Origin of the sequence: Streptomyces tateyamensis (genome assembly GCF_003205575.1) — a bacterium.
Lineage (GTDB): Bacteria > Actinomycetota > Actinomycetes > Streptomycetales > Streptomycetaceae > Kitasatospora > Kitasatospora tateyamensis.
This window is the reverse complement of sequence record NZ_PYBW01000020.1, coordinates 1-55,607: the sequence shown is the minus strand read 5'-3', so window position 1 is coordinate 55,607 and position 55,607 is coordinate 1. Positions and strand designations below refer to the sequence as shown.

Sequence of the window (55,607 nt, the reverse complement as noted above, 5' to 3'; positions counted from 1 at the left end):
AGGAACGGACGCTTCCTTTGATCCCGCTCTCGCGTTCTCTCCGGGCTTCGTTCTTTCGTGTTTCCAGCTTATCAGACGTCTTCCGCGCCGTTTCCGGCTCCGGACTTCATCGGATTTGCTTTCGCCTTTCGGCGCTCCCGAACTCTAGCAGAGTTCCTCGGCCCGCTTTCCCCGCCCTCATTCGAATCGAAATCCGATACCGGAACGGAGCCGCGCGCCTGCGGGGCAACCCGGAGAACGTTACGCATCGGTCCACCTGGAGTCAAACCGGCCCCGGACAGGTGCACTGTCCGGGGCCGGCGAGTGGAGCAGTGGGGGCCGAGGCCACCCGGGTCAGTGCACCTCGGTGATCTCCGGGCCGCGGGCGAACGGGCTGAGGTCGCCGCTGAAGCGCGTACCCTCCGCCTCGTCGGAGCCGACGCCGCCGTCGGCCACCATCTGCGCGTCCTCGGGGAGCTTGAGCACGATCGGGTCGCGCGGCGCCATCGGGACCTCGCCGCGGACCACGACGGTCTGCCGGAAGACCTGCTCCAGCACGTCCGCGGTCTCCGGCTGCACCGCGGCCTGACCGGAGATGACACCGCGCAGGAACCAGCGCGGGCCGTCACAGCCGACGAAACGGACCAGCTGGACACCCTGTGTGCCGTCCGGCAGCTGCACCGGGACCTGGGCCCGCAGGTGCCAGCCGAGCGGACCCTCCTCCTCCTCGGCCAGCCCGCCCTGGGAGCGGATGCCCTCGGCGATCTCGTCCCGGACCTCGGTCCAGATGCCCTCGGACTTGGGGGCGGCGAACGCCTGCAGCTGGACGGCGCTGTTGCCGAGCACCAGGGTGGCGGCCACGATCGCGTCGCCGGCCACCTCGACCCGCAGCTCCATGCCCTCGACACCGGGGATCAGCAGACCACCGAGGTCCACCCGGCCCTCCTGCGGGTTCTCCAGCTCGGACACGTCCCAGGGGCCGTCGGGACGGGGGGCCGGCGGCAGGCCGACGCGGTCGGCCGGGTCCTCCTCCAGCTCCTCGGCTTCGGTCTCACTCTCGGAGTCGGCGGAGTCTTCGACGTCATCGGCCGTCTCGTCGGCGCTGATGGCGTCCTCGGCGAGCTGCTCGACAGCGTCCTCGCTCTTCTGGCGACGACGGAACACGGTCACTGTCCTTCCCGGTCCAAGACCGATGCGAATACCTGCTCGTACCTGCTGGATCGCCGCGGAGCGTACCGCTCGGCGGCACTAGATCGCAGCATGGCCGCCGGTCGACCCGAACCCACCCTCGGCGCGTGCGGACCCGGGCAGTTCTGCCACCTCGTGGAAGCGGGCCTTCTCGACCTGCTGGATGACCAGCTGGGCGATGCGGTCCCCACGGCGGAAGCTGACCCGCTCACGCGGATCCAGGTTGACGACGATCACCTTGATCTCACCACGGTACCCGGCATCGACCGTCCCTGGGGCGTTCACGAGCGCAACTCCGCAACGAGCTGCCAGGCCCGAGCGCGGGTGGACGAACGCCGCGTAGCCGTCCGGCAACGCGATGGCGATGCCGGTGGGAACGACCGCGCGCTCGCCCGGCTCCAGCTCGGCATCGACGGCGGCCACCAGGTCCGCGCCGGCGTCTCCCGGCTGGGCGTAGGCGGGCAGCGGCAGCTCGGGGTCGAGCCGCCGGATCAGGATGTCGACCGGGGGACGGACGGTGGAACTCACGGATTCACCTCGAAGGCTCTGGCGCGCTTGAACAGGTCGGGGTCGTCCAGGGCGGCCTTGATGTCCGCGGGACGACCGTGCGTGGTGAAGTGTTCCAGCTTCACCTGGATGAAGAGCGCCGCGGCCCGGATGGCGACCGGTCCCTCGGGGCCGCCGATCCGGCCCTCGGCGGCGCAGTAGATCTTGCGGCCGTGCAGTCCGGCGACCCAGGCGCGGATGTGCAGTACCGAGTCGACCTGGACCGGGCGCAGGAAGTCCGTCTCCAGCCGGCCGGTCACCGAGGCGGTGTGCAGCAGCCAGTTCAACGAGCCGAGGGTCTCGTCCATCGCGGTGGTCAGGATGCCGCCGTGGGCCAGGCCGGGTCCGCCCTGGTGCACCGGCTTGACGGTGAACTCGGCCGTGACGTCGACGCCTTCGCCGGCCCGGACGTCGATCTGCAGCCCGGCGCTCTGCTGCGGCCCGCAGCCGAAGCAATGCACGTAGTGCGAGCCGAGCGAGGTGCCGGGGGCGGGGGCGTCCACGTGGCGGACCGGGGCGGTCGCGTCGGCGGGCGGCGTGGTGGGCGTGCTGGTGGGGGTCGTGTTCGCGGTCACGGAGTCGACCCTACTCACCAGTAGCCGAGGTGCAACGGTCAGCCGGAAACAGGCCTGGGACACAATGGCGGCATGTACGACGAACGCCTCACCGCTCCCCCTTCCTGGTGGCTGCTGCCGGTCGCGGCCGGCCTTTCGGCGGGCCTGATCCTGCTGCGCTTCGGTCTGGTGCCGGGGCTGGTCGGCCTGCTGGCGGGGCTCCTCGCCGGCGCGGTCGCGCTCAGCTCCTACGGCAGTGCGCGGATCCGGGTGGTGCAGGGTTCGCTGGTGGCCGGCCAGGCGCGGATCCCGCTCTCGGCGCTCGGCCCGGCGCACCCGCTGGACCAGGCGGAGGCGGTGGCCTGGCGTTCGGTCAAGGCCGATCCGCGCGCCTTCATGCTGCTGCGCAGCTACGTGCGGACCGCGCTGCGGGTCGAGGTGGTCGATCCGGCCGACCCCACCCCGTACCTCTACCTCTCCACCCGCGACCCGCAGGCGCTGGCCGCCGCGATCGGTGCGGGGCGGCCGGAGTAGCCGGCTTCCGAGCACGGCGAAGGGGCGGCCCGTGAGTCGGGACCGCCCCTTCGCCGTGCGTGTGCGTCCGCCGTGGCGGGCGCTGGAGCTGCCTCCGGTCCGGGGGTCCGGACCGGTCGGGACGTGGTGCCGAGTCGTTGGCGGCGCCCCGAGGCCTCGCCGCCTGACCCGGGCCGGATCGGCCCGAGGCTCAGTCGCAGTCCCGGCAGATCGGCTGGCCGTTCTTCTCCCTGGCCAGCTGGCTGCGGTGGTGCACGAGGAAGCAGCTCATGCAGGTGAACTCGTCGGCCTGGCGGGGCAGCACCCGGACCGACAGCTCCTCGTTGGACAGGTCGGCGCCGGGGAGCTCCAGGCTCTCCGCCGAATCGAAGTCCTCGATGTCGACGGTGCTCGTCGACTTGTCGTTCCGGCGGGCCTTCAGTTCTTCGATGCTGTCCTCGTTGAGGTCGTCATCGGTCTTGCGTGGGGTGTCGTAGTCAGTCGCCATGTTTCGCTCTCCCCCTCTGGGTGTGTGCGGTATCTCCAGCGCACGTAACGCATGAGGGGCCGGTCTTGTGCCCGACCCGAAGCCGAGATTGTGCCTTACTTCAAGCCCTGTTACTCAATCGACACTCAACGGGCGACCCGACCGTGTGATCGGGGCCACTTCCGGGGGGCTTGCGGACAGTGTCCACCCACGGTACGTGAACATCCGCCGTCGAATACGGAAGGTGATGGTACGCCCTGCTCGGGGGGCCTGCCAGGGCGCCCAGGCGCAGCGAGAAGGCGCTCGGCGGCACCCGGGAGTGCGCCGCCGAGCACCTGTGGTCGCTACGCTCAGCGATCGGGCCTCGTGCGGAGATGATCACGCTGCGAGATCGTCCGAGCCGCCCGCGTAGAGCACTGTGAGCTTCGTCACGCGGGCCGGTGAATCGGACGAATGGGTGGGAAACCGCCCTGCCGCAGAGGTGTTCAGCCCGCCTTGCGCTCGGCTGCGGCGGCCCGCCGGGCCAGCAGCGCGGCCTGCCGCTCGTCGAACTTGGTGGCCTGGGCGTCCAGTCCGTCCAGGAAGAGGCCGAGCTCCTGCTGGGCCTGCAGGCCGGCCGGACCGAGGCCGGTGATCTCCAGCACCCGCAGGTGGCGCAGCACCGGCTGCAGCACGTCGTCGTGGTGGATGCGCAGGTTGTAGATGCCGCCGATGGCGATCTGGGCGGCGGCCCGCTCGAATCCGGGCATCCCGTGGCCGGGCATCCGGAAGTCGGTCACCACGTCGCGCACCGCCTGCATGGCCTGGTCCGGCGCGATCTCCAGGGCCGCCTTGAGCAGGTTGCGGTAGAAGACCATGTGCAGGTTCTCGTCGTTGGCGATCTTGGCCAGCAGCTGCTCGCAGAGCGGGTCGCCGGCGTGGTGGCCGGTGTTGCGGTGCGAGATCCGGGTGGCCAGCTCCTGGAAGGCCACGTAGGCCACCGACTGCAGCATGCTGTGCGCGTTGTCCGACTCGAAGCCGGCCGACATGTGGTCCATCCGGGCCCGCTCCAGCGCCACCGGGTCGACCGCGCGGGTGGCCAGCAGGTAGTCGCGGAGGGCTATGCCGTGCCGCCCCTCCTCGGCCGTCCAGCGGTGCACCCAGGTCCCCCAGGCGCCCTCGCGGCCGAACATGGAGGCGATCTCGTGGTGGTAGCTGGGCAGGTTGTCCTCGGTCAGCAGGTTGACCACCAGCGAGATCCGGCCCAGCGGGGTCACCTTGGACTGGCCCACCTCCCACGCCTCACCGCCCATCACGCCGTCGAAGTCCCGGCCCTGGCTCCACGGGATGTACTCGTGCGGCATCCACTCCTTGGCGGCCTTGAGGTGCCGGTTGAGCTCGGTCTCGACGACCTCCTCCAGGGCCATGATCAGCCTGGCGTCGGTCCACGCGGTCGAGCCGGCCGGGGCGGTGCGCTGGGCGGGGGCGATGGTCACGGCGGTGGCTCCTGACAGGGGTCGTGCACGGGGGCGTCGGTGCGGGAACGGCACTTACGCTTCCGTACCTTACGGCAGCGTAGGTTACGCCAGCGTAAGTAACTGCGGGGGGAAAAGACAAGCGCCCCACGCACTCCTTCCCGCAGGTGGGAAGGGTGCACGGGGCGCTTGCGCGTCGCTTGCGACACTCAGGCGGCGGGGATTCGTACCCGCATGACCAGCCCGCCGCCGGGCCTGGGGACCGCCTCGATGGCACCGCCGTGCGCACGCACCACCGAGCGCACGATGGACAGCCCCAGGCCCACTCCCTTGTCGCTGCGGGTCCGGTCCGCGCCCTTCACCCGGCGGAACGGCTCGAAGATGTGCTCCAGTTCGTACCCCGGCACCACCGGGCCGGTGTTGGTCACCACCAGCTCGCCCACCCCGCCGGGACCGGGCGCCGAGGTGATCTCCACCCAGCCGTCCGGCAGGTTGTAGCGGACCGCGTTCTGCAGCAGGTTGAGCGCGATCCGCTCCAGCAGCACGCCGTTGCCCGCGACCGCCACCGGGTGCAGCTCGGAGCGGATCTCCACCTCGCGGCCGACGGCCTCGGAGCGGGTCTGCTCGATGGCCCGGGCGGCCACCTCGGCCAGTTCCACCGGGCGCCGGTCGAGCAGCTCGTTGTCGCTGCGGGCCAGCAGCAGCAGGCCCTCCACCAGTTGCTCGCTGCGCTCGTTGGTGGCCAGCAGGGTCTTGCCCAGCTGCTGCAGGTCCGGCGAGGCGCCCGGGTCGGCCAGCTGCACCTCCAGCAGCGTCCGGTTGATCGCCAACGGGGTGCGCAGCTCGTGCGAGGCGTTGGCGACGAAGCGGCGCTGCGAGTCGAACGAGCGGTCCAGCCGGTCGAGCATGTCGTCGAAGGTGTCGGCGAGCTCCTTGAGCTCGTCGTCCGGGCCGTCCAGCTCGATCCGCCGGTGCAGGTCGGAGCTGACCACCTCGCGTGCGGCGCGGGTGATCCGGCCCAGCGGGCGCAGCACCCGACCGGCCATCGCGTAGCCGGCCGCGAAGGCGATCACGGCCAGGGCCACCAGGATGGTCAGCGACTTGCGCAGCAGCGAGTCCAGCTCGCTCTGCGCGCTGGCGGCCTGGATGTCGCGCAGCCGGTCGTTGAACTGCTGCCCGGTCATCGGCACGCCCTGGTAGGTGACGCCGACCGTGGGGTCGAGCTTGATCGGCACCACGTTGTCCTGCAGGGCCTGCCGGAACACCACATACATGATCAGCAGCAGCAGCACCCCGGCCATCAGGAACATCCCGCCGTACAGCAGGGTGAGCCGGATCCGGATGGTCGGGCGGAACGGCAGCCAGCTCAGGCCGTCGCCGTAGCTGTAGAACGAGGGCTCGCCGTTCGTCGGCGGCTGGGTCGGGTGTGGCGGGTGGGTGGGCCGCGGCGGCACCGCGTGCGGACTGCCGGAGGGCCCGCCGGTCTGCGGCGGGGTGGTCATCGAAGTCATCCCTTTGGGTGGGGGTACTGCGGGGGTGGATCAGATCCGGTACCCGGAGCCCGGCACGGTGACGATCACCGCGGGGTCACCGAGCTTGCGGCGCAGCGTCATCACGGTCACCCGGACCACGTTGGTGAACGGGTCGGTGTGCTCGTCCCAGGCCTTCTCCAGCAGTTGCTCGGCCGAGACCACGGCACCGCCGGCCCGCATCAGCACCTCCAGCACCGCGAACTCCTTGGGTGCGAGCTGGATCGAGCGCCCGTCGCGCAGCACCTCGCGCCGGCCGGGGTCGACGCTGATGCCGGCCCGCTCCAGCACCGGCGGCAGCGGCACGGTGGCGCGCCGGCCCAGCGCGCGCACCCGGGCGACGAGTTCGCTGAAAGCGAACGGCTTGGGCAGGTAGTCGTCCGCGCCGATCTCCAGGCCCTCGACCCGGTCGCTGATGTCGCCGGAGGCGGTCAGCATGATCACCCGGGTGGCCAGGCCCTGCTCGACCACGCTGCGGCACACGTCGTCCCCGTGCACCAGCGGCAGGTCCCGGTCGAGCACCACCACGTCGTAGTCGTTGACGGCGATCCGCTGGAGCGCGGCCTCGCCGTCGTACACCACGTCGACGGCCATGGCCTCCCGGCGCAGGCCGGTGGCCACCGCTTCGGCGAGCAGCTGCTCGTCCTCGACGACTAGAACCCGCAACTTGGTGGTCCCTTCTCTGGGGCCCGCCGCGGGAGGGTCCCCGGACGGGCCTGCGACTGGCGACGGTGCCTCCATCCTGCCTGGTCCGCCGGTAAAGCAGCGGTAAGTCGCCACCGCCCGACCGGCTCCGGGCGCGCGGCGGGAATGTGACTGCGGCAACTTTCCACGGTTTCTCACGATCCGCAGGTTTCCCGCCCCCCGGGCGGGGGAGGACGAATGCACACCCGCGATCACGCCGTCAGGCAGTCGCATCCCACCCGCCGTGCGTTCCATCCGCACTGGTCGGGGGTTCGCAGCCATCCAGCGAGCGGCCATCGGCCGCACCAGCACCCGTTCGGGGTCAGTCGACCCGTCGGGCGCACCCGTTGGACCACCCGCCCTCCCGACCAAGGAACGCTCGACCGCGCACGTCCGACACCGTAAGGGGGTCTGCCGCATGGACGCCTTCACCGCCGGAATCCTGCAGCGCATAAGGAGCGCCGAGCAGGATCTGCACCGTGCACTCGAGTCCGGGGACGAGTTCCTCGCCGAGGTCGAACAGTCCGAACTGGAAGACCTGCGCCGGATTGCCGCCGAGCACGGTGTCGACCCGGTCCTCTCGCTGCCCCGCAGCGCCTGACCCGGCGCCCGCCTCGCGCGGCGCTCCTGCCCAGGGCCGGTCACCCGGCCCCTCACACCTGACGAACCCCGGCGCGGCCCACCGCGCCGGGGTTCGCCCGTCCCGCCGCTCAGTCGTGCCAGGCGCCGAGTTCCTCCAGGCGGGCCTGCAGCGGCTCGAAGACGCCGGGCGCCGCGGCCACCACCAGTTCGCCGGAGGCCGGGGTGCCGGGCCGCCCGCCGGTCAGCGCACCGGCCTCGCGGGCGATCAGGCCGCCGGCCGCCAGGTCCCAGGGCTGCAGGCCGCGCTCGTAGTAGCCGTCCAGCCGGCCCGCGGCCAGGTCACACAGGTCGATGGCGGCCGCGCCGCCGCGGCGGATGTCGCGCACCTCGGGCATCAGCCGGTGCAGCACCCCGGCCTGGTGCACCCGGACCGGCTGCACGTAGTTGAACCCGGTGGCCACCAGCGCCTGGCCCCAGACCGGGGCCGGCCGCACCGTCAGCGCCTGGCCGTCGCGCTGGGCACCGCGGCCGCGCACCGCCTGGAACAGCTCGCCGCGGGCCGGCGCCGCGACCACGGCGACCAGCACCTCGCCGTCCAGCTCGGCGGCCACGCTGACGCCCCAGTTCGGCTGTCCGTACAGGTAGTTGACGGTGCCGTCGAGCGGGTCGACGACCCACCGGACCCCGCTCGCGCTGGGCCGCTCGGTGCCCTCCTCGCCCAGGTAGCCGTCCTGCGGGCGGCGGCCGGAGATCAGCTCGACGATGAGCTTCTCGGAGGCCAGGTCCATCTCGGTCACCACGTCCACCGGGCTGCTCTTGGTGGCCGCGACGCCCAGGTCGGCCGGGCGTCCCTCGTGCAGCAGGGTGCCGGCCTGCCGGGCGGCCTCCAGGGCCAGGGCGAGCAGCTCGTCCAGCAGGGCGGCCTCGGGTGCGGTCTGGTCGGACACGGTTCTCCTCAACTCGGCGGGGTCGGCGGCGGGGTCGTCAGTCCTGAGCTGCCGCCGGGCGCGGGGCCCGGGGGTTGGGGCAGCAGGCGGCCGGGCAGCGGTCGTGACTGGGACCCAGGGCGCCGAGCGCGCAGCGGCGCACCGGCTCGCCGCGCTCCGCGGCCGCCCGCTCCAGCAGCAGCTCGCGCACCGCGGCGGTGAACCGGGGGTCGGCGCCGACGGTGGCCGCCCGGGCCACCGGCAGGCCGAGCTCGGCGGCCCTGGCCACCGCCTCGGTGTCGAGGTCGTACTTGACCTCCATGTGGTCCGAGACGAAGCCGATCGGCACCATCACCACCGCGTCGGCGCCGCCCTGCTGGCGCTGCGTCAGGTGGTCGCAGATGTCCGGCTCCAGCCACGGGATGTGCGGGGCGCCGCTGCGCGACTGGTAGACCAGCTGCCAGCGGCGGTCGGCCACCCCGGTGGCCCCGGCGACCGCGGCGGCGATCAGCCCGGCCACCTCCAGGTGCTGGGCCACGTAGGCGCCGCCCGGGGTGGCGCGGGCCGGGTCGTCCGGCGCACCGGAGCTGTCCGCCATCGCGGTGGGGATCGAGTGCGTGGTGAAGGCCAGCTCGGCGCCGGCGCGCAGCTCCTCGGGCAGGTCGGCCAGCGCGGCCAGGGTGGCCTCGACCATCGGCTCGACGAAGCCGGGGTGGTTGTAGAAGTGCCGCAGCTTGTCCACGGTCGGCTCCGGGCGGCCCTCGGCGGCCAGGGTGGCCAGCGCGTCGGCCAGGTTCTCCCGATACTGGCGGCAGCCCGAGTAGCCGGCGTAGGCGCTGGTGGCCAGCACCGCGATCCGGCGGTGGCCGTCGTCGACCAGCTCGCGCAGCGCGTCCACCAGGTAGGGCGCCCAGTTCCGGTTGCCCCAGTAGACCGGCAGGTCCAGGCCGTGCTCGGCGAAGTCCTTGCGCAGCGCGGCCAGCAGCTCGCGGTTCTGCGCGTTGATCGGGCTGACCCCGCCGAACAGGAAGTAGTGCTGCCCCACCTCGGCCAGCCGCTCCTTGGGGATGCCGCGCCCGCGGGTGACGTTCTCCAGGAACGGCACCACCTCCTCCGGGCCCTCCGGCCCGCCGAAGGAGAGCAGCAGCAGCGCGTCGTAGGGGGCCGGGCCCCCGGCAGTCGAGTCAGCCATGGCCCCGATCCTGCCACTGCCGGGCGAGGCCGCCCTCCAGGGCCCCGCCAGCGGTCCGGTTTATTCCGTTTGCCAATGTTCGTAAGCTGTCTCAGTTAGAAATGTTCCTTACGCTTCCCGGTCGACCCTGCCCCGACCGACCGACGACCGTCCCGGAGACCCCGTGCTGTCCAGCTACCGCCAGATCTTCGCCGCGCCCGGCAGCCTGGCCTTCTCGGCCACCGGCTTCCTGTCCAGGCTGCCGATCTCGATGACCGGCATCGGGGTGGTGACCATGCTGTCCCAGATGCGCGGCTCCTACTGGCTCCCCGGCGCGGTCGTCGCGACCCTGGCCGTGGCCGGCGCGGTGATGGGCCCGCTGGCCTCCTGGCTGGTCGACCAGTACGGGCAGCGCCGGGTGGCCCGCCCGGCCACCGCGGTCTCGGTGCTGGCCGCGGCCGCGATGCTGCTCTGCGCCCGGGCCGGTGCACCGGACTGGACCCTCTTCGTGTGCGCGATCGGCATGGGCGCCATGCCGAGCACCGGGGCACTGGTCCGGGCCCGCTGGGCGCTGCTCTACCGCGACAGCCCCGCCAAGCTGCACACCGCCTACGCGCTGGAGTCGGTGGTCGACGAGATCATCTTCATCGTCGGCCCGATCCTGTCGATCGGGCTGGCCACCTCGGTCTTCCCGGAGGCCGGGGTGCTGCTGGCCGCGGTGCTGCTGGCGTTCGGGGTCGCGCTGTTCACCGCCCAGCGGCGCACCGAACCGCCGGTGCACGCGGCTGCCCGGCGTACCGGGGGCAGCGCGATCGCCTCCTCCGGGCTGCAGGTGCTGGTGCTGACCTTCGTGGCCACCGGAGCGATCTTCGGCTCGGTCGAGGTGGTCACCGTGGCCTACGCCCAGGCCCAGGGGCACAAAGCCTCCGCCAGCCTGGTGCTGGCCGCCTACGCGCTCGGCTCGGGCCTGGCCGGGATGGTCGTCGGCGCGCTGCGCCCGCGCGGCACCGCCTCCGGGCGGTTCCGGGTCGGGGTGGGCGTGATGGCGGTGACCCTGGTCCCCCTGGTGCTGGTATCGGCCCTGTGCAGCGGCGTGATCGGCCTCCTGGCCGTGGGCGGGGCGCTGTTCGTCTCCGGCCTGACCATAGCCCCGACCATGATCACCACGATGGGCCTGGTGGAGCAGCTGGTGCCGGCCGACCAGCTGACCGAGGGGATGACCTGGACGAACACCGGCCTGGCCGTCGGTGTGGCCGTCGGAGCCCCGGCGGCCGGGATGGTGGTGGACTCCGCGGGCGCCGCGGCCGGTTACTGGGTCCCGTTCGCGGCCGGGCTCTTCGGCCTGGTGGTGGCCCTGGCGGGCGGCCGCCGGCTGCAGCCGGTGGTCCGCCGCATTGTGCCGGAGCCGGTGCCCGCCGCCCGCTGACCCGCCCGTGGCGGCCGTAGACCTGTGCCGGGCCGGTGGCTAGGCTCCCTACCCACTGGTAGGAGGGCACCCGCGGTGCCCCGCACAGGAGGCGCGCATGCCCGCAACCGTCAGCAACGGCCGCTGGACCAACTGGGCGGGCAACCAGAGCGCCACCCCCGCGCAGGTCGCCACCCCCACCTCGACCGAGGAGCTGGCCGCCCTGGTCAGGCAGGCCGGCGAAGAGCACCGCCCGGTCAAGGCGATCGGCTCCGGGCACTCCTTCACCGCCGTTGCCGCCGCCGACCAGGCGCTGCTGATCCGCCCCGAGGGCCTGACCGCGGTGCGCGAGCTGGACCGGGCGGCCGGCACCGTGACGGTGGAGTCCGGTCTGCCGCTGGCCCGGTTGAACCGCCTGCTGGCCGAGGCCGGGCTCTCGCTCACCAACATGGGCGACATCGACGTGCAGACGGTGGCCGGCGCCACCAGCACCGGCACCCACGGCACCGGGCGCGACTCCGGCTCGCTGGCCGCACAGCTGCGCGCGGTGGAGATCGTGCTGGCCGACGGCAGCGTCCAGCAGTGCTCCCCCACCGAGCAGCCGGAGCTCTTCCAGGGCGCCCGGCTGGGGTTGGGCGCGCTCGGCGTGATCAGTGCGCTCACCTTCGCGGTGGAACCGGCCTTCCTGCTCACCGCGCACGAGGCGCCGATGGGCTTCGACCAGGTGTTGGCCGACTTCGAGGAGCTCAGCCAGGTCAACGAGCACTTCGAGTTCTACTGGTTCCCGCACACCGACCGGTGCAGCACCAAGCGGAACAACCGCAGCCAGGGCCCGGCCGCCCCGCTGCCCGCGTTCAAGTCCTGGCTGGAGGACGACTTCCTCTCCAACACCGTGTGGGAGGGCGCCTGCCGGATCGGCCGGGCCTTCCCGGGCAGCGTCCCGGCCATCGCCGCCGTCGCCAGCCGGGCCTGGTCCGAGCGGACCTACACGGACACCGCCCACAAGGTGTTCACCAGCCCGCGCCGGGTCCGCTTCACCGAGATGGAGTACGCGGTGCCCCGGGCGGCGGCCACCACCGTGCTGCGCGAGCTCAAGCAGCTGGTGGAGCGCAGCGACTGGCGGATCAGCTTCCCGGTGGAGGTGCGCTGCGCGCCCGCCGACGACCTGTGGCTGTCCACCGCGAGCGGGCGCGACACGGTCTACATCGCTGTCCACCTCTACCGGGGCACCGCCGAGCAGGGTTACTTCACCGCGGTGGAGCAGCTGATGACGGCTCATCAGGGCCGACCGCACTGGGGCAAGCTGCACACCCGGGACGCCGAGTACCTGGCGGGCGCCTATCCGCACTTCGCCGACTTCACCGCGCTGCGCGACCGGGTGGACCCCCAGCGCCGCTTCGCCAACGCCTACCTGCGCCGGGTGCTGGGCGACTGACGAGGCGTCACGGCGAGACGGGCGTGGACTGCGGGACCCCGGTGACCGGCGGCACCGGCGGCTGCGGGGTCGGGGTGGCCGTACCGGGGGTGGGCCCGGGGGTGACCGGCGAACCGCTCGGCGAACCGCTCGGCTGCGGGCTCCGGCCCTGGCTCGGACTGGTGCTCGGCGCAGGGCTGGGCGACCCGGTCGAGGGGTCGGCCCCGGGCGAGGACGGCCCGCCGGCCGGGCCGCTCGGCTGCGGGGTGGGCTTCGGAGTCGGCTTCGGGGTCGGGAACGGCGTGGTGCCCGCACCCGGGCCGCGGCCCGGCAGTATCGAGGTGCCGCCGCCGCTCTCACCGGTGGTGATGGCGTGCAGGTTCTTCCCGGAGGCCAGCTCGACGACCACGATCGGGGTCATCGCCAGCACGAAGACCAGGGCCGAGGCCACCGCGTACCGCCGCCGGCCCCAGCGCCGACCGGCCCGCTGCACCGCCGACCGGTTCCACCCGGCATCGGTCCCGTCGAGCCCGCCGGCCGCCCCGGGCGCGGCCGGCGGCGGGGGGGCGATGCCTTCTACCGGGACCTGGCGCAGTTCGTTCACCGTGGATCCCGGGCTGCTGCCCACCGCCTCGCGCAGTTGTTGGCCGGTGTGTTTGAAGAGGTGGTGGAAGACCGCGCTGCCGGTGGTGGCGCCGACGCTCACCACGGCTGCGCCGATGACCGTGCCGTAGACGCCGAGTTCGGAGGCGAGCACCGCGCCGACCACGGCCGCCAGCGCACTCGCGGCCACCTGGGCCATGCTCAGGTCGATCCGCCGCTCGCGCTTCGCCGCCTGATTCCGTTCGGCCATCCGCCCCTCGCCAGCTTCCTCGTATCTCGTCAGGTCCACCCCCGGGCGGCCCCTCAGTTCGTCAGTCGCTCCCGCAGGAACGCCCATTGTGCACATAGAAGGACACAAGGGGCGAAAATCCGGTTCTTTGCGGTCGATATATGTGAAGATGATCACCGTCAGCTGATCGGTGGTCCGCCAATGGAGTCCGCTCTCTTGAGATTCCCGTGAATCGCGGGAGACTTGAGCGGCGAGCCGCCCCTGTGGATGCCACGAATGGAGTACTGTTCGTGGGGTCTGAGCCTTCGGTCATCCTCTCGACTGCTTCTCACGAGCAGCTGGGGCGGGGGCCCGAGGAGCGGGCACGCACGGCGGCGCTCGACCCGAACCGTCGCTCCACATCCACGTGCGGGGAACGGCCGGGAGGTCCTGACGCGGCGTCACAAGGCGACGCGGCGAACAGGCCACCGTGCCACAGCGGTGTGATCGGACCCAAGTCCGACACGCCGGAGAACTCTGCAAGGTTGTGGCAAGTCGACAGCGGGCAGGCCACACTCAGTACGGGAGCAGCGACGCAGGTGACGTCGGCAGGCACCACCCGGGAGGTAACCGTGCCCGAACTGCGGGTTGTGGCCGTCAGCAACGACGGCACACGGCTGGTGCTCAAGGCTGCCGACAGCACGGAGTACACCCTCCCGATCGACGAGCGCCTGCGCGCCGCCGTCCGCGGCGACCGACCGCGCCTGGGGCAGATCGAGATCGAGGTGGAGAGCCACCTCCGCCCCCGCGACATCCAGGCGCGGATACGAGCCGGTGCCTCCGCCGAGGAGGTCGCCCAGGCCGCCGGCATCTCGGTGGACCGAGTGCGCCGCTTCGAGGGCCCGGTGCTGGCCGAGCGCGCCTTCATGGCCGAGCGGGCCCGCAAGACCCCGATCCGCCGCCCCGGTGAGTCCACCGGCCCGCAGCTGGGTGAGGCCGTCGCCGAGCGCCTGGTGCTGCGCGCCGCCGAGAAGGAGACCGAGCGCTGGGACTCCTGGCGCCGCGACGACGGCACCTGGGAGGTCGTCCTCTCCTACCGCTCGGACGGCGAGGGCCGCACCGCGAGCTGGACGTACGACCCGCCGCGCCGCCTGGTCCAGCCGAACGACGACGAGGCCCGCGCGCTGATCGGCGAGAGCGTCGAGCGTGAGGAGGAGTCGGTCTTCCCGTTCATCCCGCGGATCGCCCGGCTCCCCCAGGACCGCCCGCACCGCCCGATGATCGAGCGGCCCTCCGCCGACCGGATCATGTCGCCGCCCGAGCGGCTGCCGGCCCGGGAGGCGCGCGAGGCCGTTGCCGCCGCCGGAGCCGAGCGCGATTCGCTGACCAGCCTGCTGGACGTGGTCCCGGCCTTCCGGGGCGACCTGTCGGTGGGTCCGTCAGTGATCGAGCCCGCGCCGGTGATCGAGGAGCAGCAGGTCGAGGAGCCCGCCGCGGCGGCCGCCGCGCCTGCGGTCGGCGCCGGTTCCGCCTACGCCGACATCCTGATGCCGCGCTCGGTCGCCCCGCACCGCGAGCGGCTGGTCGGCACCACCGACCGCCAGGCCGAGGCGGACGGGGTGCGTCCGGGTCGCCGGGCCACCGTGCCCAGCTGGGACGAGATCGTCTTCGGCAGCCGGCGCAAGAAGCAGGAGTAGTAGGAGCAGCAGGACTCGACAGTGGGGCCGCCCGGTTCGGGCGGCCCCACTGCGTGCCCGGACTCAGCCGCGCTCGGGGCCGGTGGCCACCGGGCGCCCGGGGTCGCCGGACCACTCGCTCCAGGATCCCGGGTAGAGCGCCACCTGATGGCCCGCCAGCTCCAGCGCCAGCGCCTGGTGCGCCGCGGTCACCCCGGAGCCGCAGTAGACCCCGACCACCTGCTGCCCGTCGGCGCCCAGCGCCGCGAACCGCTCGACCAACTCGGCGACCGGTCGGAACCGCCCGTCGGCCGCGTTGTTGTCGAAGGTCGGCGCACTCACCGCACCGGGGATGTGCCCGGCCCGGGAGTCGATCGGCTCCACCTCGCCCCGGTACCGCTCGGCGGCCCGCGAGTCCAGCAGCAGACCGGTGCGGGCCAGCGCGGCGGCCCCGTCCTTGTCCAGCGTGGGCAGTTGTCCGGGGACCGGCTTGAAGTCGCCTTCCCCCACCGCCGGCAGCTCGTCGCTGACCGGCTGCCCGGCCGCCCGCCAGGCCTCGAACCCGCCGTCCAGCACCCGCACCTTGGAGTGGCCGGCCCAGCGCAGCACCCACCAGGCACGGGCGGCCGCGGTGGCCGGGCCCGAGTCGTACACCACCACCGGGCGGTCCGCGCTCACCCCGGCGGCCCGCAGCGCACCGCCCAGCAGCTCCGGATCCGGCAGCGGGTGCCGACCGCCCTCGCCGGGCGGGCCGGGCGGCGCGGACAGCTCGCCGTCCAGCTCCAGGAAGTGCGCACCGGGCAGGTGGCCGGCCAGGTAGTCCTCACGCCCGGGCGGGCCGCCCAGCTGCCAGCGGATGTCCAGCAGCACCGGGGGCTGCTCGCCGGCCAGCGCCGCGGCCAGTTCCTCGACGGAGATCAGTGCGGAAGTCTTGTCCATGACGGCCATTCTGCTGCCAGGCCCGGTCGTCCGGTTGCCGTTCCCGCTCCTTTGTGCTCTCTTTGCCATGCGTTCCGCGCGGTCACCCGGTGTGTCGGGCGCGCAGGTGGGAGCATCGCCGCGGGACCCGTGCCGCCGGGCCGGGACCCTGGAAGAGCGGGCGGCGAGGAGGACCGGCGATGACTGCGGTACAGGTCCGGGTGGCGCATGGTTCACCCTGCTGGGTGAGTCTGCTGGTGCACGATCTCGAACGTGCCAAGGCGTTCTACGGTCCGCTGCTGGACTGGAGTTTCACCGGCGGCGGGGCCGAGCTCGGCGGTTACCTGCGGGCCAGTCTGCACGGGGCGAAGGTGGCCGGGATCGGCCTGGCCCCGGACCAGCCCGCGCTGCCCACCGAATGGACCACCTACTTCGCGGTGGACAGCGCCGACGCGGCCTCGGCCCGGGTGCGCGACTGCGGCGGCACGGTGGCGGTCGGCCCGCTGCAGGCCGACGCGGCCGGGCGCCTCTCGGTGGCCGCCGACCTGTCGGGTGCCTTCTTCGGCCTGTGGGAGGGCGCGGACCACCTGGGCTGGGAGGTGGTGGGCGAGCCGGGCGCACCGGTCTGGAGCGAGCTGGTGACCAGTGACGAACCGCTGGCCGCCGGGTTCTACGGCACGGTCTTCCAGCGCCAGGTGGTCGAGGCCGACCCCTCGGCGGTGGCCCGCGGCGAGGAGGACGCCACCCTGCGGGTGGACGGGCACCGGGTGGCCGGGATCCGGCAGACCACCGACCTGCGCGACGGGCCGCCGCGCTGGCGGATCTACTTCGGCGTCACCGACGTGGACCTGACGGCCGCTCAGTGCACCGCGCTGGGCGGCAGCGTGCTGGTGGCCCCGCACGACACCCCGTACGGCCGGGTGGCCCGCCTCGCCGACCCGGAGGGCGGGCGGTTCTCGGTGGTGGCGCTGCCGTAGCGGGGTCCCCGGGCCTGGGAGGCCGCGGCCCCTAGGCCTGCTCGAACGGGAGCACGTCCGGCGAGAGCGCGGCGGCCCGGGCGGTGGCGGAGGTCAGCCGGCGGCGGTGGTGGCGGCGGCAGAGCACCTCGTAGCCCACCTCGTCCGGGCTGACGGCGACGTCGCCGACCACCACCTGCGGGCCCTCCACCACCATCACCCCGCCCACCGTGCGGGCGTTGTGGGTGGCCCGCGCCCCGCACCAGCACAGGGCCTGGACCTGGAGCACCTCGACCCGGTCGGCCAGCTCCAGCAGGCGCTGCGAACCGGGGAAGAGCCGGGTGCGGAAGTCGGTGGTGATGCCGAAGGTGAACACGTCGATGCCCAGTTCGTCCACCACCCGGGCCAGCTGGTCGACCTGCGCGGCGGTGTAGAAGTTGGCCTCGTCGCAGATCAGGTAGTCCACCTTGCCGCCGGACGAGAGCAGCTGCACCACGTAGTGCTGGAACTCGAAGCCGTCGGTCACCTCGACCGCCTCGGCCTTGAGGCCCAGCCGGCTGGAGATGGTGGAGGCGCCGGCCCGGTCGTGGCGGGCGAAGATGATGCCCTGCCGGCCGCGCGCGGAGTGGTTGTGGTTCATCTGCAGCGCCAGGGTGGACTTGCCGCAGTCCATCGTCCCCGAGAAGAAGACCAGTTCAGCCATGGTGGGGTGGGAGCGCCTCTCTCAAGGGGTGCGTGCTTCTCAGGTGCGGACGCCTCGGGTGCGGGCGTCCCGGGTGCGGACGCCTCAGGGCTTGCGGACTTCGAGCAGCGGGACGAACTGTTCGACCGGCGTCATCGAGCCGTGCAGCCCGGTCATCGCGGACTCCCCCGGCTCGCTGCGCGAGGCGATCACCGCCACGTCGTCGCGGGCCGCGGCCACCACGTCGCCGATCCGGTGGTAGACCCGGTCGTCCACGGCCGGCCCGAACCAGCCCGCCACGATCGCCTGGTCGCGGGTGGCCACCCACATCCGGTCGCCGAGCACCTCGCTCCAGACCGTGAAGACGTCGGCGGCCGCGCCCGGCACCGCGTACACGTGCCGGGCCCGGGCCTCGCCGCCCAGCAGCGCCACTCCGGCGCCCAGCTCCCAGTCCTCGTCGAAGTCGATCCGGTCCTCGGGGGCGATGTCGATCATGCCGTGGTCGGCGGTCACGTACATCGCCGAGCGCGGCGGCAGCTGCTCGGCCAGCCGCAGCGCCAGCCGGTCCACCGAGTTCAGCATCAGCCGCCACTCGTCCGAGTCCACCCCGTAGCGGTGGCCGGTCCCGTCCAGCTCGCTGACGTAGGTGTACACCAGCGCCCGGTCACTGGCGGCGAGCTGACTGGCTGCCAGGTCCATCCGCTCCTCCCCGGTGGTGCGGCCGAGGAACTGGCCGCCGGAGAGCGCGATCCGGGTCAGCGGGGTCTGAGCGAACAGCGGCGAGGAGACCTGGCTGGTCGCCACGCCCGCCGCGTGCACCCGCTCGAAGACGGTCGGGTACGGCTGCCAGCTGTGCGGGTCCTCCGGGGGCTGCCAGCGCAGCTGGTTCATCAGCCGGTTGCGGCCCGGGATCGCCACCGTGTACCCGGCCAGGCCGTGCAGGCCCGGCGGCAGGCCGGTGCCCACCGAGGCCAGCGAGGTGGCGGTGGTGGACGGGAAGCCGGCCGTCAGCGGGCGCCCGGTGCCGCCCAGCGAGCTGGGCAGCAGCGAGGTGAGGAACGGCGCCCAGTCGGGGTGGCGGCGGATCAGCTCCCAGCCAAGGCCGTCCACCAGGAAGACGCAGACCCGGTCGGCCGGGGCCAGCGGCAGGGTGGCGGTGAACCCGTCCACGCCGAGGCCGGCCGCCACCGTGGGCAGCAGGTCGCTCAGCGAGCCGGAGCCGTAGCCCGGGGCGGGAGCGTCGGCGGGGTCGAGCAGCTCGAAGCCGTCGTGGTCGAAAGCGTGCGGCATCATCCGGCGGCGGACCTCAGACCCTGCTGATGGTGGCCTCGGACAGCGCCCGGGCGAAGATCAGCGCCTGGGCGACCGTCTCGGGGCCGTCGCCCGCCTCGCTGACCCGAAGTGACAGGTCGTCAGCGGTGGTCGAGCCGGTGTAGCCGTGGTCCGCCTCGCAGCTCGGGTCGGAGCAGCCGGCCGGCTCCAGGTCGATCCGCTGCACCGCGCCCCAGCCGATGGTCAGCACCACCTCGCGCGGCAGGGTGCCGGGGGTGTAGGTCTCCGGGTTGGCCACCATCCGGCTCAGCACCACCGAGGCGATCCGGTCCAGGCGCACGCTCTCGGTGGAGGTGGTCGCGTACGGCACCGGGCTGGCCGCGTCGGCGGCCTGCTCGTCGGTGTGGCTGACCACGAAGCGGGTGCCGGTGAGCACCAGCACGGTGACGTGCCGGCGGACCTCGTTGGCGTCGAAGGTGGTCTCCTGGTGGACCAGGTAGGACAGGATCGGCTCCGGACCCACCGCGGACTCCACCGCCTCGGAGACCAGCGCGGGGTAGTAGCCGCTGCGCTCGATCGCCGAGCGCAGGTCCTGCGTGGTGGTACCGGTCTTCGCCATAACTCCATCCTGGCATGCCCCGCCTGGGCGGCGGGCTGGACTGCGCCGACCGCCGGATGCCGAAAGGCGCAACCCAGGAAGGTTACAGGGTGCTCATACTGCGCGGGCCCAGATCGGTGCGGACGGGCAGCGGCGCCAGTCGAACGCGGGCGGACAGCACGGTCAGTCCCCGCTGGGCCACCACCACCGGCTCCAGGTCCACCGCGGCCACCTCCGGCAGGTCGTCGAGCAGCTGGGAGATGCGCAGCAGCAGCTCCTCCAGGGCCGCGGTGTCCACCGGTGCCGCGCCGCGCCAGCCGAACAGCAGCGGGGCCGCCCGCACCTCGCGCACCAGCGCGGCCACGTCGAGGTCGGTGGCCGGGACCAGCCGGTGCGCCACGTCGCCGAGCAGCTCGGCCGGGGCGCCGGCCAGCCCGAAGGAGAGGATCGCGCCGACCGCCGGGTCGACGGCGGCACCGATCACCGTGTCCACCCCGCGCGGCGCCATCCGCTGCACCACCAGCTCGGCCCGCGCCGCGCCGCCCAGCAGCGCGGCCAGCTCCCGGTGGGCCCGGCGCAGCCCCTCCTCGTCCGGCAGGTCCAGCCGTACCCCGCCCAGGTCCGGGCGGTGCCGCAGGTGGGTGGCGGTGGCCTTGAGCGCCACCGGGTAGCCGAGGCGGGCGGCGGCCCGCACCGCGTGCTCCTCCTCGACGGCGGGCAGCGCGCGCTGCACCTCGATCCCGTAGTGGCCCAGCAGGGCGGCGGCCTGCTCCTCGGGCAGGGTGAACCGGGCCCCGCCGGGCTGGGTGCGCGCGGCGGTGGCGGTGCGGGTGTCCAGCGCGGCCGCCACCAGGGCGCGGGCAGCCGGGGCGTCCACCCCGGCCAGCTCCGGGACCCGGGCGTGCCGCTCGGCGGCCTCGGCGGTGCGCCGCCACTGCCCGTAGCGCACGGCGTGCGTCAGGGCGCGCACCGCCCGCTCGGGGGCCGGGTAGGCGGGCAGCGGGTCCTCGGCGGCGCGCAGCACCTCGGACAGCTCGGTCAGCGCCAGGTGGGTGAGCAGCAGCGGCTTGCCGAGCCGGCGGGCGGTGGCCGCCGCGTGCAGCAGCCCCTCGCCCAGCGCCGGGTCGTCGCCGGCCCCGACGGCGTCGGCCGCCGGCCCCGCGCCGGGCAGTGCCAGGCCCGGGCTGGTGATCGGCGGGATCGCCACCGCGATCACCGCGTCCACCGCGGAGTCGCTGAGCGCGGTCTCCAGCGCCACCCGGAAGTGCTCCCCGGTGGCCGTGGTGGTCAGGTCCACCGGCGGGCGCGGGCGCAGCCCCGCGCTCAGGCAGGCGTCATGGGTGAGCAGGCCCAGCGAGTCGGAGTTGCCCACCACCGCCACCCGGTCACCGGCCGGCAGCGGCTGACGGGCCAGCAGCTCGCCGGTGTCCAGCAGCTCGGTGATGGTCTCCACCCGCACCACGCCGGCCTGCTGGAAGAGCGCGTCCACGGTGGCGTCGCGCAGTCCGCTGGCGGTGGGCGGCACCGCGTGGCCCGGCGGCAGCGAGCCGGTGTGCCGGGCCCCCTTGACCACCACGATCGGCTTGGTGGTGGCCAGCCGGCGGGCGATCCGGGTGAACTTGCGCGGGTTGCCGAAGGACTCCAGGTAGAGCAGCACCACCTCGGTGGCCGGGTCCTCCTCCCAGTACTGGAGGAGGTCGTTGCCGGAGACGTCGGCCCGGTTGCCGACCGAGGCGAAGGAGGAGACGCCCAGGCCCCGGCGGTGCACCGCCTCCAGCAGCGCCACCCCGATCGCACCGGACTGGCAGAAGATGCCGAACGGGCCGGGCTGCGGCAGCAGCGGGGCCAGCGAGGCGTTCAGCGGGTGCTCGACCGCCGTGCTCAGCAGGCCGAAGGCGTTCGGACCGATCACCCGCATGCCCGCCGCCCGGGCCTGGCGGACCAGGGCGCGCTGGCGGTCGCGGCCCTGCGCGCCGGTCTCGGCGTAGCCGGCGGTCACCACCACCAGGCCGCGCACGCCGTGCGCCCCGCACTCGGCGACTACCGCCGGCACCGCCTGGGCCGGCACCGCGACCACTGCCAGGTCGACCGGCCCGGGGATCTCCAGCACCGAGCGGTGCAGCACCACCCCGTCCAGCCGGGTGCCGACCGGCGCCTTGGCGTTCACCGCGTACACCTCACCGGTGAAGCCGCTGCCCAGCACCGAGCGCAGCAGCGCGCGGCCCGGCGAGGACTCCTGCCGGGAGACGCCGATCACCGCGACCGAACGGGGCGTCAGCAGCCGCTGCACCGAGCGGGCTTCGGCCCGGTGCTCGCGGGCCCGCATCACCTCCAGCGAGGCTGCGGTCGGCTCCAGGTCGAACTCAAGGTGGACCACGCCGTCGGCGATGCTGCGCCGCTGGACGTAGCCGGCGTCGGTGAACACCTTGGTCATCTTGCGGTTCTCGGGCAGCACCTCGGCCACGAACCGGCGGATGCCGCGCTCCTGGGCCACCGCGGCGACGTGCTCCAGCAGCGCCGAGGCCACGCCACGGCCCTGGTGCGCGTCCTGCACCAGGAAGGCCACCTCGGCGTCGGTGCCGGTGGCGGACGGGCGGCCGGACTCGTCGATCCGGTCGTAGCGCACGGTGGCGATGAACCGGTCGCGCACCACCACTGCCAGGGCCACCCGGTCCACGTAGTCGTGGTGGGTGAAGCGGCGCACGTCCTTGTCGGACAGGCGCGGGTAGGGGGCGAAGAAGCGGAAGTACTTGGACTGGTCGGAGACCTGGGCGTAGAACTCCACCAGCCGCTCGGCGTCGCCGGGCACGATCGGGCGGATCCGCGCGGTGCCGCCGTCGCGCAGCAGGATGTCGGCCTCCCAGTGCTGGGGGTAGCCGGGAATGTCGTCCTGCGCGTCGGACTGGGCGGGGCTCACACCGGGGAGCCTAGGGCCTGTCGGCCGATTCGCGTCGGATCAGCGGGCGGCGGCGGTTGCCGGGGCGCGAGCGGCCTGACGCGGCGTCGGCGGGCGGCGAGCCGGATGGCGCCCGGCGGACGGGCACGGCAGGGTGGTGCCCGCGGGCGGCCAGGCCGCCGGTCCGGGGGCCCGGCCGGAACCGTTCCGACCCGGTTCGTGCCAGAATGGTCTAGACAACATGCACCACCTGAAAGGCACGTCACATGGCTGAGCGCCGCGTCACCATCGGTTGGCCCGAGGGCCTGCACGCCCGTCCCGCCTCCGTCTTCGTCCGGGCGGCGGCTGCCGTCGGCGTGCCCGTCACCATCGCCAAGGCGGGCGGCAACCCGGTCAACGCCGCCTCCATGCTCGGCCTGCTGGCGCTCGGCGCCGAGGGCGGCGAGGAGGTCGTGCTGGCCTCCGACGCCCCCGGGGCCGAGGCGGCGCTGGACCGGCTGGCCGCGCTGGTCCAGAACGGCCTGGACGAGCTGCCCGCGGCCTGACCGGCCCCACGCACCGTCGATGCCGGTGGCGCCGCACTCAGTGCGGCGCCACCGGCATCGCGTCGAACCCGTCGAACAGGTAGGCGTAGACCTGGGCCAGGTAGCCGGTCAGCGCCTGGACGTCCGGGAATCCGATGTACGTCAGGCCGTACCACTGGTCCACGCCGAGCGGACGCTCGCGGACCAGGTGGACCAGACCGGCCCGCACCGTCTCCCGGTAGTCCGGCCAGGCCGCGGCGAAGCCCTCGCGCAGCTCGCCCAGGTCGTCCGCCGCCTCCACGCCGAGCACCCCGGCGCAGAACCGGACGAACCGGCCGTCCACCCCCGGCACGTCCAGGCCCAGCTCGGCGAGCGGGACCCGCAACGGGTCGATCCGGCCACCCGGGTACGGGTAGGCGGTGGTCAGCAGAAGGTCATCGGCGCGCTGCGGACCGGCCCCCGCGCCCGGCTCGGCACCCGCAGGTCCGGCCGCCACCAGGGCGGGCGCCGGGCGGTACACGCCGTAGACGAACCCCGTGGAGAAGTCCGCCCGCACGTAGTTCACCTCGCCCCCCGGCCCGTACGGCACCTGCGGGTCGATGCCGAAGCCGGTGGCCCAGGCGTCCCCGGCCGGCGGCGGACCGTACAGCTGGCGGAACGGCATGATCGGCGCCAGGTCGTGGTCCTTCAGGGCAGCCGCCCGCAGCACCTCGTCGGCCAGCACCAGGCCCTCGCCCGAGTCGAAGCGGGTGGCCCAGGGGCCGGTGCGGGGTGGCAGTTCGTCACGGATGGGCATCGGTCGGGTCTACTCCGTCCAGGGTCGGCGGGCGCGGCGGGCCAGGGCGTGGCGGATCACGGGGCGGGCGCGATCGGGTGCTCCTGGCGGTTGCCGAACACGTAGTCCCGCAGGTCGACCAGGAAGTCGTACAGCTCGTCGTCGGTGGAGAAGTAGTAACCGGTCAGGTCCTGGAAGCCGCCCGTGCCCACCGGCCGCTGCTCGATCAGGTAGGCCAGGCTGTCGGCCAGGTACTTCGCGAACGTCCGCGAGTCCCGGGCCCAGCCGCGGGCCAGGTAGAGGTCGTCGATGATCTCCGGGTGGAAGCAGGACCGGTAGAACCGCCGCAGCTGGTCGCTCTCCGCCCAGCCCGGGATGTCACTGCCGTCCCATTCGGCCCCTGTCATGGTGCGCTCCTTCACTCAGCGGCCCGGATTGTGATGGTTGAGCGGCTCCGGGAACATCGTGTGGAGTTTGAACCCGCCGTTCCCGTCCGGGCGGTAGATCGCCTTGATCGTAGCGCCCGTGAAATCGACGTTCCGGTACCTCACGTTGCCGGCCGCATCCAGCGGTTCCTTCGGGTCGACGTAGTACCCGCGCAGCCGGTCCGAGTGGTCGCCCGGGCCCCAGGCATCGCCCGGAGAGAACGTCACCTCGTGCGGCGGGGTCTCGGGGATCCGGCCGCGGGCGTACTGGTCCGCGTACATGAAGGACTCGTTGTCGCCGAAGGCCGTCGCGTACGTGCCGCACTTGTGGTTGCGCGGGGACTCGCCCGGCTTGACGTCGGCGTCCAGGTAGAGGTCCGGCGGCTGGAGCTTCTCCTTGGCCTTCGGGCCGTGCAGCGGGTCGATCTTGTTGGTCGACACCACGTAGCCCTTGTTGTCGTAGGCCGGCACCTGGGCGTGGGCCGGACCCTGCATCACCGGGGTGCCGAGCCGGTCCTTCAGCTGGTCGTCCGTCACGTCCAGGTGCCGGCCGACCCCGTGGCCTTCCTTGTCCAGCGCGTCGATCCGGGTGGCCACCCGGCGCTCGTACTGGTCGCGCATGCCGTCCTCGCCCAGCGCGTTCTGGCCGGGCTTGAGCTTGATCGGGTCGCGCTCGCCGTCGGCGTGCTTGCGCAGGGTCTTGCGGATCCGCTCCTCCGCGTCGTCCAGGTTCTTCTTGGTCATCTCCAGGCCGTGGCCGATCGAGCGGTGGCCGTGCTCCATCGCCTTCGACATGTCGGTGATCATCGAGTCCACGATCGGCCGGACCGCCTTCTCGACGATCTGGCCGTACTTGCCCCGGCCCAGCAGCCGGCCGCGGGTGGCCGCGTCCAGGTTCCCGGCGTGGCTGGCCACCCGGTCCGCGTGGCCGTGCACCTGCCCGGCGGCCGTGCCTATGTGGTCGGAGTGAGCCTGGAAGCCCTCGCTCACGCCGCGTTCCCCTCACCGAGGATCGCGCCGCCGGTGGCCGCCGGGCCGAGCGCCGCCTGCACCCCGTGGAAGGCCAACCCCGACACCGCCTCCTGGATCGCCGCCTGGAACGGCTCGATCGCGGTGGTCACCAGTTGCCCGATGATGTCCTGCTCGATCTGCTGCAGCAGGGCGTTGACGATCAGCTTGCCGCCCTCGATGATCGCCGCGTTCGCCGCCTCCGCCAGGCCCAGGGTGGCGACTGCGGCCGCCTGCTCGGCCGCGAACTCGGCCACCATCGCGACCAGCTCGGTGATCACCGCGCCCTTGGCGACGACCACCGCGTCGGCCGCCAGGTCCAGCGCACCGGCCAGCGTGCCGCAGTGGTCGATCAGCACCTTGAAGTGACCGTCCGAGGCCAGCGCCCAGCGGGCCACCATCGCCTCGTAGGAGGCGCCCTGGTAGACCGCGCCCAGGTTCGTCACCACGCCGTGGGTGTCGTCGTGCGCCTCCCGCACACCCTTGGCGTACTCCCGGATGTGGTTGGCCCACTCCCGCAGCTCGTCCTCGTCGATCTCGGGCCAGTTGAGGCCGATCACACCCATCACCCAGACCAGATCGTCCGGAAGTTCGATCGACAATCCCGGCCTCCCCTCGGTTCCCCCGTGGCTCCCGCGTGCGCCAGCCGGTGCGACTGACGGACCATCATGCTGCCAGCCCCTAGGACATGCCTGGTCAGCGGGGTGGTTCCGGACACCCGGTGAAATCCCGGTGCAGGCGGCACCACAGCCTGGCACGCTGAACGGATGGACCGTCAGGAGCTCTCCCGCATCGCCCACACCCACCACCCCGTCGCCGCGCCGCTGGACGACTCGAACGTGGCCGCGCTGCTGCGGCGCGCCGTCCGGCGCGGGGACGAACGGATCCTGGACCTCGGCTGCGGCGAGGCCCCCTGGCTGCTGCGCGCCCTGGCCGCCCACCCCGGCCTGCGGGCCGACGGCGTGGACACCGACGCCGGCGCCCTCACCGCCGCCCGGGCCGCCGCAGAGCGGCTCGGCGTGATCAGCCGGCTCGGCCTGCACCACCGCCCCGCCGCCGAACACACCTCGCCGCACCGCTACGACCTGGTGCTCAGCGTCGGCGCCAGCCACGCCTTCGGCGGCCTGCTGCCCACCTTGGCCGCCGCCGAGCAGCACCTGGCCCCCGGGGGCCAGGTGCTGCTCGGCGAGGGCTACTGGCAGCGTGAGCCGGACGAGGCCGCGCTGGCCGGCTTCGGCGGCGCCGCCCGCGAGGACCTCGACGACCTGCCCACCCTGGTCGACACCGTCACCACGGCGGGCTGGCTCCCGGTCTTCGGCCACCAGAGCAGCCAGCGCGAACTCGACGACTACGAGTGGTGCTGGACCGGCTCCCTCACCGAGTGGGCTCTCGACCACCCCACCCACCCCGCCGCCCCCGACGCCCTCACCCGCGCCACCACCCACCGCACCGAATGGCTCCGCGGCTACCAGGGCACCTTCGGCTTCGTCACCCTGCTGCTGCGCCGGGCGGAGTAGGGGCTCCCGCCCCCGGACCGAGGCAGACCCGCACCAGCGCGTGACCCGGGCGCTGCGGCGCGGGACGCCGCAGCGCCCGACCTCACCCCTTGATGCAGATCACCTGCTTGATCTGAGCCACGATCTCGACCAGATCCCGCTGCTGCTCCATCACCTTCTCGATGGACTTGTAGGCACCCGGGATCTCGTCGAGCACGCCCGAGTCCTTGCGGCACTCGACACCGCGGGTCTGCTCCGCCAGGTCCCGCACGGTGAACCGCTTCTTGGCCGCCGTCCGGCTCATCTTCCGACCGGCGCCGTGCGAGGCCGAGTTGAACGAGGCCGCGTTGCCCAGGCCACGCACGATGAACGAACTCGTGCCCATCGAGCCCGGGATGATCCCGTACTCGCCGGAGCCGGCCCGGATCGCGCCCTTGCGGGTGACCAGCAGGTCCACCCCGTCGTAGCGCTCCTCCGCCACATAGTTGTGGTGGCAGCTGATCACCTCGTCGAAGGTGACCTTGGCCCGGCTGAACTCGCGCCGGAGCACGTCCTGGTAGAGCGCCATCATGACCGCCCGGTTGTACTTGGCGTACTCCTGCGCCCAGAACAGATCCTGCCGGTAGGCACCCATCTGCGGCGTGTCCGAGATGAACACCGCCAGGTCGCGGTCGACCAGCCCCTGGTTGTGCGGCAGCGAGCGGGCCACCTCCATGTGGTGCTCCGCCAGCTCCTTGCCGATGTTGCGCGACCCCGAGTGGAGCATCAGCCAGACCGAACCTGACGTATCGAGACAAAGCTCGATCATGTGGTTGCCGGATCCGAGCGTTCCCATCTGCTTCAGTGCCCGCTCGTGACGGAACTTGACCGAAGGCGCGATCGAATCGAACCCCGCCCACATCCGCTCGAAGCCGGCGGCCGCGAAGCCGTGGAGCTTGGCCGGGTCGACCGGGTCGTCGTGGAGGCCGCGGCCGACCGGGATGGCCTGTTCGATCTTGGTGCGCAGGCGGCCGAGGTCGTCCGGGAGGTCGCGAGCGGTGAGCGAGGTCTTCACCGCGCTCATGCCGCAGCCGATGTCGACGCCGACCGCGGCCGGGCAGACGGCGCCCTTCATCGCGATGACGGAGCCGACGGTGGCGCCCTTGCCCAGGTGGACGTCGGGCATCACGGCCAGGCCGTGCAGCCAGGGCAGGGTGGAGATGTTGCGCAGCTGCTGCATCGCCGCGCCTTCGACGGTGGCCGGGTCGGCCCACATCCGGATCGGGACCCGCGCGCCGGGGACTTCGGTGTACGACATGGTGGAACAGACCCCCAAAAGGTCGACAGTTCAAGCGTATGACTGCCACGCGAAGCATCCGGCGTGGCTCGGGGACGTGGAGGGGTCGCGCGCGCTCAGGCGGCGCGGACGGAGGCGGTGCGGAAGGGGTCCAGCGGCCTCGGGGAGCGCGAACGTCGTTGCTCGACCCGCATGGTGACCGCCTCCCTCCGCTGTGCCGTTCGCCTGGTGCCGCGCACCGCGACGGGAGTATCAAGCCACGCCGCGCCCCCGGCCCGCAACGGCTTTTCGGACACGCGAAGGGCCCGGCGGGAGTACCCGCCGGGCCCGGTGACGCAAGGTCAGCTGACGACGGTGACCTCGCCGATCCCCAGCGCCTTGACGTCCTCGGCGATCACCGAGGCGTCGCCGACCAGGACGGTGACCAGCCGCTCGGGCGGGAAGGCGGCCACCACGGCGGTGGTGGCCTCCTCGGTGGAGAGCGCGGCGAGCTGCTGGTAGACCTTGGCCTGGAAGTCGTCCGGCAGCTGCTGCTCGACCTGGTCGGCCAGGGTGCCGGCCACCGAACCGGCGGTCTCGTACTTGAGCGGCGCGACGCCGACCATGAACTGCACCGCCTCCTCGCGCTCGGAGTCGGTCAGGCCCTCGGCGGCCAGGGTGCGCAGGATGGTCCAGGTGTCGGCGAGGGCGGGGGCGGTGGAGGCGGTGTCCACCGAGCCGCTGATCGCCAGCAGCGCCCGGCCGGTGCCCTGGGCGTCGGAGCGCAGCGGCTGGGCGAAGGCCCGCACGCCGTAGGTGTAGCCCTTCTCCTCGCGCAGCACCCGGTCCAGCCGGGAGGTGAGGGTGCCGCCCAGGCAGTAGGTGCCCAGGATCTGGGCGGCCCAGCTGGGGTCGTGGCGGTCGGGGCCGATCCGGCCGATCAGCACCTGGGTCTGCACCGAACCGGGCCGGTCCACGATGACCACGCGGCCGCGGTCGTCCGCGGTGACCGGGGTGGTGGTGCCGGGTTCGGCCTTCTCGCCGGTCCAGCGGCCCAGGGTGGACTCGAGCAGGGCGGGCAGGTCGACGCCGGTGAGGTCGCCGACGATGACCAGGGTGGCGGTGGAGGGGCGCACGTGGGCGGCGTAGAAGGCCTGGACGGCGGCCCGGTCGATGCCCCGGACGGTTTCGGCGCTGCCGGCCCGCGGCCGGGAGAGCCGGTCTGCGGCGTCGAAGAGCTCGGCGTACAGGGCCTTGGCGGCGCGCCGGGCCGGGTTGGCCTGCTCGTGGACGATCTCGTCCAGCCGGTTGGCGACCAGGCGCTCGATCTCGTCGGCGGGCAGCGCGGGGGCGCGCAGCGCGTCGGCGAGCAGGGTGAGGCCGCGCTCCAGGCGGGAGGCGGGCACGTCCAGCACGACCCGCAGGCAGGGGTGGTCGGCGTGGGCGTCCATGGTGGCGCCGGCCCGCTCGAGTTCGGCGGCGAACTCCTCGGCGGTGAGGGTGTCGGTGCCCTCGTTGAACGCCCGGGCGAGCAGGGTGGCGACGCCGTCCAGGCCGGGCGGCTCGGCGGCGAGCGGGGCGTCGAGCAGCACCTCGACGGCGACCAGCTGCTGGCCGGGGCGGTCGCAGTGCAGCACGGTGAGGCCGTTGGCCAGGGTGAGCCGCTGGGGGGCCGGGAACGCCCACGGGGTGGGGGTGCCGGGCTGCGGCTGCGGGTGGAAGGTCATGGTCGGCGTGCTCACGCGGCATCCTCCTCGGTCTCGGTGGCGTCGGTGGTGGGCTCGTAGACCAGCACGGCGCGGTTGTCGGGGCGCAGGCGGGCTGCGGCGACGGCACGGACCTCGTCCGCGGTGACGTCCAGCACCCGGCCGAGCGCTCCGTTGACCAGCTTGGGGTCGCCGAAGAGCACGGCGTAGCGGCAGAGTTCGTCGGCGCGGCCGGCCACGGTGGTGAGCCGGTCGAGCCACTCGCGCTCGATCTGCGCCTGGGCGCGCTCGAGTTCCTCGGCGGTGGGGCCGTCGGCGGCGAACCGGGCCAGCTCCTCGTCGATGGCCTGGTCGATCTGGGCGATCGTGGCCTCGCCGGAGGACTTGACGTCGAGCCAGCCGAGCGAGGGGGCCCCGGCCAGCCGCAGCAGGCCGAAGCCGGCCGAGACGGCGGTGCGGTCGCGGCGGACCAGGCGGTTGTAGAGGCGGCTGGACTCGCCGGAGCCGAGCACGGTCAGGGCCAGGTCGGCCGCGTCGGCCTCGCGGGTGCCGTCGTGCGGGAGCCGGTAGGCGCTCATCAGGGCACGGGAGGGGACCTCTTCGTGCAGTTCCTCGCGCAGTTCGCCGCCCATGGTGTCGGGCAGCGTGCCGTCGCGCGGGGGCTGCTTGCCGTGGTGCTCGGGGATGGAGCCGAAGTACTTCTCGACCCAGGCGATGGTCTGCTCGAGGTCGATGTCGCCGACCACCGAGAGGACCGCGTTGTTGGGCGCGTAGTAGGTGCGGAAGAACTCCTGGGCGTCGGCCAGGGTGGCCGCGTCGAGGTCGGCCATCGAGCCGATCGGGGTGTGGTGGTACGGGTGGCCCTCGGGGTAGGCGAGGGCGGTGAGCTTCTCCAGCGCGGTGCCGTAGGGCACGTTGTCGTAGCGCTGGCGGCGCTCGTTCTTGACCACGTCGCGCTGGTTCTCCATCGACGTCTCGTCAAGAGCGGCCAGCAGCGAGCCCATCCGGTCGGCCTCCAGCCAGAGGGCGAGCTCGAGCTGGTGGGCGGGCATGGTCTCGAAGTAGTTGGTCCGCTCGAAGCTGGTGGTGCCGTTGAGCGAACCGCCGGCGCCCTGGACCAGTTCGAAGTGGCCGTTGCCGGAGACGTTGGCCGAGCCCTGGAACATCAGGTGCTCGAAGAGGTGCGCCAGCCCGGTGCGACCCTTCACCTCGTGCCGGGAACCCACGTCGTACCAGAGGCAGACCGCGGCGACCGGGGTGAGGTGGTCCTCGGAGAGCACCACCCGCAGGCCGTTGGCCAGGCGGTGCTCGGTGATGGCGATGGGGGCGCCAGTGCCTCCGGTGGAGGTGGCTTCGGCGGCCGGGTTGGCCATGCGCTCGGGTCCTTCCCGTTGTTGGGTCGAGGAGCTGTACCGCCCCCATTGTGGTGCAACGCATACGGTGCCGTGGTGTGCCCGCGCGCGGGCTGCGTTCGCCACCGGCGCAACACCCTGGTGGGGAGTGTCGGCCCGAGGGTCCACAATGGGGGGCGCCGTACCCAGAGCTGACAGACGCAAGGGAGCCCCGCCGCGATGGCCCGCCGCAGTTCGCCGACCCCGCCGCCCGGAGACTTCGAGGAGCGGATCCTCGATGTCGACGTGGTGGACGAGATGCAGGGTTCCTTCCTGGAGTACGCCTATTCGGTGATCTACTCCCGGGCGCTGCCGGACGCGCGGGACGGTCTCAAGCCGGTGCACCGCCGCATCCTGTACCAGGCCAACGAGATGGGGCTGCGTCCGGACCGCGCGCACGTGAAGTGCGCCCGGGTGGTCGGCGAGGTGATGGGCCGGCTGCACCCGCACGGTGACGCCTCGATCTACGACTCGATCGTGCGGATGGCGCAGCCGTTCTCGATGCGGGTGCCGCTGATCGACGGTCACGGGAACTTCGGTTCGCTGGGCAATGACGACCCGCCGGCCGCAATGCGTTACACCGAGTCGCGGCTGACCGCGGCGTCGATGGCGCTGGTGGAGTCGATCCACGAGGAGACGGTCGACTTCGGCCCGAACTACGACGGTTCGGAGCAGGAGCCGGGGGTGCTGCCGGCGGCGTTCCCGAACCTGCTGGTGAACGGCGCGACCGGGATCGCGGTCGGCATGGCGACCAACATGCCGCCGCACAACCTGTCCGAGGTGGTGGCGGCGGCCCGGCACCTGATCAAGCACCCGACCGCCGACCTGGACACGCTGATGCGGTTCGTGCCGGGTCCGGACCTGCCGACGGGCGGGCGAATCGTGGGCCTGGCCGGGATCCGGGACGCGTACGAGAGCGGCCGCGGCACCTTCAGGATCCGCGCCACCGCGACGGTGGAGGACGTGACGCCGCGCCGCAAGGGCATCGTGGTCACCGAACTCCCGTTCGCGGTGGGTCCGGAGAAGGTGATCGGCAAGATCAAGGACCTGGTCAACTCGAAGAAGCTGCAGGGTGTCGCGGACGTCAAGGACCTGACGGACCGTGTGCACGGCCTGCGGCTGGTGATCGAGGTCAAGAACGGCTTCGTGCCGGAGGCGCTGCTGGAGCAGCTGTACAAGCTGACCCCGCTGGAGGAGACCTTCGGCATCAACAACGTGGCCCTGGTGGACGGCCAGCCGTTGACCATGGGCCTGAAGGAGCTGCTGGAGGTCTACGTCGACCACCGCTTCGAGGTGGTCCGTCGGCGCAGCGAGTTCCGCCGCCGCAAGCGCCAGGAGCGGCTGCACCTGGTCGAGGGCCTGCTGGTGGCGCTGCTGGACATCGACGAGGTCATCGCGCTGATCCGCAGCAGCGAGAACGCCCAGCAGGCCAAGGAGCGCCTGATGGAGCGCTTCTCGCTGTCCGAGGTGCAGACGGCCTACATCCTGGACACCCCGCTGCGCCGGCTGACCAGGTTCGACCGGGTCGAGCTGGAGACGGAGCAGGCGAAGCTGCTCACCGAGATCGCGGAGCTGACCGAGATCCTGGAGTCGGACTCCCGGCTGCGCGGCGTGGTCTCCGGGGAGCTGGCGGCGGTGGCCAAGCAGTTCGGCACCGAGCGGCGCACGGTGCTGCTGGAGGCGGGTGCGGTGCCGTCGGCGGCGCTGGCGGTGCCGCTGGAGGTGGCGGACGACCCGTGCCGGGTGATGCTCTCCTCGACCGGGCTGCTGGCCCGCACGGCGGACGGCGAGCCGGTGGCGCCGGAGAGCGGGTCGGCGGATCGCAAGCGGTCCAAGCACGACCTGGTCGTCTCCTCGGTGCCGGCCACCGCGCGGGCCGATGTCGGCGCGGTGACCTCGGCCGGGCGGGTGCTGCGGCTGCCGGTGATCGACCTGCCGGCGCTGCCGCCGCAGGAAGAGCTGTCGCTGGCGGGCGGCGCGGCAGTGAGCGAGTTCCTGAAGCTGGCGGCCGGTGAGCGGCTGATCGCGCTGACCACCCTGGACGAGTCCTCGCCGGGTCTGGCGCTGGGCACGGTGCAGGGCGTGGTCAAGCGCGTGGTGCCGGAGTGGCCGGCCAACAAGGACGAGTTCGAGGTGATCGCCCTCAAGGAGGGGGACGAGCTGGTGGGCGCGGTGGAGCTGCGCACGGGTGAGGAGGACCTGGTCTTCATCACCAGCGACGCGCAGTTGCTGCGCTACCCGGCCGGGCAGGTGCGGCCGCAGGGGCGGCCGGCCGGTGGCATGGCCGGGGTGAAGCTGGCGGACGGGGCCCGGGTGATCTCGTTCACCGCGGTGGATCCGGCTGTCGACGCGGTGGTGGTCTCGGTGGCCGGGGCGTCCGGGACGCTGACCGGCGAGTCGCAGTCCACCTGGAAGGTCACGCCGTTCGACCTGTACCCGCGCAAGGGCCGGGCCACCGGCGGGGTGCGCTGCCAGCGCTTCCTGCGCGGAGAGGAGATGCTGGCGTTCGCCTGGGCGGGCGCGGCACCGGCCCGGGCGGCGGCGGCGAACGGCTCGCCGGTGGCGCTGCCGGAGCGCGACCCGCGGCGCGACGGGTCCGGGACGCCGGTGGGCACGCCGATCGCGGCGGTGGCGACCGGGAGCTGACGGTGGTGGCCGGGCAGCCGGGCCCATAGCGGGCGCGGGCCCGGAGCCAGGCTCGGAGCCAGGCCGGGGCTCGTGCTCGGGGAGCAGGGGTGACGCGAGTGCGGCCGCCCCGCTCCCCCAGGCCGGAGGTAGGGTGGCCGCGATGACGACCTGTACGACGCTGTCGAACGAACTGCACGAGCCGCTGGCCGCGACGGCCGCCAGCGCACGGACCTGGCTGCTCATCGAGCAGGCCGGCCCGTGGGGTGCCAAGGCACTGACCGAGAGCCACTTCGACGCCGAGCTGGGCCGGGCGCTGGATGCGGCCACGGCCGGCACCGGGGTACGGGTCGCGCTGATCCGCCGCCCCGGGCGGCACGCGGACGACCGGCCGACGGCCCGTCACCAGGTACTGGTGGCGCACACGCTGCCGGGGCGGAGCTGGATCCGGCGGGCCGAGCTGGAACGGCCCGCCGAGCTGCTCGAACTCGACTTCGCTGCGCTGGGAGCCGGTGACCACACCGGTTTCGGGGCCCCGCACGCGGGCGCCCCGCTGGCACTGGTGTGCACCAACGGACGCCGGGACCGCTGCTGCGCGCTGCTCGGCCGGCCGCTGGCGGCCCAGCTGGCGGCCCAGGGCCACAGTGAGGTCTGGGAGGTCACCCACCTGGGCGGCCACCGGTTCTCCCCCACCATGCTGGTGCTGCCGTACGGGTACGCCTACGGGCGGTTGACCGAGGAGGCGGCCAAGGAGGTGCTGGCCGCGACGGCGGCCGGGCGGACGGTGCCGGAGGTCTCCCGCGGCCGGTCCTGTTGGGACCGGCCGGGGCAGGCGGCCGAGCACGCGGTGCGGGAACTGACCGGCGAGGTGGCCGCCGAGGTACTGACGGTCGTTCAGCAGGCCTTGGACAGCGGCGGCTGGCGCTGCCTGGTGCACCATCAGGACGGGCGGAGCTGGCAGGTCGAGGTCATGGCGGCGGCCAGTGAGCCGCCCCGGGCGGAAAGCTGCGGCAAGGCGCCTGGTTCGCCGGTGCGGATGGTGGTCGGATCGGTGACCGCCGGCTGAGCAGGGATGGCTGGAGCGGGGCAGGGGTGGCTGCCCTCCAGTCAAGCAGAGGGCGGATGTCACGGGGTGCGCGCACCCCGTGACATCCGCCCTCTGCTTGGGGCGCCGGCCTACCTGCTCGGCACCTTGCCTACCTGCTCAGCCACCTGCCTGCTGCATCCCTGCTGCCTGCCTGCCTGCCTGCTCGGTCGTGCCAGCGGGCTCAGACCGCGCCCGCGCCGGTGAGAGAGCGGACCTCAAGCTCGGCGAACTTATCCGGGTCGGCGCGCTCCTCGCCGCTGACCGTGCCGATCCAGCCCATCAGGAAACCGAGCGGGATGGAGATCAGGCCGGGGTTCTCCAGCGGGAACCAGTGGAAGTCCACGCCGGGGAACATGGCGGTCTTGCTGCCGGAGACCACCGGCGAGAAGAGCACCAGGACCAACGCCGGCACCAGACCGCCGTAGGTGGACCAGCAGGCGCCGCGGGTGGTGAAGCGGCGCCAGAACAGGTTGTAGACCAGCGTCGGCAGGTTGGCCGAAGCGGCCACCGCGAAGGCCAGACTCACCAGGAAGGCCACGTTCAGCCGCTGCGCGAAGAGGCTGAGCACGATGGCCAGTCCGCCGATCAGCACAGCGGCCAGCCGCGCGACCACGATCTCCTGGCGCTCCGTCACTGGCGGCCGGCCCGAGCGGCGGAACGCCTGCGCGTAGAGGTCATGGGCGAAGGAGACCGAGGAGGCCAGGGTCAGGCCCGCCACCACGGCCAGGATGGTGGCGAAGGCGATCGCCGAGGTGACGGCGAAGAAGAAGGTGCCGCCGGTGCTGCCCTCGCCGCCGCCCAGGTTGAGGGCCAACAGCGGGACCGCGGTGTTGCCCGCGGAGTTGGCGGCCTTGACCGCCTTGGAACCGACCAGCGCGGCCGCGCCCAACCCCAGCACGATGGTCATCAGGTAGAAGCAGCCGACCAGGCCGATCGCCCAGATCGTGGACCGGCGGGCGGCCCGGGCGGTCGGTACGGTGTAGAACCGCGAGAGGATGTGCGGCAGCCCCGCGGTGCCCAGCACCAGTGCCACGCCCAGGCTGACGAAGTCGAGCCGACTGGTGGTCGACGCACCGTACTTGAGGCCGGGCTCGAGGAACTTCGCCCCTGCCCCGCTGCCGTGCGCGGCGGAGTTCATCAGGTCGGCCACATCGCCGTGGAAACGGAAGAGCACCAGGATGGTCATCAGCACCGCCCCTGCCATCAGCATCAGCGCCTTGACGATCTGGATCCAGGTGGTGGCGCGCATGCCGCCGACCGTGACGTAGATGATCATCAGGGCGCCGACCGCCACGATGGTCCAGGTCTTGGCCGCCGCCCCGGTGGTGCCCAGGAGCAGGGCCACCAGGCTGCCGGCGCCGACCATCTGAGCGATCAGGTAGAGCAGCGTGACCACCACGCTCGCGGAGCCGGCGGCAGCACGGACCGGGCGCTGCCGCATCCGGGTGGCCAGCACGTCGGCCAGGGTGTAGCGGCCGGTGTTGCGGACCAGTTCGGCCACCCACATCAGCACCACCAGCCAGGCCACCAGGAAGCCGATGCTGTAGAGCACGCCGTCGTAGCCGTAGAGCGCGATCAGGCCGGTGACGCCGAGGAAGGAGGCTGCGGAGAGGTAGTCGCCGGAGAGCGCGATGCCGTTCTGCAGCGGACCGAAGTCCCGGCCGCCGGCGTAGAAGTCCTCCGCGGCCTGGCCACGCCGGCCCACCCAGAGCGTGATCGCCAAGGTGACCACGACCACCAGGGCGAAGAGCACCACGGCCAGCCCGTGGTGCTGCTCGGCGGCGGGGTGGACGGGTGCGGCGGGCACGTGGGGTGCGGCGGGCCCGGCGGCTCCCGGGGCGGGCGCGACATAGGCGGCGCCGGCGTTGTGCACAGCGGTGGTGACGGCGGCACCGACCCGGCGGGAAGCACTGGTCACGGTGGCGCCGACCACGAGGGCGGCCTGTTGGGTGAGTTGTGTCATCGGAGCTGGTCCTGAGTGTCCCAGCGCAGACCGAGGGCGGCTCGGTCGCGCTTGGTGCGGGCGTTGCGGGAGTAGAGCCAGGTGATCACGAAGGTCGAGACGAACTGCATCAGACCCAGCAGCCAGGCCACGCTGAACGGACCGGCGAGCTGGGCGCGCATGAGATCCGGAGCCGCCGCCTGGAGCGTGACGTAGAGCAGGTACCAGCCGAGGAAGATAGCGGTGGCGGGGAAGACGAAGCTTCGGTAGCTGCGCCGGATGTCCTGGAAGGCCCGGCTGCGCTGCACCTCCCGGTAGACCTCGGCCGCCGCCTGGTCCTGCTGCTCGGCCAGCAGGACCTCGAACTCGCCGGCGAGCTCGGTGCCGTACTGATGGGCGTAGGGGTTGTGGTACTGGCTTGGATACAGGGTCACGTTCGCGTAAGGGGCGCCGAGTTGGTCGCCGCGACGGTCGCCGCGGCTGTCATTTCGGACGTTGTGGTGAGAGTCGCTTCGGACATCACTGCGGACATCGCTGCGGGTGTCACTGCGGCTGCCGCCGTGACGGTCGCTCAGCCGCAGATCCGGCTGATCGACGGCCTCAGGCCGGGAATCGCGCACCGGCCGACCGGCGGCGGCCGCCTGGTCGCCGGGCGCCGGCTGGGCCGGAACGTGAGCCGCCGACGCGTCGCTCTGGGGCTCGCCACCGCGCACCGACCGCTGCTCCGGACTGGTAGAAGACCGCTTACCGGCCGCCAGCCCGCCGGCTTGGCGCCGGACTGCTCCCAGCGGGCCCGCCACGCTCGGTGCGGACCACCAGTCGAACCGCTGCCCGCGTCGGGGCGCCGGACCGGCTGGTCCCGTGACTTCGTGCTGTGCCAATGCTGCTCCTGGCCGAGAGGCGCCACTCGATGATGGGCTTCCGGTATCGGCACCCGCACTTCCGGACAGCCCGCCCCGAAGATCCATTCGGCGTACCGACGGCGCCCTGACGGCTCCATGATGGCCCGTCAAAAACCCATTTGTGGCATTCAGTCAGGAGTTTCACTCGATGAGGTGATTTCAGTCTGTTTGCGAACTCTGAAAAAGACCATGTCGAAACGCATAACTGACCGCTTGTGCGCGATCTCTGACCGCTGTCTTGGCAAAGAGGTTGTTGATATGTGTTTTCACGGTGGCCGGACTGACGAAGAGCGCGGTGGCGATCTCGCTGTTGGACAGGCCCTCAGCGATCAACGCGAGCACCTCTGCCTCACGGACAGTCAGACCGTCTGGAAGCTCCGGGGGCTGGTAGGGGCGACGGGTGCGGGGCGCGGCCGATGAGGTCGGGGTGTGAGGTGAGGTCGGGATGAGCGGTGAAGAAGCGGCGTGCGGTGAAGTCGGATCAGCGGTCGGAGTGGGGGTGGGGTTGGAATCGGTGTCGGCAGCGCCAGGTGCCTCGGTGGGCGGTGCTTCGCTCGCGGCGGCGGGCGGACCCGCCAGACGCTCCAGCAGGCGGCGCTGAACCTGCGGTGACAGGCCTGCCGCCCCGGCCCGCACGTCCGCGATCGCCTTGGCGATCTCCTCCGCCCCGGCGTCCTTGGTCAAGTAGCCGCGGGCGCCGGCCTGCAGGGCCGGAAAGAGCGAGTCGTCGTCCGCATAGGTGGTCAGCACCACGATCTCGGTGCCGGGGTACTCGGCTCGGATCCTGCGGGTGGCCTCCACCCCGTCGCAGCGCGGCATCCGAAGGTCCATCAGCACCACGTCCGGCCGGTGGTGCGCGACCAGTTCGAGTGCCTCCTCGCCGTCAGCCGCGGCGCCGACCACCTCGATCCCCGGGAGGAGCCCCAGCAGCATCACGATCCCCTCGCGGACGACGGTCTGATCGTCCGCGACGAGCACCCGGGTGGTCGCTCCTGCCGTCTGGGCACCGCTCGGCTGGCTCATTGGGCCGTCCTGCTCCTCTGCTGGTCGGTGATCGTCTGCGGGGCGGGCGCATGGTCCGCCGCCGACCGGTCACCGGTGACCGCTTCCCGGCCGCTCCCCTGCACCGGGCGCCGGCCTCGCCTCAGACCGGCAGCCGCAGCCTGACCAGCCAACCATCCTCGTCCGACCCGGCCTGAAGGCTGCCACCCAGGAGTTCGGCTCGCTCCCGCATACCCAGCAGACCGTACCCGCTGCCGGTACCGGCCAGTTCGGCCGACACCGGGGTGGCCGGTGCCACCGTGTTGCGGATCTCCAGCTCCACCTCCTCCGCCAGGTACCTCAACTCCACCGCGCAGCGGGCTCGGGGTGCGTGCTTGCGAACATTGGTCAGCGCCTCCTGGGCCGTCCTGCGCACCGCCAACCCGACCTCGGCGGCGAGCGGACGCGGGGTGCCGGTCACGGTGAGCGGGATGTGCTCCCGATTGGTCAGCTCGACCAGGAACTCGCCGACGGTGGTGAACTCCCCTCGCAGGGCCGAGAGCGCCTGCCTGGTCTCTATGAGCCCTTCCTGAGCCATCCGCCGGGCCGCGACCACCCGCTCCCTGACCTGTTCCCGCTCCGCTCCGCCGTCCAGCATGAGCCGGGCCGCCTCCAGGTGGACCAACTGCGCCGAGAGGCTGTGAGCCAGGACGTCGTGGATCTCCCGGGCGATCCGGGCCCGCTCGGCGAGCGCCGCGCTCTCCGCCTCGGCGACCCTGATGGCCCGTTCCTGCTGCTGCAACCGCAGGGCCGTGCCCCGGGCCTCGGAGTCCAGGCGGATCAGGTAACCGAGCAGAGCGAGGCCGACCACTGTGGCGACCAGCGCCAGGTAACTGTCCCCGCTCTCCACCGAGTAGGAGATCACTGCTGCCCCGAAGGTGGGAACCGCTGCCACCAGCGGCAACCGGATCAGGGCGATCACGCTGAGCGCGCACCAGATGAGGTTCGCCAGTGTCTCGGCACCGATCTGGTGGGCGATCGGAGCCAGCACGACCAACTGACCGGCGGCAGCCAGCGCCCACCCGATCCGGTGGTTCCTGGTGGCGCGGAACAGCAGTAGGAAGAGCAGGACGGAGGCGACCAGGATGAGGATGGCGACCACTGCCGCCCCGCCGGTGAACTTCCTGCTGCTCACTGTGCCCAGGAGTACGGTGAGCAGCAGGGCCAGCCGGCCGGCGAACGAGAGCACCTGTCCGGGGCGGGAGCGCTCCTCCTTCCCCAGGGCCTCTCTTGAGGGCCAACGCGTCCAGGTCTCCAACTGCACAGACGGTCCTTCCACGGTGACGATGACTCAGGCCACCGTGCGCAGGGGCTGCGGGGCGTCCAGGGTACGGGCCCTCCAGTTCACCACGAGGCCACGAGTGAACAGCAGCACGCCGAGGGTCAGCAGCAGCGCGTTGGTGCTCTCGTGGATGTGGAGAGCGTCGCCGAGCCCGTACAGGCCGACCCGCACGGCTATCAGCCCGGCCCAAGCCGCGACCGTCGCCATGGTGCCCTTGGCCCAGATGCTGCCGTCGCTCTCCCGCCAGAGCCTGACCGTCCAACCCCAGACCGAGCCCATCGCCATCACCACCACTGCGGAGACGGCCAGCAGCACGATCGCCGTCGCCTTGTGCTGCGGGTCGATCAGCGAGTGGTTCTGCAGGGCCACCGCGACGAGGATCAGCGGGACCACCCAGAAGCGGCGGTCGGCAGTGACCTTGCGGGCCTGGAACTGGCGGCCGGCCACGAAGGCTGCCACCGCGAGGATGATGAGGATGTTCACGATGCCGGTCATCGGACTGCTCCGTCGCGCTCGCAAGGGGGTTCGGACAGCTACGACGCTAGGGATTCACCGGCTGCGACTGATCGGCTCCAGGGTTGATTCAACGCGAAGGGGGTTCTCCACCCGTGGGTGGAGAACCCCCTGGTACCGACTGGTGCGAGGTGGAGAACCCCCGCTACGCAGGCATCCGGCCGGCCCGCCGACGGGCCGGAGCGGCCCGCCCCCGGTCAGGCATCGATCCGGGACCGGTCCATGGTCGCCGCCGAGTCCACGATGAACTCCTTGCGCGGCGCCACGTCGTTGCCCATCAGCAGGTCGAAGACCTGCTCGGCGGCGTCCAGGTCGCCCAGGTTGATCCGGCGCAGGATCCGGTAGCGCGGGTCCATGGTGGTCTCGGCCAGCTGGTCGGCGTCCATCTCGCCGAGGCCCTTGTACCGCTGGACCGGCTCCTTCCAGCGCAGCCCCTTGGCCTGGAACTCCAGCATGGTCCGGCGCAGCTCGCCGTCCGAGTAGGTGTAGTGGTACTTCTCCTGGCCGCGCTTGGGATTGGTGAGCTCGATCCGGTGCAGCGGCGGCACCGCGGCGAAGACCCGGCCCTGCTCCACCATCGGGCGCATGTACCGGTGGAAGAGGGTGAGCAGCAGGGTGCGGATGTGCGAGCCGTCCACATCGGCGTCGGCCATGAAGATCACCCGGCCGTAGCGGGCCTGGTCGATGTCGAAGGTCCGCCCGGAGCCGGCTCCTATCACCTGGATGATCGCCGCGCACTCGGCGTTCTTCAGCATGTCCGAGACCGAGGCCTTCTGGACGTTCAGAATCTTGCCGCGGATCGGCAGCAGTGCCTGGAACTCGGAGTTGCGGGCCAGCTTGGCGGTGCCCAGCGCCGAGTCGCCCTCGACGATGAACAGTTCGCTGCGCTCCACGTCGTCGCTGCGGCAGTCGGCCAGCTTGGCGGGCAGCGAGGAGGTCTCCAGCGCGGTCTTGCGACGCTGCGCCTCCTTGTGCTGGCGCGCCGCCACCCTCGTCCTGGCCGCGGCCACCACCTTTTCCAGCACCGCCCGGGCCTGGGCCTTCTCGTCCTTCTTGGAGGAGCCGAGGAAGGCCTTGAGCTCGCGGGCCACCACTGCGGCCACGATCCGGTTGGCCGCCGAGGTGCCCAGCACCTCCTTGGTCTGCCCCTCGAACTGCGGCTCGGCCAGCCGGACGGTGACCACCGCGGTCAGGCCCTCGGTCGCGTCGTCCTTGGTGATGTCGTCCTCGGCGACCCGGAGCAGCTTGGCGGCGCGCAGCGCCTCGTTGACCGTCTTGGCCAGTGAGCGCTCGAAGCCGGTGACGTGGGTGCCGCCCTTGGGGGTGGCGATGATGTTCACGAACGAGCGCAGCGTGGTGTCGTAGCCGGCTCCCCAGCGCAGCGCGATGTCCACCCCGAGCTCCCGGGTGACCTCGGTGGGGGTCATGTGGCCGAGCTCGTCCAGCACCGGGACGGTCTCCTTGAAGGTGCCCTCACCGCGCAGCCGGAGCACGTCGCAGACCGGCTTGTCCGGGGCCAGGAACTCGCAGAACTCGCCGATGCCGCCGTCGTAGCGGAAGGTGGCCTCGTCCACCTGCTCGCTCTCGGTGCGCCGCTCGTCACGCACCACGATGGTCAGGCCGGGGACCAGGAAGGCGGTCTGCCGAGCCCGACTGTGCAGGTGCTCCAGCGAGAGCTTGGCCTCCTTGAGGAAGATCTGCCGGTCGGCCCAGTAGCGGATCCGGGTGCCGGTGCGGGCCTTGGGCACCTTGCGGGTCCGGGTCAGCCCGCTGGACGGGTCGAACGGCGCGTCCGGGCTCAGCTCGGTGAAGATGCCGGGGGTGCCGCGCCGGAAGCTGATCGCGTGGGTGTGGCCGTCGCGGTCCACCTCGACGTCGAGCCGGGCCGACAGCGCGTTGACCACCGAGGCGCCGACGCCGTGCAGACCGCCGGAGGCGGCGTAGGAGCCACCGCCGAACTTGCCGCCGGCGTGCAGCTTGGTCATAACGACCTCGACGCCGGACAGGCCGGTCTTGGGCTCCACGTCGACCGGGATGCCACGGCCGTTGTCCCGGACCTCCACCGACCCGTCGTCGTGCAGCAGGACGTCGATCCGGTCGCAGAAGCCGCCCAGCGCCTCGTCCACCGCGTTGTCGATGATCTCCCAGAGGCAGTGCATCAGGCCGCGGCTGTCGGTCGAGCCGATGTACATGCCGGGCCGCTTGCGGACCGCCTCCAGCCCCTCCAGGACGAGCAGGTGCCGAGCGGTGTAGTTGGAGCTGTCCTCCGCGGCGCGTAGGGCGGACGGCACGGTCGTTTCGGCACTCACGCGGTGCACTCCTCCTAAGAGACTTCCTGACTCGGTCCGACGGCGGCGCTCGTCGGACCCACCCCCGGGCAGCCGCCGCGCCCGCTGCCGCACGGCCGCCGCACCTGCTGCCCGACCCTGCGGCTGTACGCGCTGCGCGAACACGGGCCGCGCCCGGTTGGCCGTGCGGAAGCGCCATCTCGCCGCCGCCCGACGGATCCTGGCGGATCGTCGAACCGGCCGCGAGCGCTGGAGCTGCCGGGATGCAGGCTACCGGTGCGCGGGACTGGGCTTATGCTCCAACCCAGTAGGGGATTATGCTACGCCCACCCTCGGACAACAGTTCGAAGATGCGTTCGAGCGGTGGACGGCTCACGGATTCCGGCACGCATGAACCGCATGAACCACCGGCGCCCTGGGCACCTCCTCATCAACAAAGCAGAATCCTCAAAGAAGAAAAGCCACGAGCGGGAACGTTTTCGGCCTGGTTGGATGTTGACCCTGGTACGACAGCTCGTCGAGCTAGAGAAGAGGCGACGTGACTACTGTTCTGACACCTGCGAGCCCGCTCACCGCGGCTGACCGCTGCGACCGCTGCGGCGCCCAGGCCTACCTGCGCGTCGTGCTGGCCAGCGGCGGGGAGCTGCTCTTCTGCGCCCACCACGGGCGGAAGTTCGAGCCGGAGCTCAAGAAGATCGCCGTGGAGATACAGGACGAGAGTGGTCGTCTCGCCACCACGACGGCCTCGGCCACCGAGGACGAGCGCTGAGCCTTCGGCGCTCCATCTGATGCGCTGAGGTCGGCCCTTGCGGGCCGGCCACCGGGCGGCAGGCTGTACAGCCTGCCGCCCGGCGTCATGTCCAGCCGGAGCTAACCGGCCCGTCACAGTTCGGCATCGACCGCGTCGGCGACCGCTGCCAGCCGGGTATACACGCCCGGGTGGCCGGCCTCCGCGCAGCCGGTGCCCCAGGACACCAGGCCGACCAGCCGACCGCCCACCACCAGCGGGCCGCCGCTGTCCCCCTGGCAGGCGTCCTTGCCGCCGTGCGCCTCGCCCGCGCAGACCATTCCGCGGGCGTCGAAGGCCCCGTCCGGGCCTCCCGGGTAGTCGCGCGCACACACCGCGTCGGCCACGATCGGCACCTGCACACCGTGCAGGGCGTCGGCGTAGTTGGCTCGACCGCTGGTGTCACCCCAGCCGTAAACCTGTGCCGAAGTGCCGGGGGCGTACGGCGCGGTCTCGTCCTGGCCGACCATCGGCAGCACCGCTCGCGGATCCTGGGCCGTCTGCAGCGTGAGGACCGCCACGTCCTGCATGTTCTCGTCGAACGAGTACTGCGGATGGATCCAGACCTTGGCCACCGGGACCTCGGCGCCGGCACTGGTGGTCAGATCGGTCCTACCGATCACCACGGTCAGCCCCGGCCGGCCCGTCGGCCGACCCGTGCGCTCGTCGTAGAAGCAGTGGGCGGCGGTCACCACCTTCGTCGGCGCCACCAGGGTGCCGCCGCAGAACTGGCCCGACCGGCTGTCGCCGTACTGGACCCGACTGGCCACCGCGACCACCCAGGGGTGCTGGGTCGCGCTGTCCGCCCAGCCACCCACGATCCGCCGGTCAGCCTGGGCGGGCGAGGCCCCGAGCGAGACCAGGGCGCCCGGCAGCACCGCCAACAGCGCCAGCGCGGCCACCCGCCGGCGGCCACCGGGAAGCGCGCCCAGAACGCGGCGAACACCGGAACCGGACGGAACGGACGAGACGGACATCACAGAAACTCCGAGCGCTTCGACGGCGGCAACCGCCACAGCGTAGTCAGAAACTGACCCTGAGTGCTCGTCGGCGGCCGGTCAACCACCCGGACGGAGGACACGGCGCGCCCGGACGCCTCGGCCAGGAACGCCGGAAGGCCCGGGCGAGTGAGTCCGCCCGGGCCTTCCGGTGCTGCAGTGGGTGCCGCGCTCGGCCGGCGGGCCGGTGGAGCGCTGCCGATCAGTCCAGGTAGTCGCGCAGGACCTGGGAACGCGAGGGGTGGCGCAGCTTCGACATGGTCTTCGACTCGATCTGGCGGATGCGCTCACGGGTGACCCCGTAGACCTTGCCGATCTCGTCCAGCGTCTTCGGCTGGCCGTCGGTGAGCCCGAACCGCATCGAGACCACGCCGGCCTCGCGCTCGCTCAGGGTGTCGAGCACCGAGTGCAGCTGCTCCTGGAGCAGGGTGAAGGAGACCGCGTCGGCCGGCACGACCGCTTCGGAGTCCTCGATCAGGTCACCGAACTCGCTGTCGCCGTCCTCGCCGAGCGGGGTGTGCAGCGAGATCGGCTCACGGCCGTACTTCTGGACCTCGATGACCTTCTCGGGGGTCATGTCGAGTTCCTTGGCCAGCTCCTCCGGGGTGGGCTCGCGGCCCAGGTCCTGGAGCATCTGGCGCTGCACGCGGGCCAGCTTGTTGATGACCTCGACCATGTGCACCGGGATGCGGATGGTGCGGGCCTGGTCGGCCATCGCGCGGGTGATCGCCTGGCGGATCCACCAGGTCGCGTAGGTGGAGAACTTGTAGCCCTTGGTGTAGTCGAACTTCTCGACCGCACGGATCAGGCCCAGGTTGCCTTCCTGGATCAGGTCCAGGAAGAGCATGCCGCGGCCGGTGTAACGCTTCGCCAGCGAGACCACCAGGCGGAGGTTGGCCTCCAGCAGGTGGTTCTTGGCCCGGCGGCCGTCCTCGGCGATGATCTCCAGCTCGCGCTTGAGCTTGGGGGCCAGCTTGTCGGCCTGGCTCAGCTTGTCCTCGGCGAACAGGCCGGCCTCGATCCGCTTGGCGAGCTCGACCTCCTGCTCGGCGTTGAGCAGCGGGACCTTGCCGATCTGCTTGAGGTAGTCCTTGACCGGGTCGGCGGTGGCACCGGCGACGGCGACCTGCTGGGCGGGCGCGTCGTCCTCGTCGTCGTCGGAGAGGACGAAGCCCTCCGACTCCTCCTCCGGCTCGCCCTCGGCCTCGGGCTTGCCGCTGGGCAGGGCCACGTCCTCGACCAGCTCCTCGTCGCCGAGCAGCTCCTCGTCGCCCTTGTCCGTCTTGGCGGTACCGGTGGCGGCGGTCTTCTTGGCAGCCGTCTTCTTGGCCGGGGCGGCCGCCTTCTTGGCCACGGCCTTCTTGGCCGGGGCGGTGGCAGCGGCCTTCTTGGCCGCCGTCGCGGTCGACCCGAGCTCCCCCGACTCGTCCAGCGGAGCCTCCACGGCGACCGAGGTGACGGTGGTGACCGAGGCCACGGCGGCGGGGGCCACGGTCGCGGCCGGGGCGATCCGCACCGGCGGCTTGGTCGGTGCGGCGGGGGTACGGGTGGTGACCGCCTTGGTGGCGGTGCGCTTGGTCGGGCTCTTGGCAGCGACGCTCTTGCGCTTGGCGGCGGACGGCTCGGCCGCGCTCACCATGAGGTCCACCCCCTCCTCAATCAGCACCTGATTGAGGCTGCGCATGACGTTCTTCCACTTGGTGACCGGGATCTGGTCCGCCTCGAATGCCTGACGCACGTCGTCACCGGCGATCTGCCCCTGGGCCTTGCCCCGCTCGATGAGCGCCAGCAGGGCCGCGGACTCTGCGATCTCGGGGGGGAGCGAACGGGAAGTGCTGGCCGACACGAACAACCTCTCGGACGATGAGTGGACTCGAACCCGTACCGGTCCGCCCGAGAGGGCGAGGAAGAAGCACGTACCGAAGGCACGTGGAGGTTCCGACCGGCTCGGACTTGAGGACTGGGGTAGCAGGACGCTGGGCTTGTGGGACGGCAGCAGCGCCGCAGACCAACACAGCATTCTGACATGGCGCGGGTATTCCGGAGCTGCTTCCGCTCCGTACACATCGCTGCCGCTCCCCAAGTGTTACGCATGCCGCTCGTGGCACAGGTCACACGCTCCCCGACGGCCGCTGCGGCCCTCGTGCCGGCGGGCCCTCCGGTGGGGTCGCGGCCGCTGGGGCGCTGACCTCCGGAGGGCTCTGCTGGTGTCCGGCGGTTCCGTGGTCGACTCCGCTCCGTGCTCGGTCCGGGGCCGGTCGGGGTCGGGACCAGCCGCTGACCGGCCGGGGTCCGGGTTCGGACCCGCCTGCCGATCACGGCGGTCCGGACGCCGAGCCGGCCGCTTCGAGGTGTCCGGCTCAGTGCTCCCGCGGGGCGGGCACGGCGTGCTCGACGTCCGGGTGGACCGTGAGCAGGGTGCGCATGGCCACCTCGGCCGCTCCGCCGTCACCGGCGGCGATCGCGTCCACCAGCCGGGTGTGCATGCTCACGGAGGCGTCCGAGGGACGCTCGCAGGCCGTCGCCGGGCCGCCGCTGACCTGCAGCGCCGAACTCACGATCCCGGTCAGGTGCTCCAGCATCCGGTTCCCGGCCAGCTGCAGGACCAGCGAGTGCAGTTCGCCGTCGGCGCGCGAGAAGGTGATCAGGTCACCCTGCGCCGCCGCGTGGCTCATGATCTCGGTCATCTCGGCGAGCCGCTGCTGGATGTCCTCGCGGCCGTGGCCGGCGGCCAGCCGGGCGCCCAGCGGCTCCATCGCCCAGCGCATCTCGAACAGCTCCCGGCGCTGCTCCTCGCGCTGCGGGCCGTAGGCACGCCACTCGATGATGTCGGGGTCGAGGAGGTTCCAGTCACTGACCGGGCGGACCCGGGTACCGACGTTCGGACGGGCGCTGACCAGGCCCTTGGCCTCCAGCACCCGCAGCGACTCGCGGACCACGGTCCGGGACACCTCGAAGCGCTGGCCGATCTCCTCCGGGACCAGCGGGCGGTCGGCGCCCAGATCTCCGGCGACGATCATCTGGCCGAGCTGCTGGACCAGCTGGCCGTGCAGGCCGCGGCCGCGGCTGCTGGTGGCCTTGCGGCCGACCCTGGCGAGGTCGCTCTCCGCCCCCTCCCAGCGGGGGACGGGTGGAGTCGGCCGATCGGCGTAGGAGAAACGGTCGAGTTCGCCGGCGCCGGGCGCGGCGGCCTCGGCGGTGCGGGCGACGGTCATGGCGGGGTGCGCAAGGGTACTCACAGGTCCTTTGTCGGCGATCCGCGCGCGCGGCTTGAGGATTCTCGTGAAAAGCACACGAAAGGGTGATCGCCCATGGCTGGATAATTGACTTCTTATCAGGAAGAAATGGCCGTTCCCGCACGGGCGTTATCGCTCGCCGGCGCCGGGCCGGCCGGTACGGGTGGCCCGGGTGGGCCGGGCGGCACGGACACCGGAGCCCGGGGCCGGCAGATCAGGTCGGGCAGGGTCGGAGGTCTGCGGAGGTGAGGGACGGTCAGAGGGAGCGGCGGCGGAGCTGGGTCAGCAGGCAGGCCGCCAGCAGCAGCACGGTGGGCAGCAGCAGGGTGGCCAGGCTCTGTGCGAGGTGGGTGGGCACGGTGGCAGCGGCTGCCGGGCCGCCGCGGCCGGAGCCGATGTCGAGGGCCGCCAGGCCGGTCCAAGCCGTCCAGGGCGAGCCCGGGGTCCGCAGGTGTGCCGCGGCGGGCAGTCCGCGCAGCGCCGCCGAGCCCGCTGCCAGGACGACCAGGGTCGGCAGGGCACAGAGCAGCAGCACGCCGGCGACGGCACTGCGGGTCAGGGCGGTGGCCAGGATTGCCACCCAGCCCGCGGCCACCACCAGCGCGGTGAAGGTGAGCAGCACCGGCACCGAACGCGGATCGGTGCGCAGGGCACCCGGTGCGAAGAAGCGGGACACCGCGTCGCCGGACGAGGCCGTAAGCCGGATCGCCAGGGCGTTCGCCACCAGGGACAGCACGGCGAAGCCGGCGGCGACCGCGCTGAGCACGACCGATTTGGCCACCAGCAGGCGCAACCGGGCCGCGTACCGGACATGAGCGGCCGTCAGGCCGGGGTGGCGGACTTCGTGTGCCACCCCGAGAGCGCCCAGCAGGCCGACCGCGAGGGCGGCGAGCGGGACCGGGAGCACCGGCACGGCCGCGCTGACCAGGTGGACGGCATCGGCCACGGGCAGCGGGGTCGGGGCGAGCCGGCGGGCCTGGGCCACCGTCAGGGCGAGCTGGGCGACCAGGGCGGTGAGCAGGATCAGCCAGGTCGAGCGGAGGCCGAGGAGGCGACGGCCTTCGTAGGCGAGTACGCGCACGGGGTCACCCGTTCCAGTGGTCGGGCCCGGTCAGGGGCTGCGGGGAATCGGCGGGGAAGCTGTTCAGGGTGGGGACGTCGGCGGGGAAGCTGGTCAGGACCGGGGCATCGGCGAGGGCCGGGGGCACGGGCACGGCGGTGTCCGGCAGGGCTGCAACGCCGAGGAAGGCGGCGAGCCGGTCGCGGGCAGGGCCGGCGAGCGGCATCTGGACCTGCTCGGCCTGCTGATACCGCTCCTCGGCGGGTGGCGGGACGGCCGGCCCGGGGGCGGCAACGCCCGTGGGGGCAGCGCCTGCGGCCCCCGTGAGGGCGGGCTCTGCTGGGCGCAGGCCGACCGGCGTCGTGCCGGGAGCTCCGGCCGCGGCGGGAGCCGGCCGGGGATCGGCTGCGGGGTCGGTTGCGGGGTCGGTTGCGGGCTCGGCCAGGAACGAGGACGTGCGGGCGGGCGCGAGCGTTCGGCCGGACTCCAGCACGCTGATCAGTGCGGCGCCGACTGGTGCCCGGTCGCCCAGGGGTTCGGCCGGCGCCGGTACGGTCACGCCTGCCCCCGGGAGGCCCTCGTGGCCGGCCTCGCCGGCCGCCGGCACGGCTCCGGCAGAGTCTGCGGGCTGCGCGCCGCCCACCGCTCCGTCGGTCATCGGCAGCGCCTGCCCCGGCCGACGAGCCGGGCCGGCCAGCGCCGTCGCCCCGGCCGGCCTGCCGACCGCGTGACCGTCGGGCCCGTCCTGTTCGGCCTGCTGGACCACCGCGGCGTACACCCCGTCAACGGCCACCGTCGCACCAGCCGTGACCGGGACCGTGATCGCCTCCAGAACCGCAGCCGGTGGATCCGCGTGCACCTCGCCGACGGCAGCCGCAACGACCGCTGTCCCCGCGCCGGCGCCCGCTGCGGCCGCGTCCTGCTCCACTGCGGCCGCCCGCACTGCCGTCTCGGTGCTCCGGGTGCTCCTGGTGCCCCCGCCTCCCCCGGCGGCGGCCGCCTCCGGCTGCCGGGCAGTCAGGCCCTGCTCCCCCACGGTGGCCCGGGTCACCCGGCGCAGTTGGACCGTCGGGGCGACCGGTGCCGGTGGCACGACGGGTCGCGGGGCACGCGGCGCCGGCTGCTCGACCACCCGGTCGGCCAGCTCGTGCAGCAGGATGCCGTTCCGGTACGCCAGTTCACCGATCTCGGTGCGCCCCAGGCCGCTGACGGCGAGGCCGGCACCACCGTCGGGCCGAACCGTCGCGCCCTGGGCCATCAGCAGGTCAGCGAGTCGGGCCATCTGCGGGCCGCGGACCGCGACCTCGGGATGCAGCCGGGTGCGCCGGAACTCGGCGAGCGACTGGTCGGCGAGCAACTGCCCGCCGTCCAGGGTCACCACGCGGTCCCCGAGCTGGGCCGCCTCCTGCGGGCTGCGCGTGGTGACCAGCACCGATCCGCCGCCGGCGGCGAAGGCACGGACGAACGCGTGCAGCCACTCCACGTTGCGGGGTGACTGGCCGTCGGTCGGCGCGTCGAGGAGGAGCGTGCCGGGGTCGCCCAGCAGTGCGGCGGCTAGTTCGAGGCGGCAGGTCATGCCGGGCGAGAAGGACCGGAGCCGGTGGTCGGCGACGGTGGCGAGCCGGGTCTGCTCCAGCAGTTCCTCGGCCCGGCGGACAGGCACGCCGACGGCGGCGGCGAGCATCCGCAGGTGCGAACGCGCGGTACGCCCGGGGCTGCCGGCGCGGCGGTACGCGCTGGGCAGCACCACGCCCACCTGCCGCTCGGGCTGACGCAGTTTCCGGTAGGTGGAACCGTCGAACAGGGTCACGCCCGACCCCTGCTCGAGCTCCAGCATCAACCGGAGCGCCGTGGTCTTGCCGGCGCCCTCGGGGCCCAGCAGCACCGTCACCGTGCCCGGTCTGACGACGAATCCGAGATCCAGCAGGGCCGGGCGGCCACGGCGATAGACCTTCGTGAGTCCGCTGGCCTGGATCATCACTGGCTGCTCCCACCTGCTCGGCTGCCCCTGCGGCGTGGCCGCCCCGGATTCAGCACCCTAGGGGGAGCATCGGGAGAATTCGGGCATTGGCCTGCGCGATGCGGACAACTCGCCCGCCCCTCTCACTCGATCAGGGGACAGCAGCGGAACGCGGTGCAGTGACGGGGCCGGCGGGCCGGTTCAGGACTCCGGGCGCAGCATCGGCGGGTTGAGCACGGTGGCGCCGCCGGCCTTGAACAGCTGGGCGGGACGGCCGCCCTGCCGGGTCGTGGTGCCGCCGGACGGCACCAGGAAGCCGGGGGTGCCGGTGACCTTGCGGTGGAAGTTCCGCGGGTCCAGCACCACTCCCCAGACCGCCTCGTAGACCCGCCGCAGCTCACCCACGGTGAACTCCTCGGGGCAGAAGGCGGTGGCGAGCGCGGAGTACTCGATCTTGGAGCGGGCTCGCTCGACCCCGTCGGCGAGGATCAGCTCGTGGTCGAAGGCGAGCGGCTCGCGATCCGTCCGACCGGGCCCGAGCAGTTCGCTCACCGGAGCCCAGCGAGCGCCGCGGGCGTCCCCACCGGGCTTGGGCGTGGGCAGGTCGGGGGCCAGTGCGAGGTGCGCGACGCTGACCACCCGCATCCGAGGGTCGCGCTGCGGGTGCCCGTAGGTGGCCAGCTGCTCGAGGTGGGCTCCGGCCATCACCTGCCCCGGCGACGCGTGCGCCCGCAGGCCGGTCTCCTCGGCCAACTCACGGGAGGCCGCCTCGCCCAGCCCCTCGCCAGGGCGGACGAAGCCGCCCGGCAGCGCCCAGTACCCCTGGAAGGGCGGCTCGCCCCGGCGCACCAGCAGCGCGCAGAGCTCGTGCTCCCGAACCGTCAGCAGTACCAGGTCGACCGTGACTGCGAAGGGGGGAAAGGCCGACGGGTCATAGCGCGACATGGGGTAGATCATAGTCGTCTCTTTGACGATAAACACCGGGTCAGCCGGACTGCGCCCGGCTCGGGCTCCCGGCACGGCTCGACTACCGGGTCCCGTGGCCGGGCGCCGCCCGCCAACGCCTGGACCGCGCTCGGTCAGCGTCTGGCCGGCCGCTCAGTCCTTGCCCAGCAGCAGCTCCGGCGAGGCCTCCTCCACCACGGCCACGCCGATCCGGCTGACCCGCACCGAGAACGGCTCCCCCGCGACCCGCAGGCCGGCCAGCTCCAACTCGCCCAGCGGCGCGGTGGTCACCGGGCGGACGGTGACCCGCTTGGCCGGCACGTCCGGCCGGGTGCCGGCCAGCGCGATCAGGGTGTGCGCCAGCGCGGCCGCCGAGGCGGCTGCCGGCCGGCACGCGGACGGGTGGGGCACCGGCGGGCAGTTCGGCAGCCGCTGCTCCCCGGCGAACATCTCCGGCAGGCGCCCGGAAAACGCCTCCGAAGCGGCGAGCAGGCCCTCCAGCAGGACCTCGGCCTCGTTCTCGTAGCCGGTCGCGGCCAGCCCGGAGACAGCCAGCGCCGTCTCGTGGATCCGCACCGCCCCGCTGCGGTGACCCAGCGGGTTGAACCGCGGCGACTTGGCGCTCAGCGTCCGCAGGCCCCAACCGCAGTCCATGTCCGGGGCCACCAGCCGGTGGGCGACCAGGCGTTCCTGCTCCCGGTCGAGCAGGCCGGGCAGCGCGGCACCGGCACCGGCGAGCCCCAGGTCGAGGAGGTGGCCCACCGAGGAGGACAGCGCGCCCAGCGGTCGGCCGCCGACGGTCAGCGCGGCGGCAGGGCGCCCACCGGAGAGGTCGTCGACCCAGAAGCGCTCACGGAAGCGACCGCGCAACTGCTCCGCCCACTCGCGCCAGCCGGCCGCGTCGGGGCGGCCGAAGGCGTCGAGCAGCTCGGCACCGTGCAGAGCGGCGCGGTGGGCTTGGGCCTGCACCTCGCAGCGCGCTGCGGGCGGCTGTCCTGAGCGGTCCTCGCCGGTGCGACCGAGGTCGGTGACGAAGCCGTCCACCAAGTCGCCCTCGGCATTGGCCCGCATCGCGGCCAGCGCCCGTTCGGCGACCGGCAGCAGTTCGGCGACCTCCCCGGCGGGCATACCCCAGCGCCAGGCCTCCGCCAGCACGGTGACGAACAGCAGGGTGGCCTCGGTGGCCGTGCAGATCGGCGGCAGCTCGGGGCCGCCGTGGCGCAGTGGCCCGGGAATGATCCCCTCGGCCTGGCTGCCCGCGCCGGCCGGCTGCTGTCGGCGGGCGAGGGCCCGCAGGGTGCCGGCCGCCAGCCGGGTGCCCAGCGGCAGCGTGTAGCGCGCCGCCCAGAGCGCGTCCGCGGGGGTCAGGCCGAAGCGCCACGGAGCACCGGAGGCCGCGTAGAGGTCGATGGGCCGGTCGGCGTCGGCCAGCAGCAGGCCGTCGAGCCCGTCCAGTGATCTGGTCAGCAACTGCTCGACCCGCGGGTCGTCGCAGCGGACCCGCAGGTCCGTCCAGGGCGCGGGGACCCCCGCGCCGCGGCCGATCGGCGGGCGGACCGGCGGAGCCGCCGACGGCTCCAGCTCCACCCTCAAGTCCACCGCCCACCGCGCCCCGGGCTGCAGCTCCAAGTCCCAGCGGAGCACTCCGGCCCCGGCCAGAACCGCGTGCGGCGAAGGGCGGGCGCTGACCGTCGCGTTGTGGGTGCGGCCGGTCCAGCGCAGGCCGGCCGACTGGACCTGGGCCGGCACCTCGGGCGGCCTCGCTCCGGCGCCGATCTCGGCGAGGTTGCCCAGGTCCGTGCCGAGCGCGATCTCCAGCGGGATCCTGGCCGGCCGGGCACCCGCGTTGCGCACGGTGATGCTCTCCGCCCCGTCCGCGTGGCGCAGCCGCTCCACCGTCAGGGCCGGATCGGGGTCGAGCTCGCCGGGAATGCGGACCGCACCGATGAATCGTGCCTGCGCGGCCGAGGAGAGGTCGCCCTGCAGCGCCAGCGGCTCGATGCCGCCGAGACGGATCTCCATGCGGCTGACCACGCGCACCCCGGAGCGGAAGAACCCGTGCAAGCCGTCACCACGCAGTTGGCCGTCGGCCCCGGAGGCAGCCATCGCCGGAGCCTTCACGCAGAGCACGTCGGTGTGCGTCGAGGCGGGCGACCGGCGGGCCTGGGTCGCAGGTCGGCCGGGACCGGCGGCCGGGGAGTCGAGCCTGGGCTGTACGCCCGCGCGAGGGCCACCCACCGTCTCGGTCGGCAGCGCGGTCTGCGGTGGCCTGCTGGCCGTCACCGGGTCTCCTCCTGTCGGTCGGCAGCGCGGGCCCGTGTGCGGGGCTGCCGTCGGTGGTCTCCAAGGCGCGCGGGCTGGGCCGCGCGCTCCCTGGCGGGGCACCAGGATCACGGTAGGCCAGACCGGATCACCCGGCGCAGCTTTCCCCACGGACGGGGGCCGCCCACGGCAGTGTGGCCGCAGATGCTCCCCGCAGTGAACGCGGCGCACTGGGCACAGGTCACGCCCCACGGCTCGGCGAACCGGCGTTGGCGCGGTCGGCGCCACCGAGGTGGCTGCCGTCGCTGCCCGCCGACGCTCCGCCGGGCCTCGCCCCCGCGGGGATGGACGGCGCCGCTGCCGCTCATCGAGCGCCAGGATACGGTGCCCGGGTGGCACCGCCCGCACCGGGAAGTGCCCAGGTCGGCGCCGACGGGATTCCGTGGCCAGCGCGGGCGGCGTGCCCGGCTTCGGCGCAGCAGATGGCGCACGGACACCCACCGTGCCGCGCACAGACCGAGGAGTCCGATGTCCGTCGTGATCCGACAGCCAGGCGTCGTCCTGACCGACCATCAGTTCCAGGTGCCGCTCGACCACACGGCGCCGCAGGGGGAGCAGATCGAGGTCTACGCCCGCGAGGTGGTGGCGGCCGGCAAGGAACGGGACGAGCTGCCCTGGCTGCTCTACCTGCAGGGCGGCCCCGGCGGACGGGCCGGCCGCCCGCTGGGACGGGACTCCTGGCTGGACCGGGCGCTGGACGACTACCGGGTGCTGCTGCTGGACCAGCGCGGTACCGGGCGGTCGACCCCGGCCACCCGGCAGAGCCTGCCGCTGCGCGGCGGTGCTGTCGAGCAGGCCGCATACCTGGCGCACTTCCGGGCGGACTCGATCGTGCGGGACGCGGAGTTGATCCGCCGCCGGTTGCTCGGCGAGCACCGCAAGTGGACCCTGCTCGGGCAGAGCTTCGGCGGCTTCTGCACCCTCACCTACCTCTCGCTGGCGCCGCAGGGCGTGCGAGAGGCGCTGGTGACGGGCGGGCTGCCCGGACTGCGCAGCAGCGCGGAGCACGTCTACCGGGTCGCCTACCCTCGGGTGGCCCGGAAGAACGCGGCGCACTACGCGCGCTACCCGCAGGACGTCGAAGCGGTGCGGCAGGTCGCGGGGCACTTGGCCGAGAGGCCCGCCCGGCTGCCGGGCGGCGGGCTGCTCACCGTCGAGGCGTTCCAGGCGCTCGGGCTGCTGCTCGGCTCCGGCACCGGCTCGGACACCCTGCACTACCTGTTGGAGGACGCCTGGATCCGCGGCGCCTCCGGCCTCGAACTGTCCGACACCTTTTTGGGCGGCGCACAGGCTCGGCTCTCCTTCGCCGACGGGCCGCTCTACGCCGTGCTGCACGAGTCCATCTACGGGCAGCGCTCGGTGGACGGCGGTCCGACCGACTGGGCGGCGCAGCGGGTCCGGGCGGAGTTCCCGGAGTTCGACGCCGCACTGGCGCTGAAGGGCGACGGCCCGGTCAGCTTCACCGGGGAGATGATCTACCCCTGGATGTTCGAGACCGACCCGGCGCTGCGACCGCTGCGCGAGACGGCCGAGGCGCTGGCGGCGCACACGGACTGGCCCGACCTGTACGCACCGCAGGCGCTCGCGGCGAACGAGGTGCCGGTAGCAGCGGCGGTCTACCACGACGACATGTACGTGGACACCGCTGACTCGCTCGCTACCGCCGACGCGGTGCGGGGGCTGCGGACCTGGGTGACCAACGAGTGGGAGCACGACGGCCTGCGGACCAGTGGCGGCCAGGTGCTGGACCGTCTGATCCGCATGGTGCGCGGACAGGTCTAGTACTACAGGGATAGAT

47 protein-coding genes are annotated in these 55,607 nt (G+C 72.8%); 12 read left to right on the top strand and 35 right to left on the bottom strand.

Annotated features, from left to right (window positions below):
- Window positions 1-333 precede the first annotated feature (333 nt).
- The 3 genes from C7C46_RS05990 to C7C46_RS05980 all read right to left on the bottom strand — a co-directional run bounded on the left by C7C46_RS05990 (window position 334) and on the right by C7C46_RS05980 (window position 2,288).
- Window positions 334-1,143 (bottom strand): DUF3710 domain-containing protein, encoded by an 810-nt coding sequence (locus tag C7C46_RS05990; protein WP_110666470.1) that lies wholly within the window; start codon window positions 1,141-1,143, stop codon window positions 334-336.
- An 84-nt stretch (window positions 1,144-1,227) separates the two neighbouring features.
- A complete protein-coding gene (gene dut, locus C7C46_RS05985; RefSeq protein ID WP_110666468.1) occupies window positions 1,228-1,695 on the bottom strand; it encodes a dUTP diphosphatase in 468 nt (155 codons plus the stop codon).
- Window positions 1,692-2,288: a PaaI family thioesterase gene (locus C7C46_RS05980; RefSeq protein ID WP_110666466.1), complete on the bottom strand. Its 597-nt coding sequence runs from the start codon at window positions 2,286-2,288 to the stop codon at window positions 1,692-1,694. Before C7C46_RS05980 ends, dut begins: the two co-directional genes overlap by 4 nt.
- Before the next feature lie 72 nt (window positions 2,289-2,360).
- Here C7C46_RS05980 and C7C46_RS05975 point away from each other — a divergent pair, with 72 nt between their 5' ends.
- Entirely contained in the window at window positions 2,361-2,801 is a 441-nt protein-coding gene (locus C7C46_RS05975; protein ID WP_110666464.1) for a DUF3093 domain-containing protein, read from the top strand.
- Between the two features lie 190 nt (window positions 2,802-2,991).
- Here C7C46_RS05975 and C7C46_RS05970 read toward each other — a convergent pair whose 3' ends face one another.
- From C7C46_RS05970 to C7C46_RS05955, 4 genes are all read right to left on the bottom strand, one after another.
- A complete protein-coding gene (locus C7C46_RS05970; protein ID WP_110666462.1) occupies window positions 2,992-3,288 on the bottom strand; it encodes a DUF4193 domain-containing protein in 297 nt (98 codons plus the stop codon).
- 464 nt (window positions 3,289-3,752) lie between these two features.
- Window positions 3,753-4,742: an acyl-ACP desaturase gene (locus tag C7C46_RS05965; protein WP_425470025.1), complete on the bottom strand. Its 990-nt coding sequence runs from the start codon at window positions 4,740-4,742 to the stop codon at window positions 3,753-3,755.
- Between the two features lie 188 nt (window positions 4,743-4,930).
- Complete coding sequence (locus C7C46_RS05960) at window positions 4,931-6,223, bottom strand: sensor histidine kinase (RefSeq protein ID WP_110666460.1); 1,293 nt, start codon at window positions 6,221-6,223, stop codon at window positions 4,931-4,933.
- Window positions 6,224-6,262: 39 nt separating this feature from the next.
- Window positions 6,263-6,916 (bottom strand): response regulator transcription factor, encoded by a 654-nt coding sequence (locus C7C46_RS05955; protein ID WP_110666458.1) that lies wholly within the window; start codon window positions 6,914-6,916, stop codon window positions 6,263-6,265.
- A gap of 436 nt (window positions 6,917-7,352) precedes the next feature.
- Between C7C46_RS05955 and C7C46_RS05950 the strand changes: the two genes are divergently transcribed.
- The gene (locus tag C7C46_RS05950; RefSeq protein WP_110666456.1) at window positions 7,353-7,535 is read left to right on the top strand and encodes a hypothetical protein; all 183 of its coding nucleotides are present in this window, start codon (window positions 7,353-7,355) and stop codon (window positions 7,533-7,535) included.
- A gap of 109 nt (window positions 7,536-7,644) precedes the next feature.
- Here C7C46_RS05950 and C7C46_RS05945 read toward each other — a convergent pair whose 3' ends face one another.
- A complete protein-coding gene (locus C7C46_RS05945; RefSeq protein WP_181442216.1) occupies window positions 7,645-8,463 on the bottom strand; it encodes an inositol monophosphatase family protein in 819 nt (272 codons plus the stop codon).
- 37 nt (window positions 8,464-8,500) lie between these two features.
- Window positions 8,501-9,634, bottom strand: coding sequence for a ferrochelatase (locus C7C46_RS05940; RefSeq protein ID WP_110666452.1), 1,134 nt, complete (start codon window positions 9,632-9,634; stop codon window positions 8,501-8,503).
- Between the two features lie 163 nt (window positions 9,635-9,797).
- Between C7C46_RS05940 and C7C46_RS05935 the strand changes: the two genes are divergently transcribed.
- Together C7C46_RS05935 and C7C46_RS05930 are read left to right on the top strand one after the other, a co-directional pair.
- Window positions 9,798-11,039, top strand: coding sequence for an MFS transporter (locus tag C7C46_RS05935; RefSeq protein WP_110666450.1), 1,242 nt, complete (start codon window positions 9,798-9,800; stop codon window positions 11,037-11,039).
- A 97-nt stretch (window positions 11,040-11,136) separates the two neighbouring features.
- Complete coding sequence (locus tag C7C46_RS05930; RefSeq protein ID WP_110666448.1) at window positions 11,137-12,453, top strand: D-arabinono-1,4-lactone oxidase; 1,317 nt, start codon at window positions 11,137-11,139, stop codon at window positions 12,451-12,453.
- 7 nt (window positions 12,454-12,460) lie between these two features.
- On the opposite strand, the gene C7C46_RS05925 is transcribed toward C7C46_RS05930, so the two are convergent.
- On the bottom strand, window positions 12,461-13,285 hold the full coding sequence (locus tag C7C46_RS05925) for a hypothetical protein (RefSeq protein WP_110666446.1): 825 nt from the start codon (window positions 13,283-13,285) through the stop codon (window positions 12,461-12,463).
- 557 nt (window positions 13,286-13,842) lie between these two features.
- Here C7C46_RS05925 and sepH point away from each other — a divergent pair.
- Complete coding sequence (gene sepH / locus C7C46_RS05920) at window positions 13,843-14,940, top strand: septation protein SepH (protein WP_110666444.1); 1,098 nt, start codon at window positions 13,843-13,845, stop codon at window positions 14,938-14,940.
- A gap of 63 nt (window positions 14,941-15,003) precedes the next feature.
- Here the strand turns inward: sepH and C7C46_RS05915 are convergent, their stop codons facing one another.
- A complete protein-coding gene (locus tag C7C46_RS05915) occupies window positions 15,004-15,858 on the bottom strand; it encodes a sulfurtransferase (protein ID WP_181442215.1) in 855 nt (284 codons plus the stop codon).
- Between the two features lie 179 nt (window positions 15,859-16,037).
- On the opposite strand from C7C46_RS05915, the gene C7C46_RS05910 reads away from it, so the two are divergent.
- Window positions 16,038-16,814 carry a VOC family protein gene (locus tag C7C46_RS05910; RefSeq protein ID WP_110666440.1) on the top strand — a complete coding sequence of 259 codons (777 nt, stop codon included), beginning with the start codon at window positions 16,038-16,040 and terminating at the stop codon, window positions 16,812-16,814.
- A 31-nt stretch (window positions 16,815-16,845) separates the two neighbouring features.
- Here the strand turns inward: C7C46_RS05910 and C7C46_RS05905 are convergent, their stop codons facing one another.
- The 4 genes from C7C46_RS05905 to C7C46_RS05890 form a co-directional block, all read right to left on the bottom strand.
- On the bottom strand, window positions 16,846-17,496 hold the full coding sequence (locus C7C46_RS05905; RefSeq protein WP_110666438.1) for a thymidine kinase: 651 nt from the start codon (window positions 17,494-17,496) through the stop codon (window positions 16,846-16,848).
- Window positions 17,497-17,580: 84 nt separating this feature from the next.
- A complete protein-coding gene (locus C7C46_RS05900; protein ID WP_110666436.1) occupies window positions 17,581-18,768 on the bottom strand; it encodes an alkaline phosphatase family protein in 1,188 nt (395 codons plus the stop codon).
- Window positions 18,769-18,781: 13 nt separating this feature from the next.
- Window positions 18,782-19,366 carry a DUF5998 family protein gene (locus C7C46_RS05895; protein WP_110666434.1) on the bottom strand — a complete coding sequence of 195 codons (585 nt, stop codon included), beginning with the start codon at window positions 19,364-19,366 and terminating at the stop codon, window positions 18,782-18,784.
- A gap of 82 nt (window positions 19,367-19,448) precedes the next feature.
- Window positions 19,449-22,262: a bifunctional acetate--CoA ligase family protein/GNAT family N-acetyltransferase gene (locus C7C46_RS05890; protein WP_245984222.1), complete on the bottom strand. Its 2,814-nt coding sequence runs from the start codon at window positions 22,260-22,262 to the stop codon at window positions 19,449-19,451.
- Window positions 22,263-22,507: 245 nt separating this feature from the next.
- Here C7C46_RS05890 and C7C46_RS05885 point away from each other — a divergent pair, with 245 nt between their 5' ends.
- Window positions 22,508-22,786 (top strand): HPr family phosphocarrier protein, encoded by a 279-nt coding sequence (locus tag C7C46_RS05885; RefSeq protein WP_110666432.1) that lies wholly within the window; start codon window positions 22,508-22,510, stop codon window positions 22,784-22,786.
- 37 nt (window positions 22,787-22,823) lie between these two features.
- Here the strand turns inward: C7C46_RS05885 and C7C46_RS05880 are convergent, their stop codons facing one another.
- The 4 genes from C7C46_RS05880 to C7C46_RS05865 are packed head-to-tail and all read right to left on the bottom strand — an operon-like array spanning window position 22,824 to window position 25,575.
- Window positions 22,824-23,561, bottom strand: coding sequence for a hypothetical protein (locus C7C46_RS05880; protein ID WP_110666429.1), 738 nt, complete (start codon window positions 23,559-23,561; stop codon window positions 22,824-22,826).
- A 56-nt stretch (window positions 23,562-23,617) separates the two neighbouring features.
- Window positions 23,618-23,947 carry a hypothetical protein gene (locus C7C46_RS05875; protein WP_110666427.1) on the bottom strand — a complete coding sequence of 110 codons (330 nt, stop codon included), beginning with the start codon at window positions 23,945-23,947 and terminating at the stop codon, window positions 23,618-23,620.
- 15 nt (window positions 23,948-23,962) lie between these two features.
- Complete coding sequence (locus C7C46_RS05870) at window positions 23,963-24,955, bottom strand: hypothetical protein (RefSeq protein ID WP_110666424.1); 993 nt, start codon at window positions 24,953-24,955, stop codon at window positions 23,963-23,965.
- The gene (locus tag C7C46_RS05865) at window positions 24,952-25,575 is read right to left on the bottom strand and encodes a WXG100-like domain-containing protein (protein WP_110666422.1); all 624 of its coding nucleotides are present in this window, start codon (window positions 25,573-25,575) and stop codon (window positions 24,952-24,954) included. The genes C7C46_RS05870 and C7C46_RS05865 overlap by 4 nt, the downstream gene beginning before the upstream one ends.
- A 165-nt stretch (window positions 25,576-25,740) precedes the next feature.
- On the opposite strand from C7C46_RS05865, the gene C7C46_RS05860 reads away from it, so the two are divergent.
- Entirely contained in the window at window positions 25,741-26,490 is a 750-nt protein-coding gene (locus tag C7C46_RS05860) for an SAM-dependent methyltransferase (protein WP_110666420.1), read from the top strand.
- Window positions 26,491-26,572: 82 nt separating this feature from the next.
- Here the strand turns inward: C7C46_RS05860 and C7C46_RS05855 are convergent, their stop codons facing one another.
- The 3 genes from C7C46_RS05855 to C7C46_RS05845 form a co-directional block, all read right to left on the bottom strand.
- A complete protein-coding gene (locus C7C46_RS05855; RefSeq protein ID WP_110666418.1) occupies window positions 26,573-27,766 on the bottom strand; it encodes an RtcB family protein in 1,194 nt (397 codons plus the stop codon).
- Between the two features lie 320 nt (window positions 27,767-28,086).
- Window positions 28,087-29,451: a M16 family metallopeptidase gene (locus C7C46_RS05850; protein ID WP_110666479.1), complete on the bottom strand. Its 1,365-nt coding sequence runs from the start codon at window positions 29,449-29,451 to the stop codon at window positions 28,087-28,089.
- An 11-nt stretch (window positions 29,452-29,462) separates the two neighbouring features.
- On the bottom strand, window positions 29,463-30,803 hold the full coding sequence (locus tag C7C46_RS05845; RefSeq protein ID WP_110666416.1) for a M16 family metallopeptidase: 1,341 nt from the start codon (window positions 30,801-30,803) through the stop codon (window positions 29,463-29,465).
- A 198-nt stretch (window positions 30,804-31,001) separates the two neighbouring features.
- Between C7C46_RS05845 and C7C46_RS05840 the strand changes: the two genes are divergently transcribed.
- Both C7C46_RS05840 and C7C46_RS05835 read left to right on the top strand, forming a co-directional pair.
- Window positions 31,002-33,467 (top strand): DNA gyrase/topoisomerase IV subunit A, encoded by a 2,466-nt coding sequence (locus C7C46_RS05840; RefSeq protein WP_110666414.1) that lies wholly within the window; start codon window positions 31,002-31,004, stop codon window positions 33,465-33,467.
- Between the two features lie 142 nt (window positions 33,468-33,609).
- On the top strand, window positions 33,610-34,512 hold the full coding sequence (locus C7C46_RS05835; protein ID WP_110666478.1) for a ferredoxin family protein: 903 nt from the start codon (window positions 33,610-33,612) through the stop codon (window positions 34,510-34,512).
- Window positions 34,513-34,714: 202 nt separating this feature from the next.
- Here the strand turns inward: C7C46_RS05835 and C7C46_RS05830 are convergent, their stop codons facing one another.
- The 6 genes from C7C46_RS05830 to C7C46_RS05805 all read right to left on the bottom strand — a co-directional run bounded on the left by C7C46_RS05830 (window position 34,715) and on the right by C7C46_RS05805 (window position 42,522).
- Entirely contained in the window at window positions 34,715-36,496 is a 1,782-nt protein-coding gene (locus C7C46_RS05830) for a solute symporter family protein (RefSeq protein ID WP_245984221.1), read from the bottom strand.
- Window positions 36,493-36,909 (bottom strand): DUF485 domain-containing protein, encoded by a 417-nt coding sequence (locus C7C46_RS36255; RefSeq protein WP_245984220.1) that lies wholly within the window; start codon window positions 36,907-36,909, stop codon window positions 36,493-36,495. The genes C7C46_RS05830 and C7C46_RS36255 overlap by 4 nt, the downstream gene beginning before the upstream one ends.
- Before the next feature lie 627 nt (window positions 36,910-37,536).
- A complete protein-coding gene (locus tag C7C46_RS05820) occupies window positions 37,537-38,400 on the bottom strand; it encodes a response regulator transcription factor (RefSeq protein ID WP_110666409.1) in 864 nt (287 codons plus the stop codon).
- A 121-nt stretch (window positions 38,401-38,521) separates the two neighbouring features.
- A complete protein-coding gene (locus tag C7C46_RS05815) occupies window positions 38,522-39,682 on the bottom strand; it encodes a sensor histidine kinase (RefSeq protein ID WP_110666407.1) in 1,161 nt (386 codons plus the stop codon).
- A 27-nt stretch (window positions 39,683-39,709) separates the two neighbouring features.
- Window positions 39,710-40,195 (bottom strand): CcdC protein domain-containing protein, encoded by a 486-nt coding sequence (locus tag C7C46_RS05810; RefSeq protein WP_110666405.1) that lies wholly within the window; start codon window positions 40,193-40,195, stop codon window positions 39,710-39,712.
- 215 nt (window positions 40,196-40,410) lie between these two features.
- Window positions 40,411-42,522: a DNA gyrase/topoisomerase IV subunit B gene (locus C7C46_RS05805; RefSeq protein ID WP_110666402.1), complete on the bottom strand. Its 2,112-nt coding sequence runs from the start codon at window positions 42,520-42,522 to the stop codon at window positions 40,411-40,413.
- A 517-nt stretch (window positions 42,523-43,039) separates the two neighbouring features.
- On the opposite strand from C7C46_RS05805, the gene C7C46_RS05800 reads away from it, so the two are divergent.
- Entirely contained in the window at window positions 43,040-43,270 is a 231-nt protein-coding gene (locus C7C46_RS05800; protein WP_110666400.1) for a DUF7455 domain-containing protein, read from the top strand.
- 113 nt (window positions 43,271-43,383) lie between these two features.
- Here C7C46_RS05800 and C7C46_RS05795 read toward each other — a convergent pair whose 3' ends face one another.
- From C7C46_RS05795 to C7C46_RS05765, 7 genes are all read right to left on the bottom strand, one after another.
- Window positions 43,384-44,265 carry a S1 family peptidase gene (locus C7C46_RS05795; protein ID WP_110666398.1) on the bottom strand — a complete coding sequence of 294 codons (882 nt, stop codon included), beginning with the start codon at window positions 44,263-44,265 and terminating at the stop codon, window positions 43,384-43,386.
- A gap of 223 nt (window positions 44,266-44,488) precedes the next feature.
- Entirely contained in the window at window positions 44,489-46,132 is a 1,644-nt protein-coding gene (locus C7C46_RS05790) for an RNA polymerase sigma factor (RefSeq protein WP_425470024.1), read from the bottom strand.
- A 514-nt stretch (window positions 46,133-46,646) separates the two neighbouring features.
- Window positions 46,647-47,579, bottom strand: a complete 933-nt coding sequence (locus C7C46_RS05785; RefSeq protein WP_110666394.1) for a FadR/GntR family transcriptional regulator — start codon at window positions 47,577-47,579, stop codon at window positions 46,647-46,649.
- A gap of 199 nt (window positions 47,580-47,778) precedes the next feature.
- The gene (locus tag C7C46_RS05780) at window positions 47,779-48,603 is read right to left on the bottom strand and encodes a hypothetical protein (protein ID WP_110666392.1); all 825 of its coding nucleotides are present in this window, start codon (window positions 48,601-48,603) and stop codon (window positions 47,779-47,781) included.
- Window positions 48,604-48,607: 4 nt separating this feature from the next.
- Entirely contained in the window at window positions 48,608-50,560 is a 1,953-nt protein-coding gene (locus C7C46_RS05775; RefSeq protein ID WP_110666390.1) for an ATP-binding cassette domain-containing protein, read from the bottom strand.
- Between the two features lie 183 nt (window positions 50,561-50,743).
- Window positions 50,744-51,487, bottom strand: a complete 744-nt coding sequence (locus tag C7C46_RS05770) for an NUDIX hydrolase (RefSeq protein WP_110666474.1) — start codon at window positions 51,485-51,487, stop codon at window positions 50,744-50,746.
- A gap of 153 nt (window positions 51,488-51,640) precedes the next feature.
- Complete coding sequence (locus C7C46_RS05765; RefSeq protein WP_245984218.1) at window positions 51,641-53,770, bottom strand: glycogen debranching N-terminal domain-containing protein; 2,130 nt, start codon at window positions 53,768-53,770, stop codon at window positions 51,641-51,643.
- 507 nt (window positions 53,771-54,277) lie between these two features.
- Between C7C46_RS05765 and C7C46_RS05760 the strand changes: the two genes are divergently transcribed.
- Complete coding sequence (locus C7C46_RS05760) at window positions 54,278-55,591, top strand: alpha/beta fold hydrolase (RefSeq protein ID WP_110666388.1); 1,314 nt, start codon at window positions 54,278-54,280, stop codon at window positions 55,589-55,591.
- Window positions 55,592-55,607: the final 16 nt, after the last annotated feature.

Excerpts from the sequence above, each read along its gene's own strand:
- C7C46_RS05975 (WP_110666464.1), top strand. The coding sequence starts at position 2,361 with ATGTACGACGAACGCCTCACCGCTCCCCCTTCCTGGTGGCTGCTGCCG.
- C7C46_RS05970 (WP_110666462.1), bottom strand. The coding sequence starts at position 3,288 with ATGGCGACTGACTACGACACCCCACGCAAGACCGATGACGACCTCAAC.
- C7C46_RS05960 (WP_110666460.1), bottom strand. The coding sequence starts at position 6,223 with ATGACCACCCCGCCGCAGACCGGCGGGCCCTCCGGCAGTCCGCACGCG.
- C7C46_RS05950 (WP_110666456.1), top strand. The coding sequence starts at position 7,353 with ATGGACGCCTTCACCGCCGGAATCCTGCAGCGCATAAGGAGCGCCGAG.
- C7C46_RS05940 (WP_110666452.1), bottom strand. The coding sequence starts at position 9,634 with ATGGCTGACTCGACTGCCGGGGGCCCGGCCCCCTACGACGCGCTGCTG.
- C7C46_RS05930 (WP_110666448.1), top strand. The coding sequence starts at position 11,137 with ATGCCCGCAACCGTCAGCAACGGCCGCTGGACCAACTGGGCGGGCAAC.
- C7C46_RS05925 (WP_110666446.1), bottom strand. The coding sequence starts at position 13,285 with ATGGCCGAACGGAATCAGGCGGCGAAGCGCGAGCGGCGGATCGACCTG.
- C7C46_RS05915 (WP_181442215.1), bottom strand. The coding sequence starts at position 15,858 with ATGGACAAGACTTCCGCACTGATCTCCGTCGAGGAACTGGCCGCGGCG.
- C7C46_RS05910 (WP_110666440.1), top strand. The coding sequence starts at position 16,038 with ATGACTGCGGTACAGGTCCGGGTGGCGCATGGTTCACCCTGCTGGGTG.
- C7C46_RS05905 (WP_110666438.1), bottom strand. The coding sequence starts at position 17,496 with ATGGCTGAACTGGTCTTCTTCTCGGGGACGATGGACTGCGGCAAGTCC.
- C7C46_RS05900 (WP_110666436.1), bottom strand. The coding sequence starts at position 18,768 with ATGATGCCGCACGCTTTCGACCACGACGGCTTCGAGCTGCTCGACCCC.
- C7C46_RS05895 (WP_110666434.1), bottom strand. The coding sequence starts at position 19,366 with ATGGCGAAGACCGGTACCACCACGCAGGACCTGCGCTCGGCGATCGAG.
- C7C46_RS05885 (WP_110666432.1), top strand. The coding sequence starts at position 22,508 with ATGGCTGAGCGCCGCGTCACCATCGGTTGGCCCGAGGGCCTGCACGCC.
- C7C46_RS05880 (WP_110666429.1), bottom strand. The coding sequence starts at position 23,561 with ATGCCCATCCGTGACGAACTGCCACCCCGCACCGGCCCCTGGGCCACC.
- C7C46_RS05875 (WP_110666427.1), bottom strand. The coding sequence starts at position 23,947 with ATGACAGGGGCCGAATGGGACGGCAGTGACATCCCGGGCTGGGCGGAG.
- C7C46_RS05860 (WP_110666420.1), top strand. The coding sequence starts at position 25,741 with ATGGACCGTCAGGAGCTCTCCCGCATCGCCCACACCCACCACCCCGTC.
- C7C46_RS05855 (WP_110666418.1), bottom strand. The coding sequence starts at position 27,766 with ATGTCGTACACCGAAGTCCCCGGCGCGCGGGTCCCGATCCGGATGTGG.
- C7C46_RS05850 (WP_110666479.1), bottom strand. The coding sequence starts at position 29,451 with ATGACCTTCCACCCGCAGCCGCAGCCCGGCACCCCCACCCCGTGGGCG.
- C7C46_RS05845 (WP_110666416.1), bottom strand. The coding sequence starts at position 30,803 with ATGGCCAACCCGGCCGCCGAAGCCACCTCCACCGGAGGCACTGGCGCC.
- C7C46_RS05840 (WP_110666414.1), top strand. The coding sequence starts at position 31,002 with ATGGCCCGCCGCAGTTCGCCGACCCCGCCGCCCGGAGACTTCGAGGAG.
- C7C46_RS05835 (WP_110666478.1), top strand. The coding sequence starts at position 33,610 with ATGACGACCTGTACGACGCTGTCGAACGAACTGCACGAGCCGCTGGCC.
- C7C46_RS05830 (WP_245984221.1), bottom strand. The coding sequence starts at position 36,496 with ATGACACAACTCACCCAACAGGCCGCCCTCGTGGTCGGCGCCACCGTG.
- C7C46_RS05820 (WP_110666409.1), bottom strand. The coding sequence starts at position 38,400 with ATGAGCCAGCCGAGCGGTGCCCAGACGGCAGGAGCGACCACCCGGGTG.
- C7C46_RS05810 (WP_110666405.1), bottom strand. The coding sequence starts at position 40,195 with ATGACCGGCATCGTGAACATCCTCATCATCCTCGCGGTGGCAGCCTTC.
- C7C46_RS05795 (WP_110666398.1), bottom strand. The coding sequence starts at position 44,265 with ATGTCCGTCTCGTCCGTTCCGTCCGGTTCCGGTGTTCGCCGCGTTCTG.
- C7C46_RS05775 (WP_110666390.1), bottom strand. The coding sequence starts at position 50,560 with ATGATCCAGGCCAGCGGACTCACGAAGGTCTATCGCCGTGGCCGCCCG.
- C7C46_RS05770 (WP_110666474.1), bottom strand. The coding sequence starts at position 51,487 with ATGTCGCGCTATGACCCGTCGGCCTTTCCCCCCTTCGCAGTCACGGTC.
- C7C46_RS05760 (WP_110666388.1), top strand. The coding sequence starts at position 54,278 with ATGTCCGTCGTGATCCGACAGCCAGGCGTCGTCCTGACCGACCATCAG.